The 41,707-nt window shown below is 33.6% G+C and carries 39 protein-coding genes (1 of these 39 running past the window's edge); 28 read left to right on the top strand and 11 right to left on the bottom strand.

Features of this window, described 5'->3' with window-relative positions; all coding sequences use genetic code 11:
- Positions 1 to 324: 324 nt before the first annotated feature.
- Complete coding sequence (gene aac(6') / locus FLA105534_RS17570; protein ID WP_173967397.1) at positions 325 to 762, bottom strand: aminoglycoside 6'-N-acetyltransferase; 438 nt, start codon at positions 760 to 762, stop codon at positions 325 to 327.
- 501 nt (positions 763 to 1,263) lie between these two features.
- Between aac(6') and FLA105534_RS17565 the strand changes: the two genes are divergently transcribed.
- The 18 genes from FLA105534_RS17565 (at position 1,264) to FLA105534_RS17480 (ending at position 15,344) form a co-directional block, all read left to right on the top strand.
- Entirely contained in the window at positions 1,264 to 2,334 is a 1,071-nt protein-coding gene (locus FLA105534_RS17565) for a T9SS type A sorting domain-containing protein (protein ID WP_173967396.1), read from the top strand.
- A gap of 227 nt (positions 2,335 to 2,561) precedes the next feature.
- A complete protein-coding gene (locus tag FLA105534_RS17560) occupies positions 2,562 to 2,951 on the top strand; it encodes a helix-turn-helix transcriptional regulator (protein WP_173967395.1) in 390 nt (129 codons plus the stop codon).
- 71 nt (positions 2,952 to 3,022) lie between these two features.
- A complete protein-coding gene (locus FLA105534_RS17555; RefSeq protein ID WP_173967394.1) occupies positions 3,023 to 3,358 on the top strand; it encodes a hypothetical protein in 336 nt (111 codons plus the stop codon).
- Between the two features lie 40 nt (positions 3,359 to 3,398).
- Entirely contained in the window at positions 3,399 to 3,848 is a 450-nt protein-coding gene (locus tag FLA105534_RS17550) for a hypothetical protein (protein ID WP_173967393.1), read from the top strand.
- A 22-nt stretch (positions 3,849 to 3,870) separates the two neighbouring features.
- Positions 3,871 to 4,347 (top strand): DinB family protein, encoded by a 477-nt coding sequence (locus tag FLA105534_RS17545; RefSeq protein ID WP_173967392.1) that lies wholly within the window; start codon positions 3,871 to 3,873, stop codon positions 4,345 to 4,347.
- Positions 4,348 to 4,393: 46 nt separating this feature from the next.
- Complete coding sequence (locus FLA105534_RS17540; RefSeq protein ID WP_173967391.1) at positions 4,394 to 4,777, top strand: VOC family protein; 384 nt, start codon at positions 4,394 to 4,396, stop codon at positions 4,775 to 4,777.
- Between the two features lie 73 nt (positions 4,778 to 4,850).
- Positions 4,851 to 5,216 (top strand): hypothetical protein, encoded by a 366-nt coding sequence (locus FLA105534_RS17535; protein WP_173967390.1) that lies wholly within the window; start codon positions 4,851 to 4,853, stop codon positions 5,214 to 5,216.
- 237 nt (positions 5,217 to 5,453) lie between these two features.
- A complete protein-coding gene (locus tag FLA105534_RS17530; RefSeq protein WP_173967389.1) occupies positions 5,454 to 6,443 on the top strand; it encodes a T9SS type A sorting domain-containing protein in 990 nt (329 codons plus the stop codon).
- Positions 6,444 to 6,856: 413 nt separating this feature from the next.
- Positions 6,857 to 7,411, top strand: coding sequence for a hypothetical protein (locus FLA105534_RS17525; protein WP_173967388.1), 555 nt, complete (start codon positions 6,857 to 6,859; stop codon positions 7,409 to 7,411).
- A gap of 73 nt (positions 7,412 to 7,484) precedes the next feature.
- Positions 7,485 to 8,675, top strand: a complete 1,191-nt coding sequence (locus tag FLA105534_RS17520) for a hypothetical protein (protein ID WP_173967387.1) — start codon at positions 7,485 to 7,487, stop codon at positions 8,673 to 8,675.
- 27 nt (positions 8,676 to 8,702) lie between these two features.
- The gene (locus FLA105534_RS17515) at positions 8,703 to 9,170 is read left to right on the top strand and encodes a DUF1572 domain-containing protein (protein WP_173967386.1); all 468 of its coding nucleotides are present in this window, start codon (positions 8,703 to 8,705) and stop codon (positions 9,168 to 9,170) included.
- A gap of 107 nt (positions 9,171 to 9,277) precedes the next feature.
- On the top strand, positions 9,278 to 10,465 hold the full coding sequence (locus FLA105534_RS17510; RefSeq protein WP_173967385.1) for a hypothetical protein: 1,188 nt from the start codon (positions 9,278 to 9,280) through the stop codon (positions 10,463 to 10,465).
- A gap of 38 nt (positions 10,466 to 10,503) precedes the next feature.
- Positions 10,504 to 10,902 carry a YybH family protein gene (locus FLA105534_RS17505; protein WP_173967384.1) on the top strand — a complete coding sequence of 133 codons (399 nt, stop codon included), beginning with the start codon at positions 10,504 to 10,506 and terminating at the stop codon, positions 10,900 to 10,902.
- A gap of 183 nt (positions 10,903 to 11,085) precedes the next feature.
- Positions 11,086 to 11,595, top strand: a complete 510-nt coding sequence (locus tag FLA105534_RS17500; RefSeq protein ID WP_246253260.1) for a rhodanese-like domain-containing protein — start codon at positions 11,086 to 11,088, stop codon at positions 11,593 to 11,595.
- Between the two features lie 290 nt (positions 11,596 to 11,885).
- Positions 11,886 to 13,115, top strand: coding sequence for a porin family protein (locus FLA105534_RS17495; protein WP_173967382.1), 1,230 nt, complete (start codon positions 11,886 to 11,888; stop codon positions 13,113 to 13,115).
- Positions 13,116 to 13,312: 197 nt separating this feature from the next.
- Positions 13,313 to 14,185, top strand: a complete 873-nt coding sequence (locus tag FLA105534_RS17490) for an alpha/beta hydrolase (RefSeq protein WP_173967381.1) — start codon at positions 13,313 to 13,315, stop codon at positions 14,183 to 14,185.
- A gap of 44 nt (positions 14,186 to 14,229) precedes the next feature.
- A complete protein-coding gene (locus FLA105534_RS17485; RefSeq protein WP_173967380.1) occupies positions 14,230 to 14,916 on the top strand; it encodes a GNAT family N-acetyltransferase in 687 nt (228 codons plus the stop codon).
- A 59-nt stretch (positions 14,917 to 14,975) separates the two neighbouring features.
- Entirely contained in the window at positions 14,976 to 15,344 is a 369-nt protein-coding gene (locus FLA105534_RS17480; RefSeq protein ID WP_173967379.1) for a nuclear transport factor 2 family protein, read from the top strand.
- A gap of 71 nt (positions 15,345 to 15,415) precedes the next feature.
- Here FLA105534_RS17480 and FLA105534_RS17475 read toward each other — a convergent pair whose 3' ends face one another.
- Entirely contained in the window at positions 15,416 to 16,951 is a 1,536-nt protein-coding gene (locus FLA105534_RS17475; protein ID WP_173967378.1) for a YifB family Mg chelatase-like AAA ATPase, read from the bottom strand.
- Positions 16,952 to 17,247: 296 nt separating this feature from the next.
- Here FLA105534_RS17475 and FLA105534_RS17470 point away from each other — a divergent pair, with 296 nt between their 5' ends.
- From FLA105534_RS17470 to FLA105534_RS17445, 6 genes are all read left to right on the top strand, one after another.
- The gene (locus tag FLA105534_RS17470; protein ID WP_173967377.1) at positions 17,248 to 17,682 is read left to right on the top strand and encodes a GNAT family N-acetyltransferase; all 435 of its coding nucleotides are present in this window, start codon (positions 17,248 to 17,250) and stop codon (positions 17,680 to 17,682) included.
- Between the two features lie 35 nt (positions 17,683 to 17,717).
- Positions 17,718 to 18,791, top strand: a complete 1,074-nt coding sequence (locus FLA105534_RS17465) for an alanine/ornithine racemase family PLP-dependent enzyme (protein ID WP_173967376.1) — start codon at positions 17,718 to 17,720, stop codon at positions 18,789 to 18,791.
- A gap of 209 nt (positions 18,792 to 19,000) precedes the next feature.
- A complete protein-coding gene (locus FLA105534_RS17460; RefSeq protein WP_173967375.1) occupies positions 19,001 to 20,428 on the top strand; it encodes a S41 family peptidase in 1,428 nt (475 codons plus the stop codon).
- A gap of 165 nt (positions 20,429 to 20,593) precedes the next feature.
- Positions 20,594 to 23,590, top strand: coding sequence for an amidohydrolase family protein (locus tag FLA105534_RS17455; protein WP_173967374.1), 2,997 nt, complete (start codon positions 20,594 to 20,596; stop codon positions 23,588 to 23,590).
- Between the two features lie 40 nt (positions 23,591 to 23,630).
- Positions 23,631 to 24,938, top strand: a complete 1,308-nt coding sequence (locus FLA105534_RS17450; protein WP_173967373.1) for an amidohydrolase family protein — start codon at positions 23,631 to 23,633, stop codon at positions 24,936 to 24,938.
- Positions 24,939 to 25,275: 337 nt separating this feature from the next.
- Positions 25,276 to 26,592: an ammonium transporter gene (locus FLA105534_RS17445; RefSeq protein WP_173967372.1), complete on the top strand. Its 1,317-nt coding sequence runs from the start codon at positions 25,276 to 25,278 to the stop codon at positions 26,590 to 26,592.
- Between the two features lie 139 nt (positions 26,593 to 26,731).
- Here FLA105534_RS17445 and FLA105534_RS17440 read toward each other — a convergent pair whose 3' ends face one another.
- The 5 genes from FLA105534_RS17440 to FLA105534_RS17420 all read right to left on the bottom strand — a co-directional run bounded on the left by FLA105534_RS17440 (position 26,732) and on the right by FLA105534_RS17420 (position 33,945).
- Positions 26,732 to 27,754 carry an SBBP repeat-containing protein gene (locus tag FLA105534_RS17440; RefSeq protein WP_173967371.1) on the bottom strand — a complete coding sequence of 341 codons (1,023 nt, stop codon included), beginning with the start codon at positions 27,752 to 27,754 and terminating at the stop codon, positions 26,732 to 26,734.
- Positions 27,755 to 28,023: 269 nt separating this feature from the next.
- Positions 28,024 to 28,767 (bottom strand): acetolactate decarboxylase, encoded by a 744-nt coding sequence (locus FLA105534_RS17435; RefSeq protein ID WP_262888460.1) that lies wholly within the window; start codon positions 28,765 to 28,767, stop codon positions 28,024 to 28,026.
- A gap of 303 nt (positions 28,768 to 29,070) precedes the next feature.
- Positions 29,071 to 31,173 carry a protein-disulfide reductase DsbD family protein gene (locus tag FLA105534_RS17430; protein WP_173967369.1) on the bottom strand — a complete coding sequence of 701 codons (2,103 nt, stop codon included), beginning with the start codon at positions 31,171 to 31,173 and terminating at the stop codon, positions 29,071 to 29,073.
- On the bottom strand, positions 31,173 to 32,483 hold the full coding sequence (gene tilS, locus FLA105534_RS17425; RefSeq protein WP_173967368.1) for a tRNA lysidine(34) synthetase TilS: 1,311 nt from the start codon (positions 32,481 to 32,483) through the stop codon (positions 31,173 to 31,175). The genes FLA105534_RS17430 and tilS overlap by 1 nt, the downstream gene beginning before the upstream one ends.
- A 175-nt stretch (positions 32,484 to 32,658) precedes the next feature.
- The gene (locus tag FLA105534_RS17420) at positions 32,659 to 33,945 is read right to left on the bottom strand and encodes an anthranilate synthase component I family protein (RefSeq protein ID WP_173967367.1); all 1,287 of its coding nucleotides are present in this window, start codon (positions 33,943 to 33,945) and stop codon (positions 32,659 to 32,661) included.
- Positions 33,946 to 34,137: 192 nt separating this feature from the next.
- Between FLA105534_RS17420 and FLA105534_RS17415 the strand changes: the two genes are divergently transcribed.
- The 3 genes from FLA105534_RS17415 to FLA105534_RS17405 all read left to right on the top strand — a co-directional run bounded on the left by FLA105534_RS17415 (position 34,138) and on the right by FLA105534_RS17405 (position 36,922).
- Positions 34,138 to 35,034, top strand: a complete 897-nt coding sequence (locus tag FLA105534_RS17415) for a DUF4349 domain-containing protein (RefSeq protein ID WP_173967366.1) — start codon at positions 34,138 to 34,140, stop codon at positions 35,032 to 35,034.
- Positions 35,035 to 35,244: 210 nt separating this feature from the next.
- Complete coding sequence (locus tag FLA105534_RS17410) at positions 35,245 to 35,619, top strand: DoxX family membrane protein (RefSeq protein WP_173967365.1); 375 nt, start codon at positions 35,245 to 35,247, stop codon at positions 35,617 to 35,619.
- Between the two features lie 649 nt (positions 35,620 to 36,268).
- Positions 36,269 to 36,922, top strand: a complete 654-nt coding sequence (locus FLA105534_RS17405) for a hypothetical protein (protein WP_173967364.1) — start codon at positions 36,269 to 36,271, stop codon at positions 36,920 to 36,922.
- A gap of 52 nt (positions 36,923 to 36,974) precedes the next feature.
- On the opposite strand, the gene lpdA is transcribed toward FLA105534_RS17405, so the two are convergent.
- A complete protein-coding gene (gene lpdA / locus FLA105534_RS17400) occupies positions 36,975 to 38,378 on the bottom strand; it encodes a dihydrolipoyl dehydrogenase (RefSeq protein WP_095383995.1) in 1,404 nt (467 codons plus the stop codon).
- 665 nt (positions 38,379 to 39,043) lie between these two features.
- On the opposite strand from lpdA, the gene FLA105534_RS17395 reads away from it, so the two are divergent.
- Complete coding sequence (locus tag FLA105534_RS17395) at positions 39,044 to 40,066, top strand: SseB family protein (RefSeq protein WP_173967363.1); 1,023 nt, start codon at positions 39,044 to 39,046, stop codon at positions 40,064 to 40,066.
- 737 nt (positions 40,067 to 40,803) lie between these two features.
- Here the strand turns inward: FLA105534_RS17395 and FLA105534_RS17390 are convergent.
- The 3 genes from FLA105534_RS17390 to FLA105534_RS17380 all read right to left on the bottom strand — a co-directional run.
- Complete coding sequence (locus tag FLA105534_RS17390; RefSeq protein WP_173967362.1) at positions 40,804 to 41,094, bottom strand: type II toxin-antitoxin system RelE/ParE family toxin; 291 nt, start codon at positions 41,092 to 41,094, stop codon at positions 40,804 to 40,806.
- Positions 41,084 to 41,329, bottom strand: a complete 246-nt coding sequence (locus tag FLA105534_RS17385) for a hypothetical protein (protein ID WP_173967361.1) — start codon at positions 41,327 to 41,329, stop codon at positions 41,084 to 41,086. Before FLA105534_RS17385 ends, FLA105534_RS17390 begins: the two co-directional genes overlap by 11 nt.
- Before the next feature lie 323 nt (positions 41,330 to 41,652).
- On the bottom strand, positions 41,653 to 41,707 hold the 3' end of the coding sequence (locus FLA105534_RS17380; RefSeq protein ID WP_173967360.1) for an Lrp/AsnC family transcriptional regulator. Its footprint extends 401 nt past the window's final position; only the last 55 of its 456 coding nucleotides appear in the window; the start codon falls outside the window, past its right edge; it ends in the stop codon at positions 41,653 to 41,655.

The following is a 41,707-nucleotide window of genomic DNA, read 5'->3' as shown; positions in this document are numbered from 1 at the left end:
CTATTATAATCATGAAAGACCACATCAGGGAATTGATGGAAAAAAGCCAATTGAAATGATAAATCCGTTACCGAAATAAGTAACTTTTACAATTTCGACAGAGGAGACTCGAGCGATAACGACTGACGAAGTAGATCACTCTAGCTGATCGACAAAGATAGTCGTCACTATAGCACACGGATGACGCGGATTCGCTTTGCGAAAACACGGATTATGACGGATTTTTTTTCTCTCTTTCTTATAAAATCAATCTTGTTATTTTCAAAGACAAACTTTACACAACAAACGCGACAGGTTTTAAAAACCTGTCACGTTTAATTGATCTTATAAATTTTTAATGAAGCACACTATTCGCTCAACTTCGGTAAAACCCGTTTTTTGATGAAAATCAATGCTTGCTGAATTCCCCAAATCAGTGTCGGAAGCGATTTGTTTAAATCCTTTTTGTTTCGCCCATTCTTCGGCTGCTTTTGTTAACTTCCGGGCAATGCCTTGCTTTTGATACGCTGGCTTTACATAAATAGCTTCAATGTAGGCAACGGGTAAGTCTTCTGCACCTTCAACATAGTCATTTCGCGTACTTAAATGTATGAATGCAATGTAGTCTTCCTCATGTCTGACAACATAACAAATTTCATTTTCTAAATCTATAATCGCTTTATAACTTTCGAATTCTTCGTCAAACGAACAGTCGTTCCAAAGCTCTAAAACTAATTCGACAAGTTGTTTTAAATTTTGTGATGAGATTACTTCAATGTTCATTTTAAAATCCCTTCCATATCTTTTGTATTAATGTCATATCTAAAATTTCTCTATTTTTAATTTTACAGTTCAATCAAAATTATAAAAATTTCCCATTAAATATTTAGCTTGAGAGTACTTAACAAATAAATAATTTGCTGAAATAAACTCACGAAACATTCGAGGATTTGCTTAAAAATCAAGTCCCGTTTCTTAATTGAGGCGGGATTTTTTTTTTTTAGATTTTTAGACTTCTTAGATAGCAGACATTTTAGATTTTTCTAAACACTTTGTCAGGCTAAGCCAAGTCGAAGCCCACACAAAATTCATTTATATTACTATTTTTTCCTCCATTAATATTACGGGTGTCTCGTTCGTGAAAACAAGTTTTGTAAATCCACACAAAATAGACTAGCAAGAAAATTGTAATTCAAAAAATAAATCAGAAAAATAGTCCAAATTATTTTAACTATATATACAAAATAATATACTTTTATAAAAAATCAATCAAACATTCTATACATGAAAAAAATTACTTTTTATTTTTTATTAACCTTTTCCTTTTTTGAAATTAATGCACAGGTTAGTGCTTACACATTTTCTCAAAGTGCTAGTGAATACAAAAGTATTACAACAGGAATAACTTTAGGTGTCACTAGAAATGAAGATCAAAAATTTGTAAATCCGGCGAATCTTTCCGGTGGCGCAACAGAAACGGGACCAGGATTCCCAATAGGATTTAATTTTACCTATAATGGAATTGTTTTTGATCGAGTTGGCGTTAGTACTAATGGATGGATTTCTTTAGGACAAAGTTCCTTAACCCCTTCTGTGAGCATGCAGACAACTTCAGCTACCCATTTATACTCAGTTTTATCCTCAACTTATGTTTCAACTCCAGCATATTTAAGAAATAGAATTGCCGGATTTCATGCTGACTTAAGTGGTGTACTTCATCAAACGATTTCTTCTCTCTCTTCAAACTTAAGAATCGCTACAATCGGAACTGCACCTAATCGTTCTTTAGTTGTACAATGGAATAATTATAAATATTATTCACATACTAGCGATTCTAATTTTGATTTTCAAATTATATTAAATGAAACCTCAAATGTAGTTGATATAGTGTATGGTACAATGCGATTTACTTACAGCGGTTCGTCTGCTCAAGTTGGATTAGGCGGTACTGAAAGTAGTGATTTCAACATTAGAAGTACTTTTCTTGTTAACGATTGGAACTACACCGTAGCCGGAAAAGACAATAGTAGTTATTGCTCTACAAACCAACAAGTTAAAAAACCTACAAGTGGAACTAAATTTTCATGGACACCAAATAAAAACTTAAGTACACCTACTTTCGATTTATCAGATTTGAATGTTTATCCAAATCCTGTAAAGAATATTTTAAATTTAAATTATAAAGATAAAATTGATAACGTAAAAATATTTAATCTACTTGGGCAGGAAATAATAAATAAAAATTTAAATTCTAATAGTGACGAAATTGACATGTCACAAATGCTAGCTGGTGTTTATATCGCTAAAATTACAGTTGATGGCGATATAAAAACATTAAAAATTATAAAGGAATAATTTAATTTTATATTCTAAATTTAAAGTCTCTGTTTTCAGAGACTTTTTTTATGCACTAACTCTAAACTAATAATATCAATGATAAAACTTTAGAAAAACAAAATTTAAACATAAGAATATACATACATTTGTTACACGCAAAATCTAAACAAAAATAGTCTTTCAACAAAAAACATGTTTTTTACCAACAGTAATCTTTATAAAAGAATTTTAAATACCTTTGAAATATGAGCACAGCAACCAAACCAAAACACATTGGCAGAAACATCAGCCGAATAAGAGAGCTTAAAGGTATGAAGCAGGAAGCACTGGCGATTGCGATTGGCGTAAGTCAGCAATCTGTTTCTAATTTAGAAGCGAGCGAAACGATTGAAGCCGCAAAACTTGCAGAAATTGCAAAAGTACTTGGCGTTACCGTTGAAGCTATTGAAAATTTTTCGGAAGAGAATGTTATCAATTATTTCAATACTTTTCACGAATCTGTTACTGGTAGCTTTATAACTAATAATTCCTGTAATTTCAATCCTCTTGATAAAGTGGTGGAGCTTTACGAACGTTTGGTTCAGGCTGAAAAAGACAAAAACGAATATTTAGAAAAATTACTAAAAGGAAAATAATTCCTCACAAATATTAATTATACAAAAGCACAAATATCTTTTTATTTTGTGTTTTTTTTATAAACTAACCTATGAAAAAACTAACCATTCTTTTATTTCTGATTTTACTTTCCTTTACAAACAAAGTAAATGCACAAAATGCTCAGACAATTTTTCTAGACAACCTCGAATCATTTGAACGATTAGCAAACAATGAAAATGAATCTATGAGCCTGAACAAAGTTTACGAAGCCCGAAAGTTTCTAATAGACATCACCGGCATTACCTACAAAATGGAAGAGGTATTTGATATGCCTGTATTTCCGCCTGATAAAACTATAAAAAAGTGGAGATCTTGGTTTGAAAAAAATAAAGATCTTTTATATTATGACGAAAAAGAGAAAGAAGTAAAAGTAAGAAAAAAGTAAAAAAACTATTTTCGCTCAACAAACCTAACAGCATAAAACCATGAAAATTACGATTCCCCTGTCGGTATTATTTTTATTACTTACTACTACTTTATTCGGTCAGACAATTGCCGATCTAAAACTAAAACCAAAAGAAATCCCCAAAGGCTACACTTTAAACGATGGAAATATTTGTATTACTCCACAAGCTTGTACTTTTTATAATGATATTGAAACCTACGCCAGCATTGTTGGAACCTTAAAAAGTAAATCGATTCAAAATTTTAAAAGTAAAACGGATCGAGGATCTATAATGTATTTTGAATTTGAACACACTTTTAAGGGCGATCGATTTCTGCAAGGATTACTTTGGGGAAAAGACGGTCAGCCAACTGATGAGCGTCCGGAAGAATATCTTGCGAAAGGAAAATTTCTGATTATCTGGAACTTTCATCCTAACAGTGTCCTCAAAGAAAAATCAGTAACGAAGATCGAGGCGATTTTACAATAAGAAAGAACCAACAAATACAAAAATGAACAGACCAGGAGCCGTTGGAGCATTGCTTGACATTTACGAACAGACAATTTTAGATCTTACCAACGTTATCAAAAGTATTCCGGACGATGCTTTGACCATCATCATAGACGAAACAACAACAGACGAAGATTGTAAATCCATACAAAACATTCTGTCTCACGTAGTAAGTTCCGGTTATAGCTATGCTATCAGTATTCATAACCTTAAAGGGCACAATATGCAACGACCTGGCAAAATTTTTCATGTCACCATTGCCGAATATCTGAAAGATTTAACGAATGTTTTTCTTTTTACTGAAAGTGTTTTCAGAGAAATTAAAGACAATGAATTAGAACAATTTGACGACTCACTAAAAATAAAAACAGGTTGGGGACAATTGTACGACATTGAACAAATTACAGAACATGCCATTGTACATATCCTTCGACACAAGCGACAAATTGAAAAAATAAAATCCAGTCAATTGAACTAGAATTTTCTCTAACTTCGCTTACAATAAAAAATTACCACCCAACAAAATGAAAAATAAATCAAACCCCGTTGTTTATTTTGAAATTCCGGTAGCCAACATCGAAAGAGCCATACATTTTTATTCGGCAGTTTTTAGTTTTGAATTTGAGCGGGAACGTATTCATGATAATGAAATGGCTTTTTTTCCGCTTACCGAAGGTAATAACGGTATTTCGGGAGCTTTGGCACAGGGAGAAATATACAATCCAACCCTAAACGGAACTCTTGTGTATTTTAATACTGAAGATATTGAAGAAACGCTGAATCTGGCTGTAAAAAATGGTGCCGAGATTTTATTTCCCATAACCTCAAACGGCGAATTTGGCTGGGTAGCAGAATTTAAAGACTGTGAGGGAAACAGAATCGCACTTCACATGAGTAAAAAAGGATAATTTAAATGATAACTGGCTAATTTAATTCTTTAAAACTCCTTTTTATTCCCAAAAAACATCAAAAAACATCAAAATGAAAATTCAAACACGAACACTCTTTTATGCAATCCTTTTCTTTTTATATCTTACTTCAACTTCTCTTTTACTGCAGTTGGGTGAGAAATTAGGAACAGATCCCTACATTACTTTGGGTTGTGGCTTTGCGATTCTAAATATCATTTACTCCTTTTTGGGATTAAAATGGAAACCTGTGCTAAATGTAATCTGCTCTATTGTAATTGCAGCATTGTCACTATTCTTAGCTGTTCAGTTTGCCAACTTACATCTGCTTTCCAAATACGATCCTTACTTAGTTAAAACGGCTATATTCACCAATGCTATTTTATCAATCCTCTTTTGGGAAATTGTATATCAGGTGAAAATTAGGAAAACAAATTAAAAACATAAAATTAAATTATCTCTTCTTATCGATAAAAGGCAAAATGATAATCTTAACTATAACTTCAAAAAGATTTTTTGTTAAAAAAACACATTAAACAAGAAATAATCAATAAAAACAGCTTGCTTTTTAAGTATTATTCTTAAAATTTATCATATTTTAGCAACACCAAAAATTCAAAGACAAATAAACCAGAGCCATTATAAAAGAAATGATGGAATTAAAAAAACAGGTAAAATGAAAATAAAAGTTTTAGTTTTATTATTTCTTACGATTGCAAAAGTGAATGCTCAAATAGTTACTGAAGAAATTAATTTTAACAATTTTACTTCTACAACTGATAACGATTTATCAAACAAGTTTGCAAAACCACTTCCAGAGTATGACTATCAACAAAGTAGTGATGGAAGCAATGGCTATTTTCTAACAACCAGTTTAGATGGTGCAGCAACAAGACCTTTAAGATTATGTTCTAAGTTTAAAGGTGTAGACACCGAGACCATGACTCTTTCGATAGACTACAAAACTCAATTTTATCTTACTGCAATAACGGATTATTACAATTCTGTTGGCTTTTTTATAGCAAAAGAGAGCGGAGAAACTGTTTTATCAGCTAAACTTTCAAATTCTGACAATAGATACGGCAAGAACTTAGATATAACTGGATTATCTGACCCAAATCCAACTTACAACCCTTCTTTTACCCAAAGTGATATCGTAAATAATAATTGGTACAGACTAACATTTGAGATAACCAAAATTGGTACAAGTAAGTTTTCCATTACTGCCAAAATATTTGATCTTGGCTTAAATGGGACATCAAACCCTGTTTTGAAAGTGACAAATAAAAAAGAGGGGTATAACTACTACTTCAACTCGAATAACACTATGAACATTCATATTGTAGGTGCTCGTTGGGGAGATGTTAAGTATCTCGATAATTTCAAAATCTCCGGATTTAAAAATGGGAGTAATTGCGAAAAATTATCCAATGAAGATTTTTTAAGCGAAAAGGAGATTATTGCTTATCCAAATCCATTTTACGATCGAATTCTGACCAATAAAGAAGTTACAAAAGTTAATATTTATAATTTAAACGGTCAACTGATTTCATCCTCTTCTAATATAAATAAAGAAATAGCTGTTGAAAAATTAGCAACCGGAACCTATATATTTGAAATATTTTCGAATGATGGAGTTCAAAGAAAAAAATTAGTAAAAAAATAATAGTGATTACACCTATTATTTGTTCTCATTTTTTTTAATCTCTCAAACCATATATTTGTCGATAATACAAGTACATCTATTCCCTTTTGAGTAGCCAATTTATGCTTTAAAACTAGATTTCCAAAAATATGCTTCTTTTATCAAGAAGACTGACTTTAGCCTAATTGAAATTATTCCAATTGGGCTATTACTGTTTTCTGGAGCAATTTTAAAACGAAAATTGTATTCAGAAAACAGTCCTATCTGATTAAATCAGCTAATTCCATATAACATACTATTTCAACCTGTGGGAAACGTATAATATGTATCAGTATTAAATTTCACATTTGAGAATTTCTACAAATTATACTTTTTAAAACTTCTTAAACTCCGTTTCTATATCTTAGCTATTTCAAAAATCACATTTTAAAAATATGAAATTTAATATTTTTCTCCTCTCTGCCTTTATCTTTATCTCTTGCAAAAAAGACCCCAAAACCGAAGTTACAAAAGCGCCAACTGCGGTAAAAGATAATGTTCAAGTGTCTGACGAAAAAGAAAATCGCAACAAATCAGATACGATTGTAATTTCGGCCAAACATAAAACAAACAAAATTACATGTGATTTGGATGGAGACGGAAAAAATGAAACGGTTGAAATTGTAAGAGGCACAAAAAGTGGCAAAAGCGGTTTTCGAATTGTTTTCGGAAATGGAACCCAAACAGATTATTTAGGAATGGGAACCACTGTTCTTAATCAGGGTTTTGATGAAATCGACTGGGCCGGAATATTTGAAAAAGCTCCAAAAGGAGAAATCTACTGGAATAATGTAAATGATGACGGAGAGATTATGGGCGACGAAGAAATAAAAGAAGAAGATAAAATCAAACTCCCAAATGACGGAATCTTTATTCATGCCGAAGAGAGCTGCGGAGGCGGGATTATTTATCTGAAAGACGGAAAATACGAATGGATTCAACAGGAATAGATCGACAATGCTATTTAAAAACAATAACCAATTTTAAATCAAGATCACTATAAACAAAAACCTCCAAATCAAAATGAAGAAAACCCTAATTTTTCTATTATTTCTTTTTACAATGCCCATTATAGCGCAGAAAGTAAAATTTCCTGAGTATCCTATTTACGATGACGTATTAAGACGATTGACTAATGATTATATAATGCTTATTGAAGAACAAACTGAAAGTCTCAAAAACAAAGATAATGTCAACACAATTCTTCAAAATACATTACATTACTATTATAAAAAATTCAACAAGACAAATTCGTCTCATATGAAAATGTATTTTTCTAAAGGAAAAGTTAATAAATATGTAAGTTTCGCCGGCATAACAGAAGATTCTTTATACTCAGCAAAAACATTCATGAATGATACTCTTGTAGGTTCTATAGAATTTGAAAACAATCAGGATTTAGGACATGGTTTTCAACATCAAATTGAAAAAGGCAAGCTTTTAAAAATTATAACCAATTACTCAGAGAAAAATAGAAAAAATAATAATTACACAAAATATAACAATGGCATACAAGTCACAGACTTTGTTTTTCAAGATAATCGACTTCTTAAGATACAAAATCTGGAACAAGCTGCAGGTAAACCACGAGTAAATGTTGACTATTTATATAAAGACAAAAATATACTAGAAATAAAGTATAATAAAGGCATAAATAGCATTGAGATCTATTCTATTCAAAAAATTAATAATGAAGAAAAAAACATTTTTAATTATAGTTATGCTCGGGCAGAAAATCTGCTTGTAGAAAATTTAGATTATAATTTTCTATTAAATTATGTAGAAAAAAATGCCACCGAGAAAAGCACAAAAGAATATGATGCCGAAGGGAATCTTATTTACAGACGAGAGACTGATGATTATATTGAAAGAAAATTTTATAAAAATGATAAAATAGCAACAATTAAAGTCTACAATAAAGATATCCCAAAAAGATCTATTGTCTTTAAATATAATACTCGAAATCAAATTGAGGATGAAGCCGAAATCGATAATAATGGGGTCGCAGATAAAAGAGTACAAAGCACATACAATAATTTTGGTGATCTTATTTCGCAAAAAACTCAAATGTTTACTGATGGCAAACCTTTTCATACATCTATTTACACTTATGAATATAAATACGATAAGTACAACAACTGGATTGAAAGAAAGACATCATTAAATAGAGAGCTGAGCGATTTAAAAATAAGAACTATTGAGTATAATAACTAAAACGATAACATACAAACTACTTTGAATATGAAAAGTACAGCAGAAATTACCAATCGTTTTAGAGAAGTCATTTTAAACGGAACTTGGATTGCCAACACCAATTATAAAGGCCAGCTGCAAAATCTGGATTGGAAAATTGCTGTAACTCCTGTCAAAAACCTTAATACTATCTCACTTTTGGCACAGCATGTTCACTATTATATTAGTGGAATAAATAATGTTTTTAAAGGGGGATCACTGGATATAAAAGACAAATTCAGCTTTGACTTCGCCCCTATTCATTCGCAGGGAGAATGGCAGGCTTTTCTAACTAAATTCTGGAATTCTGCTGAGGAATTTGCCTCTTTTGTAGAAGAAATGCCCAACGAAAAACTGGATCAGGTCTTTGTCGACGAAAAATACGGAACCTACAAAAGAAATATCGAAGCCATGATTGAGCACAGTTACTATCATCTGGGACAAATTGTTTTGATCAAAAAACTGCTAACAGAATAATATTAAACATGGCTTCCTCCCTTATTTACCTGTTGAAATAATTTTAAAAAAGGCATAGTTGTTGAAAGTTAAAAAAGATATATTTACACCTTCAATTAAAAAATATCATGCAAAAAATTACGCTTCTATTTTCAATATTATTTTTAGCACTGTCATCCTGTGGTGTAAAAACTACTCAGTCCATGCTCAGCGATGGAAATTACGATGGAGCTATAGACCGTGCGGTCGAAGCTTTACGAACTAAAAAAGATTCTAAAGGAAAACAAGATTACGTGTATTTGCTGGAAGAGGCTTTCGCAAAAGCCAAAGACAGAGACTTGCGTAATTTGGAGCTAATAATAAAAGAAGCAAATCCGATAAATGCCGAACGCACTTACAATACCTACATGCAGTTGAACAATCGTCAGGAGAAAATTAGACCATTATTGCCTCTGCAACTGTTGAAACAAGGAAGAAGCGCCACATTCCAGTTTGATAACTATACGAATCAGATCATAAGCAGCAAAATTGCATTGTCGAGATATTTGTATGAAAATGCTTCTGCACTTTTGAAATCAAATAACAAACTGGATTTTAGAAAAGCCTACGATGATTTTTTCTATTTGGAAAGTATTAGTCCAAACTACAAAAACACCAAAAAACTGATGGACGATGCACAGTTTAAAGGAACCGATTTTGTAGATGTTTATGCTACAAATGAAACCAATATGGTCATTCCGAAACAGCTTCAGGATGATTTGCTGGATATTAAAACCTACGGACTAAATGATAAATGGACTGTTTATCATAGCCTAAGACAAAAAGGAGTCGTTTACGATTATAGTTTGATTGTAAACTTCGTGCAGATTAATATTTCGCCTGAGCAAATCAAAGAAAAAGAATTCATCAAAGAAAGACAAATCAAAGACGGTGTAAAAACGCTTCTGGACAGCCGAGGAAGACCTGTTAAAGACAGCCTGGGCAAAGAAATAAAAGTAGACAATTACAGAATGCTACGTGCAAATGTATACGAGTTCAGACAATTTAAATCTTGCCAGGTTACGGCAAAAGTCGATTATGTTGATTCAAGAACAAACCAGTTACTTCAGTCCTTTCCTATAAGCAGCGAATTTATTTTTGAGAATATTTACTCTACCTATAAAGGGGACAGAAATGCCTGTGAAGATAGTTACATCAGCTATTTCAACAAACGCGTGGTCCCATTCCCAAACAACGAACAAATGGTGTTTGATACAGGAGAAGATCTAAAAGCCAGATTGAAAGATATTATCGTTAGAAATAAATTCAGAAGATAAATTGGTAACAGTCAGAAATAAAGCTAAGTAAAAAAACAATGATAGAAAAATTCGATCGAACCACTCCTGAAGGCGCCGTAAAGTATTTTCGCAGCTGTATTTTGAATGGAGATCTACATGGAGCTTTAAGTTGCTTTGATAAAGAAGCTGTATATATTGACAGAGACGGATCTGAAATTAAAGGTTTAGAAAATATCGAAAAAGCCATGCTACACCTCTGCAACTGGAAACCTGAAATAAAAGGTAGCAAACACAAAGCAACAATTGTGGGCGATCAGGCAGTTTGGATTGATAAATGGTCGATGAAAGCCAAAACACCCGATGGAGATCCTATTGAAATGAGCGGTGCAACAAGTTGTTTGATGCAACGCAACGACAACGGAATTTGGTTATGGCTGGTCGACAATCCTTTTGCAGCAGAAATTCTTGAAATCTGATTTTTCCATTATTTAGGATGTGACACCCAAAAAATTGTCGATATAATATTGTTCGCCGCTAATAGTACTTTTACTAAACTATAAATTTGATATCAAATGAAAAAAGTAACAATTCTATTTTTAGTATCATTTTGTTTCACAGGCTGTGTTACTCAATCGCAGACAACCAAAACTTCTACCGTTATGACAAAGCAGCAATCTTATCCAAAAGCATTAGTTGATTACGACGATTTTAAAAATCTTGTTACCGAAGTCGAAAAGGCAAGAGCAAATCATTTGGTGAGTCTTGACCTTTTTCTTAAAATGAGTCAGGAAGACAATACCATTATTCTGGACACGCGTTCTGACTTTCGTTATAACCGAAAACATTTAAAAGGGGCTATTCACCTTGATTTTACCGACTTTACACAAGAAAATCTTCATCAATTAATTCCTGATCCTAACACCCGAATATTGATTTACTGCAACAACAATTTTAATGGTGACCCAATAGATTTTGCTTCAAAAATGGCTATTCCTAAAAGTGCCCCTGAGTCTCAGATTTTAGGCAATAGAAAACCTGTCATGTTAGCGCTGAACATTCCTACACATATTAACCTTTATGGCTACGGCTATAAAAACATCTACGAACTTGACGAATTGGTTCATGTAAACGACACTCGAATAAAATTTGAAGGAACCGAAGTAAAGTAACAGTTCTACTTCATACTCAAGCTCTTTTTTGAGACCATTAACTTTACCCTAAAAATTCCGCTTCACTTATCTTAACGCACAGATCCACAATCTGAAAGCAATCCTTATGCTATTTTTCAGCATCAATTAAGGAGCTTACGGTTTCACGTACTATAATGCCATTTTAATGCCTTATATTTAGCGTCAAAAAAAAATATCAAAACATTTTTTATCAAAATTTATTTAATAAATTCCTAATTATCATTAAAAAATAACTCTATTAAAATCAATTATACAACAACCAAACTTTAATGAAAAAACAAATCTTATTTCTTGTAACAGCCTTTATGGCAGCCCTAAACAGCTATTCTCAAGTCGCTTTTGAAAACGGTTACTTCATCAATGAGAACAATCAAAAGATAAATTGCTTAATTGAAAATCTGGATTGGAAAAACGCCCCAAACAGTTTCAGATACCAACTCCCTGAAAACAAAGACATTCTTACGGCAGACCTTAAAGCTGTAAAAGAATTTACAATCATAGGACAAAGCAAATACATCAAAACTTTAGTCAAAATAGACCGTTCTTCAAAACAAATTGAAAATATGAGTACGGATAAAGACCCCCTTTTTAAAGAACAAACTTTATTCTTAAAAGTTCTAATTGAAGGAAAGGCCTCTCTTTACTTGTATAGAGATGAGTCTTCAACATATTTCTTTTATAAGAAAGATGATTCGCAAATAAAACAGTTGATATTCAAAAATTACTTGGTTAACTCAAATTCATTTATTGCTAAAAATAATTACTTCAGAGAGCAGCTTTTTATTGACCTAAAATGCGATAACATACTTCAAAAAGAATACGAAAATCTGGGTTACACTCACAATCAACTCTTGAAGTTTTTCATTAAATACAACAAATGTAGCGATACTCATTTTGTCGAATTTGAAACAAAAGAAAAAAAGGATTTGTTCAATCTAACCGTCAGACCACGATTAAACAGCAGTTCTCTATCCATAAATAACCCGGCTGTCGATTATTATGATTTTAAATTTGATTCTAAAACAAATCTGAGTGTGGGTATCGAAGCAGAGTTTATTTTACCCTTTAATAGAAATAAATGGGCAATAATTGGAGAACCAACTTATCAATACTATAGTGGTGAAAAATCTAAACAAACCTCAAATTTGGTAGGTGGTGAAGTAAACGTAAAAGTCGATTACAGTTCAATTGAACTTCCAATAGGAATTAGGCATTACTTTTTTCTTAAAAATGATTTTAAAATTTTTGCGAATGCATCATTTGTATTCGATTTTGCTTTAAATTCAAAAATAGAATTCACCAGAAAAGACGGATCGAAAATTAGCACTTTGGATATTAAATCCGGTAACGGCGTCGTATTAGGAGTTGGGGGGAAACTTCTTGACAAGTACAGTGTAGAATTTAGATACCAGATCGGCAGATCTATTCTAAATGAATATCTTTCATGGAATTCTTCATTTACAACTGCTTCAGTGATAGTAGGATATTCCTTTTTCTAAAGCATTTTAATAAAATTAAACGCTTAATAAATCCCTTTCGTTGTTTGATGAAAGGGATTTAATTTATAGTTGCTTTTTAAGAATATTTTCCTCCCCTATTACGATTTTAGAATGCCATAAATTTGTATTTTCGTTCGATATAACTTTCCTTTATCACTCAATAACATTTGATCCCATTGCCACTAAATACTACAATAATGAACAAATTTTTTATCCTTGCCCTTTTATTCCTTTCTACAACTTGTATCTTTTGCCAAACCAATAAAACAAAACCAACAGAAACCGGAAAACCATTTGTATTAGGTGTTATCGATGAGATTCAATCGAAGGAATTAGGAGAAAAAAGAATCCTGAATATCTATCTTCCGGACGGTTACAAAGCTGAAGATGCGACAAAATATCCGGTGATTTATTTATTAGACGGGTCAGCTGATGAAGATTTTATTCATATCGCCGGCCTGGTACAGTTTAATAGTTTTGAATGGATCAATCAGGTTCCCAAATCAATTGTTGTGGGAATTGCGACTGTCGACAGAAGAAGAGACTTTACATTCCCGACAACTATCGAAAAAGATCAAAAAAGGTTTTCAACTTCAGGTCATTCTGATAAATTCATTGCTTTTATCGAAAAAGAATTACAGCCATTCATCGAAAAAAAATACAAGACCAATGCTTCTAAAACCCTTATGGGACAATCATTGGGAGGATTAATAGGAACTGAAATTCTACTAACAAAACCGACACTTTTTAATAAATATGTTATTGTAAGTCCAAGTATTTGGTGGAATAATGGTTCCATACTAAATCTCGATAGCGCCATTTTTCAGGAAAATTTCAGTCCGCAGACAGATATTTATATTGCGGTCGGAAAAGAAGGACTTACACCAACTGAAATTCCAAGAGTAATGGAAGTAGATGCCAATTTACTGGCTGAGAAAATTAAAGCTTCAAAAAGCAAAAACATAAAAGTCTATTTTGACTATCTACCACAGGAAAATCATGCTACTATTTTGCATCCGGCAGCTTCTAATTCGTTTCGTTTTTTCTATCCTATAAAAGAGAAAGAATAAAAACCAAATATAGCACGACCCAAAAAAATATTTTTTTTAAACTAATGGAAAATAAAGACCCAAATAAATTAGACAATCCGGTTTGGTATTCCTTATCCGAAAGTCATTCCGCATTTGCCCTTGATTATGATGGTACTAAATTTTACGATCCGGAGTATTGTCCGTTTGGAGGTTTTGTAAATCCTGAAAGCACTTTAAAAGCCGGAAAACAATATGCTGCTTTAACGGATTCTTTTTTTATAGTAGGTGAAAAACCTGAAATCCCAGATTCTTTAGAAATAACTAAAGAACTGGTTTGTCTGCAAATGGTTGTTCACGACAAAATGCAACTTACAGGCGATACTAAAATCGCCAAACTTACCGAAAATCATAATGCCGAATTACTACACTTGGTTAATTTAGTTCAGCCGGGATATTTTAAAACCAAAACTCCTTTATTAGGCAATTATTACGGAATTTTTAAGGGAAACCAATTGATCGCAGTCACAGGTGAACGCATGAAAATGAATGATTTTACAGAAGTCAGTGCCATTATCACACATCCCGATCACACAGGGAAAGGTTACGCTAAACAATTGATTACGCATGTTGTAAATCGAATTTTAGACGAAAACAAAATTCCTTTTTTACATGTTGTCGAAAGTAATATTGGCGCTATTGGCTTATATGAAAAACTAGGTTTTATGACAAGAAGAAAAATCAGCTTTTGGAATGTTTCCAAAAAACAGTAATTTTATATTGCTCTAAATACTAGTCTAAAAATCGTTTTTAACATCATAATCCTTAAGATATGACACCAAATAAACAAACTGTAACCGAATATATGGACGCTTTTAGAGTAAGTGACCACAAACGTATTTTAGATTGTCTTACTGATGATGTCATTTGGGAAATGCCCGGAATTTATCAGCATGTTGGTAAAGAGGCTTTTGATAAAGAAATTGAAAACGACAATTTTACAGGCAGTCCCACCATTCAAATTACAAAACTGATTGAAGAAAATGATATCGTTATTGCCGAAGGTGCCGTTCAGGGAAACATGAAAAACGGCAATAAACTGGATGCCGTTTTCTGTGATGTTTTTGAGATGGAAAAAGGGAAAATACGAAAACTTACTTCGTACCTTATGTCAAAAAATACAAGTTTAAAATTTGAATAAGTTAAACTGTAAAATTCAGAAATAGTTCCTCTTATTATTCCCTTCTTTTTGAGCATTTCCAATCTAAAATTCTATCCCAGCCAGCCATCACGATCCAAACTTCGGTACTGAATCGCTTCGGCAATATGCTGTGATATTACATGAGGTGCCACCTCTAAATCGGCTATAGTTCGGGCCACTTTCAAAATTCTATCGTAAGCCCGGGCAGACAGATTCAATCGTTCCATAGCCGTTTTAAGCAACTCTTTTGACTGATCATCGAGAGCACAAAACTCCCGAATGAGTTTACTGCTCATTTGCGCATTGTAATGCACATTTTCCATCGTTTCAAAACGTTTGGTTTGAATTTCTCGTGCGGCAGTGACCCGTTTACGGATCTCAACACTACTCTCGGCTTTTCGATCATCGGCCAGTTTTTCAAAAGGAACGGGGGTGACTTCAATATGAATATCAATTCTATCCAGTAATGGCCCTGATATCTTACTCAAATAACGGTGCATCTCATGTGGTGAAGAAGTATTAGGCATAGTGGGATCGTTAAAAAAACCACTTGGACTCGGATTCATACTCGCCACAAGCATAAACGAAGAAGGATAAGTTACCGTAAATTTAGCACGTGAAATCGTAACTTCCCGATCTTCAAGCGGCTGACGCATTACTTCCAAAACGTCGCGCTTAAACTCCGGTAATTCATCTAAAAATAAAACGCCATTATGAGCCATCGAAATTTCTCCGGGTTGCGGATAACTTCCTCCTCCAACAAGGGCAACATTCGAAATAGTGTGGTGCGGGCTTCGAAAAGGCCTTTGATTCATTAACCCTACTTCTTTTAACTTTCCTGCAACACTGTGAATTTTTGTTGTTTCGAGAGCTTCACGTAAAGTCATAGGAGGCAAAATACTGGGTACTCTCTTCGCCAGCATGGTTTTTCCGGCTCCAGGCGGACCAATTAAAATAATATTGTGACCACCGGCCGCAGCAATCTCCATACAACGTTTTATACTTTCCTGCCCACGAACATCCGAAAAATCAAATTCAGGAAAATCCAGAGTTTTATAAAATTCGGTACGAGTATCAATAATAGTAGGTTCAAGCGTTCCTCTTCCGTTAAAAAAATCGATAACATCTTGAAGTTTTTCAACACCGTAAACCTCCAGTCCTGTAACTATAGCAGCTTCTTTCACATTTTGAATGGGTAGAAAAAAACCTTTATACCCTTCTTCTTTTGCTTTTATTGCGATAGGCAATGCTCCCCGAATGGGTTGTAAACTTCCATCTAAAGAAAGTTCTCCCATAATAATGTATCTTTCAATCTCAGGCGCTTTTAGCTGATCTGAAGCCACCAAAATTCCCATTGCCAAAGTCAAATCGTAAGCAGAACCTTCTTTTCGCAGGTCGGCGGGAGCCATATTAATTGTTATTTTTTTACCCGGAAAATTCAATCCATTGTTCTTAAGCGCAGCGGCAATTCGATAACTGCTTTCCTTTATCGCATTATCTGGCAACCCAACTAAGTGATAACCAATCCCTTTATCCATATGTACCTCTACTGTAATTGTAGTTGCTTCTACTCCAAAAACGGCACTTCCATAAACTTTTACTAGCATAATTCCTATTCATTAAATGTTTCTAAATCTAATGAAAAACTTTCATATTTAATAGTTAAAATAGTACAAAATATTATTTTAATAATTTAGAAGTATCGTTTTTAAAAACTCCGAAAAAACAAAAAGGCTTCATCCGGTTAGAAGTAAACCAGTATTTATGCTTACCTTGCGAAAATATCATCGCATATCGGTCGATAATTTCGATTTCTAATTCACGGAATCTTACTGCAATTGATTTTGCATCTGTACAAGGGCTGAAAATTCACTATCAGCATAAATAATCTAAAATTTTAACAATGGAATTTAAAGTAATTAATTCGGTTTCCGGACACGACGACACCTGCACACCAACAATAATTGCCCATTTTTTACATACTCATTTAGAGCAATATGGAGACAAAATAGAAGATATTCTCAAAGCCATCGCCTACGTAATGAATCCGGACAAAGGAGGAAATATTATAATTGGTTTAGACAATGAAAAAATTATTGGCGCCGTGGTTTTAAACAATACCGGAATGAAAGATTATATCCCTGAAAACATATTGGTTTACATCGCCGTGGATCACTCTGAAAGAGGAAAAGGATACGGAAAAAAAATAATGGAAAAAGCAATTTCTATTGCAGAAGGAAACATTGCGCTTCATGTTGAGCCAGACAATCCGGCCAAAGCACTGTATGAAAAACTGGGATTTACAAACAAATATCTTGAAATGCGTCTAATCAAATAAACGCAAAATAATTAATTCAACAAAAACAAAGCCTAATGGCATTCCTAAAATTATATCGAAAGAAACTAAAAGAAAACTACGATTTCCTAAACTCAATTTTTGAATCAAAAAATATTCAATGGGGAGTTGTGTCCAAGCTTTTATGCGGAAACAAATTGTACCTGAAAGAAATTATTTCATTAGGAGTTAAACAAATACACGATTCGCGGGTCAGTAATTTAAAAAAAATAAAGGCACTTGACCCCACGATCCAGACGGTGTATATAAAACCGCCAGCAAAAAGAAGCATTCCAAATATTGTAAAGTACGCCGATGTAAGTTGTAATACCGAGATTTACACAATAAAGATGCTTTCTGAAGAAGCGAAAAAACAAAACACGATCCATAAAATCATCATTATGATTGAAATGGGAGATCTTAGAGAAGGTGTCATGGGCGAAGATCTTATCGAATTTTATGGTACAATTTTAAGTTTACCTAACATAGAAATTCTTGGAATTGGCACAAACTTAAATTGTCTTAGCGGAGTCATGCCTACTCAGGACAAACTCATACAATTAAGTTTGTACAAACAGCTAATTGAAGCCAAATTTAATATTGCCATTCCATGGGTCTCTGGCGGCACCTCTGTTGCCATTCCGCTGCTGCTTAAAAATGCCCGCCCAATGGAGGTTAATCATTTTAGAATTGGCGAGGCTCTCTTTTTTGGAAAAGATCTGTTTACCGGAGAAACAATAAAGGACATGCATAGTGATGTCTTTAAATTATTTGCTGAGATTATTGAAATAACGGAGAAACCAGACATTCCGACAGGTGAACTAGGCGAAAATGTAGCCGGTAATACTTTCTCCATGCAAGAAACCGAAGATTTAGGCGGAACCTCGTTAAGAGCTATTCTAGATATTGGATTACTGGATATGCAACCACAGTATCTGGAAGCAGTAGACAAAGAAATTACGATTGTAGATGCCAGTTCGGATATGTTAGTAATTGACATTTCGAGTTCAACACAAAAATATAAAGTCGGGGACTTGGTTTCATTCCATATCCAATATATGGGAGCTTTGTATTTGTTGAGTTCTAATTATATCGAAAAGAATATCGAATAAATAAGGATCACTTTGGTCTTTTAATTCCCGGCAATATAATTCAGGAAGTTAGATCTCTCTTCTAAATCATAATTTATATTATAGAAAACCCAATAAAACTAGACTTTATACTGAGTATTTACTTAAAAACACTTACTGCTAAAATATTTTTATCACAATTTATCATAAAACTCTAAATTAGCGTTATTATATAAAAATCCAAAAGCAACATGAAGTATCTCTTTAAACCTTTTCAATACAAGATTTTTATTTTTAGCAACAAACTATTTCTTTTTCTAATTCTGTCTTGCCTTATTGTATCAAGTGTAAATGGTCAGCAAAAGAAAATAAGCGAGAAATTTAAAAAAGAAACTATTTTAAAAATAGATTCGCTTATACAAAAAGAATACATCTTTCCTGAAAAGGCAAAACTGATGGGAGATCACTTAAAAAAGGCATATAAAGAGAATAAATTCAAAAAATATGATTTACTGGACTCTTTTGCTGTTGCCTTAACAAAAGAAATTCGGTTTATCAACAATGACAAGCATCTTAGAATTAAACCCAAATTTATTCCTGAAAAAGACAAAGCAAATTCGACTAAAGATTCGTACGAAGTTTATCTACATAATTTAACCGACAATCGAAAATTAGCCAATGGTTTTAAAGAAGTTAAGATAATTGACGGCAATATTGGATATCTTAAATTTAACTATTTCATAGAAGAGACCGAACAAACCATAGACTCTTATATGGAATTATTATCTAAAACAGACGCCATAGTTGTCGATTTAAGAACCAACGGAGGTGGAAGTCCAAAGACTGTTCAGTACTTGTGCAGTTATTTCTTTAAACAACCATTATTATTAAACACCTTATATTTTAGAAAAGGCAACTTTACTGAAGAATTTAAGGTTATAGAAGTGAGTGGTAAAAAAAGAACCGACGTTCCATTATTTATTATCACAGGTGCCAGAACTTTTTCGGGAGCAGAAGAATTCAGTTACAATATGCAAACTCAAAAAAGAGCAACCTTAGTTGGTGAAGTAACTGGTGGCGGTGCCAATCCAGGTGACATTCTTGAAGTGAACAGCCTCTTAGAAATATTTATTCCAACCGGAACAGCGATAAATCCAATCACCAAAACAAATTGGGAAGGAATTGGAGTAATCCCGGAATATAAAACAACTAAGGATTCTGCATACAACAAAACAATAGAATTAGCAGCAAAAGCCGCCGAAGGCTATCGAAACAAAATTTCAGCTGAATCAAAAAAATTGTACACGGAACTGCAATCTGTTATCGATCAGCAAACGAAACCTCTTAACGAAGCTGATTCGGCTAACATCGATCAACAAATCCTGGCGGTTGTCAAAAAACTTACCGAATCTGATTTATTTTCAGAAGATGACATTGCAACGCTATCGTATGATTACACTAAGACAAAACCTTTTATTACAGAATCCATTTTAAAAAGCAACACCGAATTACACCCAAAATCTCCGATAGCATTTTTAAAATATGGTGATCTTCTGGAACAAAACGGAAAAAAAGATCAAGCAATAGCAGTCTTAAAAAAAGCAGTAGAAATTGCAACAGAAATCAAAGCCCCTTATCTGGAAGGCTTAAAAAGCCGTTATGAGAAGATTTTAAAATAAAGAGCAGCACTAAAATAGCACTCAAAAACAATACAAAACATCAAAAGCAGGAAAATTACTAAATCGTTTTTGGAACTTAACGTGGTATATAAAAAATTAATTTTAATTAAAACTTGCTTAAATATTAATATTTCCTATTTTTAATGAAAATTTTATTAATTATCCATGAAAAGAAAACTACTACTACTGTTTTTGAGTGTTTTTTTAACAAAAACGTACGCTCAAGATTACTTTCCTGTAAATGAAAGTGTCCACAACAAGAACAACAATTACACTGTTTTTACCAATGCCACGATTTATGTGACTCCAACACAAAAAATCGAAAAAGGAACTTTACTAATTCAAGATGGAAAAGTGGTTGCTGTTGGAAACAACATCACCATTCCTAAAAATAGCATTGCGATTGATCTTGCAGGAAAAACAATTTATCCTTCGTTTATTGATATCTACACCAGTTTTGGGGTTGAAAAACCTAAAAGCCCTGCTGGACGCGGACGTGATCGCAGCCCTTTATACGATACAAAAAAAGTAGGATACTACTGGAACGAAAGCATTCTCCCTGAAGTAAATACTTATGAGACTTTTAAATACGATCAGCCTAAAGCTGAAGAATTACTAAAAGCAGGTTTTGGAGTAGTTGGAACACATATTGCCGACGGAGTTGCTCAGGGAACCGGAATTCTGGTAGCACTGAACAATACCGAAAATAGCAAACAAATTATTGCTAATAAGGTGACCAACCATTTTGCCTTTACAAGAAGCGCCTTAACCAATCAGGCTTATCCAAGTTCTTTGATGGGTATGACAGCCTTATTACGTCAGATGTATCTGGACTTAGACTGGTACAAAAAAGGAAATTCAGAAACTAAAGATTTATCATTGGAAGCATTAGCAGACAATGAAAAACTGGTTCAGATTTTTGCTACAGAAGACAAACTAAACAGCTTAAGAGCAGCCAAAATTGCTAAAGAATTTGGGCTGAACTATGTGCTGAAAGGCAGTGGTAATGAGTTTGAAAGAATTGAAGAAATAAAAGCTACTAATGCAAAATATATCATTCCAATCAGCTTCCCTGAAGCGTATGATGTTTCTAACCCATATTTGTCCAATCAAATCGAATTGGCTGACATGCGTTTCTGGAATCAGGCACCTACAAACCTAAAAGTGCTTTCGGACAACGGAGTTGTTTTTGCTTTAACCACAGACAAATTAAAAAAGACCGAAGACTTTAAAACTAATTTATTAAAAGCTATTAAATATGGTTTTGATAAAACAAAAGCTTTAGAAGCGCTAACCACAGTTCCTGCTGCTATACTAGGGAAAAGCAATGAAGTAGGAAGTTTAAAAACAGGTGCTTTTGCTAATTTCATCATTACTTCAGGTGAAATCTTTGACGAAAAAACCGTTTTATATGAAAACTGGGTACAGGGAACCAAATATGTCGTTAATGATGTTAACGCAAAAGATATTCGCGGTAACTACGACTTAACTGTTGGAAAAGATACCTATAAATGGAAAATTGAAGGAACAGTTGATGCTCCAAAATCTGAAATTACAACTGCAGATACCAAAAAAATAAGCAGCACTTTTGCCGTTTCTAAAAACTGGATCACCCTTTTAATTAAACCTGCAGATTCAATCAAATCTAACTTTACACGTTTAACCGGATTAATCGAAAAACCTGAAAACTTATCCGGAAAAGCAGTTTTAGCGAATGGTACTGAATTGTTTTGGACTGCTACAAAAACAAGCCCGTTTGTAGTAGTTAAAGATTCTACTAAAGTTGAAAAACTAAATCCGATTATCCCGACAACTTACCCAAATATTGCTTTTGGTGACTCAAAAAAATTAACTGCTCAAACTTTATTATTCAAAAATGCTACAGTTTGGACAAACGAAAAAGAAGGTATCCTAACAGAAACTGACGTTTTAATTAAAAACGGAAAAATTGCTGCTGTAGGTAAAAACCTTTCAGATGCTTCAGCTACAGTTATTGATGCAAAAGGAAAACACATCACCAGTGGAATTATCGACGAACATTCACACATCGCGATTTCAAAAGGTGTAAACGAAATGGGGCATAACTCTACTGCCGAAGTTACCATTCAGGATGTTGTAAACTCTGAAGACATTAATATCTACAGAGACTTAGCCGGAGGTGTAACCATTTCACAATTATTACACGGATCTGCAAACCCAATCGGTGGGCGTTCTGCAATTGTAAAATGGAAATGGGGATCTTCTCCAGACGAAATGTTATACAAAAACCAACCAAAGTTTATCAAATTTGCTTTAGGAGAAAATGTAAAACAAGCCAATTGGGGAATTGATAACCCTACTCGTTTCCCACAAACCAGAATGGGAGTTGAACAGGTTTTTACAGACTATTTTCAACGTGCAAAAGAATACGATGAAAGCTGGAAAAAATTCAACGCCGGTTCTAAAAAAGGAAAAGCACCAAGAGTTGATCTAGAAATGCAAACGATAGCTGAGATCCTTAACAAGGAACGTTTTATTACTTGCCACTCTTATGTAGAATCTGAGATCTTAATGTTGATGAATGTTACAGAGAAATTCAATTTCAAAGTAAACACTTTTACGCACATCCTTGAAGGTTACAAAGTTGCTGATAAAATGAAACAACACGGTGTTGGTGCTTCTACATTCTCTGACTGGTGGGCTTATAAATTTGAAGTAAACGATGCAATTCCGTTCAACGGACCAATTATGCACAATGAAGGATTGGTTGTTGCTTACAATTCAGATGATGCCGAAATGTCAAGAAGATTGAATCAGGAAGCTGCGAAAGCAGTGAAATACGGAAACATTTCTGAAGAAGAAGCCTGGAAATTTGTAACACTCAACCCAGCTAAATTACTACATATCGACGATAAAGTAGGAAGCGTAAAAGTTGGTAAAGATGCAGATGTTGTATTGTGGAGCGAAAACCCACTGTCTATCTATGCTAAAGTCGAAAAAACAATGATTGAGGGTGTAGTATATTTTGATATTGAAAAGGATGCCGAAAAACAATTGGCTATTTCAAAAGAAAGAAGTTTACTTATTGGACAAATGTTGCAGGAAAAAAACAAAGGTATGAGCACGCAACAGCCAACCAAAAAAGAGAAGAAAGAATATCACTGTGATACTTTAGAACAATAATAACGGCTTTATAAAATTCATAAAGATAAAAACAGATAACATGATCAATAAAAACATATATATCACTTTGCTGGCCTTTTGCGCCTCATTACAAATAAAAGCGCAGCAAATACCGGCACCCCAACAAACCAAATCGGTTTTGATATTAAATGCCACTGCCCATTTAGGTAATGGTAGTGTGATTCAAAATAGTGCCGTTGGATTTAAAGACGGAAAAATAACCCTGGTGGCCGATGCAACAACCGTAAGACTTGCCGCCGATGCATACGACACCACTATTGACGCCAGCGGAAAACACATTTACCCGGGATTTATAGTTGCTAATACAACATTAGGTTTGGTAGAAATTGACGCTGTAAAATCATCAGACGATCAGGAAGAAATTGGAACTTTTAATCCAAATGTAAGAAGTATCATTGCTTACAACTCTGAATCAAAAGTAGTAGAAACTGTTCGTCCAAACGGTATTCTAATCGCTCAGATAACACCTCGTGGAGGCCGAATTTCAGGAACATCTTCCGTTGTACAGTTAGATGCCTGGAGCTGGAAAGATGCTATTATAAAAGAGAATGACGGAATTCATCTTGACTTTCCTTCTAATTTTAGAAGATCAGGATCATGGTTTGAGCCTGGGATTATTGAAGCCAACAAAGATTATCCAAAACAGGTTGAAGAAATTGCTGCTTTTTGGGGCAATGCAAAAGCTTACAATCAGGCTGCTTCAAAAGAGAGAAACATCATTTTTGAAGCTACAAAAGGGCTTTTTGACGGAACTCAGACGCTTTACGTACACGCAGATGAAGAAAAACAAATCGTTGATGCAATTCAGTTAGCAGTTAACAATCAGATCAGGAAAATAGTTATCGTAGGTGGATTTGAAGCTTATAAAGCAGCCGATGTATTGCAAAAATACAATGTTGGTGTATTCTTAAGACGCGTTCACGACATGCCTTCTAGTGATGACGAAGACGTAAATCTTCCTTACAAAATGGCAAAAATACTTACCGATAAAGGTATTGTCGTAGGACTTGAAAACAGTGGTGATCACGAACGTATGAGTGTACGTAACCTGCCATTCTTAGCAGGAACTTGTGCTGCATTTGGTTTAGATAAAGAAAAAGCATTACAACTTATCACTTCAAATACTGCCAAGTTATTAGGTATTGATGACACTTGTGGTACATTGGAAACTGGTAAAGATGCAACTTTATTTATCTCTGAAGGTGATGCACTGGATATGAGAACCAATAAATTAACAACTGCCTTCATTCAGGGAAGAAAAATTAATTTAGAAACTTTCCAGACGAAGCTGAATGATAAATTCAAAGCAAAATTCAATCAGAAATAAGCAATAGTTTTTTAAAACAAAAGGCATCATTTGAAAATTCATCTGATGCCTTTTTTATTTATAATTCAAAACGTTTCAATGAATTACCATTTTTTTTAGATCAAAACATTCTTAAAACAGGAATTCTGCCCTTCTTTCTCCTCTCCACAGCCAGCCAAATATCTCACAATTGAAATTCCGCATTACCAAATTGTAAATTTTTGATTATTTTATACAGATACACATAAAATACATAGGTATAATTTTAAAAATTAATAAAAATAAAGCACTTGACCCTATTTTTTACAGGGGTCTTGATTGATTTTATATTTTTATAAAAAATTTAAAACTAAAAACTATGCGAAAAATTATTTTAAGTGTGATTCTTATCACGATTTTGGTACTAACCTTTTTGTCTAACTTCATCCTAACCGACAACCCAATTCCGGTAGAAACTGTAAAGTTTGATACAGGAGATACAGCCTGGATGATCGTAGCAACTGCTTTTGTTTTGCTTATGACACCGGGATTAGGGTTTTTCTACGGAGGAATGGTAGGTAAGAAAAACGTTATTAGTACTATGCTGCAAAGTTTTATGGCAATGGTAATTGTTACTATATTATGGGTTATTGTGGCTTTCGGATTAGCATTTGGACCTACCATTGGCGGAATCATTGGTGATCCAACTTCAAATCTATTCTTTCAGGGTGTAGGTACTTCCACTGCCTGGAGCCTTGCACCAACAATACCGTTTATGTTATTCGCATTATTTCAGGCAAAATTCGCCATTATTACACCTGCATTAATTACTGGTGCATTTGCAGAACGCGTACGTTTTTGGGCGTATTTATTATTCATGGTTTTATTCATTATCTTCATATACTCTCCTCTAGCACATATGACTTGGCATCCTGACGGAGTATTCTTTAAAATGGGAGTATTAGACTTCGCCGGAGGAACTGTAGTTCACATGAGCGCCGGATGGGCTGCCTTGGCTGGAGCCATATTCTTAGGAAAAAGAAAACTTCAAAAAGTAAATCCTGCCAGAATTACTTATGTTTTATTAGGAACAGGCTTACTATGGTTTGGGTGGTTTGGTTTCAATGCAGGTTCTGCATTAGGAGCTAACGGACTTGCTGTTCAAGCCTTGGGAACGACAACGGTAGCTGCCGCAGCTGCTGCCATGGCATGGGTTTTCCTTGATAAAATTCTAGGACACAAATTATCCGCTCTTGGTGCCTGTATTGGTGCAGTTGTTGGTTTGGTTGCCATTACCCCTGCCGCAGGTTTCGTAAGCATCTCTCACGCTATTTTCATCGGAGCATTCTCTGCTATAGTAAGTAACCTTGTAGTAAGTAAATTCCCTAAAGGAAAAATCGATGATGCTTTAGACGTTTTCGCCTGTCATGGTGTTGGCGGTATGGTCGGAATGCTGTTAACAGGTGTTTTCGCTTCTAAAGCAATCAACCCGGCCGTTGGAGACAATCAGGGTCTGATTTTTGGAACACCAACATTATTCATCAATCAACTAACAGCTTTAGTAATCGTTTCTATCTTTGCTTTTGTAGGTTCTTATATTTTATTCTTTGTCGTAAACAAAATTACCCCACTGAGAGTTACCGAAGAAAAAGAAGAATTAGGATTAGATATTTCTCAACACGGGGAATTTCTATAAATCATAATTACCCCATTTTATTTAATAAAAAGGCTGTCTGGAAAAAATTTCCGACAGCTTTTTTACACTTATATCGCTAGAATATAATCTTTACAATAGTTATTATTTGAATATCATATCACTCCTGATTTTATAGCTCTTAAAATTTAAGTCCTTTAATCTGATATTCTGTTTGTGTTTTATCCCCGCCTAATAGTTTTCCGAGATAAGACTGAAGCACATAAACAACCCCATTATCCGCAGCGTAAGCAGTCGTTGGAAACTCTTTTTTACCAAGAACAACTTCTTTTATCTTTGAAGCTGAAGTCCAGTCGCTTTTACCCGAAAGTAAATATGCCTTTCCTTCTCCAAGACCGTTTTCTATTACCGTTAAATTATCACCACTCCATTCTAAGCCGTCGGGTGCTTTAAAAACATTCTCTAAACCTGCTATCTCTGAAACACTTTGATCAGACAGTTTAATTTTAAAAAGCTTACCTGCACTACTCTGTGCTACAATCAAATATCCATTTTTATAAACTATTCCATTAAGCCCAAATGAGCCTGCCGGAGCCGCAAAACTGTTATTATTAACGAAAATTGCCACATTGTAATTTTTATCTATTTTGTAAATAACAGGTGAAAAGGAATCTGTAACATACACATTACCATTTTCATCTATTGTGATATCATTAGGGAATACACCTCCTGCAAGAACGAGTGGTTTAAGGTCTACACCTTTTATTAGTGTTCCTGCTTTAGCATTGTAAAACCCTACATACGCTTTCTGTCCTGCTGTACTACCATTAGCACCGCTTTTTTCCGAGGCTCCGGCATCACCGCTGGCGACTATGATTCGATCATTAGTTTCATCAGTATACACTCCTAATGCTGCAATCAGATTATCATCCGTTATAAATGGCGCAAACGTTTTGCCATCAGGACTTAAGGAATAAACCACTCCTTTATTAAAAGAACTGATTATAAAACGGTTGTTTTTCTTATCAAAATCAATACCTTCAGGATAAAATGCCTGTGAGGTAAAAGAATAATTCTCAAGCAATGCTGCAGGCAAAACATCTACTTTTTGTTTTTTAGAATTATCATCAGTACATGCTAAAAGAGTTAATGATAATCCCGCTAGCAATACAGAGTTTTTCGAAATTTGTTTTTTTCTTCTCATAAGTTTTTTGTTTAAAAATTAAGTTAATTATTATTGATACAACAGGTTAAGTATTAACGTTCCCACCACTATCCGCCTGCAAAAAAAACACTTCAAATTTCCAAACAAATAGATATTTAGAAAAGCATTCTAATATTGGAGTTCATTGAATATTAAACAATTATTTGGCTAAAAAAAAGACATAGTTTGTCCATTACAACCTTGTAAAAGGGCTACAAGATTATAAGCCAACTTTATATTCAACCTGAAAGAGTTTTTCGTGATTTAAATTAGTATTGTGATTTGGATTCCGACGACTTCCATTTGCGCTGATAACCTAAGTTACTGCTGTTAGGTAGCACTATTTCGCATGCCTTTTTCTCATCCAGCTCTATACTGATCTTTACACTTGAAAAATTGCCATCTAACAAATGACTGCCGTTTTTTTTATCATCTGAAAAAAAATGGAAATGAAACGGTGATAGACCAGTTCCTCCCAAATAAGGTGGACTATAAAAACCGATAATCGTTCCTTTAATATTATGCTTTTTATAAATAGGTCTTTCTTTCATTAAGACAGCAATATCCGCAGGATTTTGGCAGAGCACTTTTTCCACGCCTCCCAAAGTTAAATCATAAAAAGAAGCTTTAATTTTAATAGCATAAAATCGATTAGAAGATGGTAAAAACTGTAAAATACTGAATTGAAGATTATTTACTGCTTTCTCCCCCTCTACTTCAATAGTTTTACCCTTTCTAAAGAAGGCAGAAGAACAGAAAGGTATCCGTCTATCTGATGACGCTTCGGGAACAATTCCATCTGCAGCAACTCTATATACCTTCCCGTCTAAGAGGATAAGTTCTCCGTCCAGATCGTTAAAAGTACCAAGACCAAAATTTTCATTTTCTTTTAATCTTTTTATCGTAAAATCACCCTTATAAACACTATTTCTCATAGCGTCCATTGTCGAATAATGAAAAACTTTATCTTGAAAATGCTTGCTTGGCCTGAAATGAAAAACAGTGCCAAAAATGCCGTGATTAATAATTGTTTATCCATAAAAAATCCATTTAATTATTCAACAAAATTAAACCGTTTTACAAATAATAATTGGTACAATTTTTCTTTTTTTATGTATTTATTTACTAAATAAATATTATAAGAAAGTTTTTACTTATATAATATTTATTTAAGAATATATCTTCTCTTATTTTTTGTAATCGAAACCTCCTAATGCAAAATAAAAAAAAGCTGCCTGAAAATTTTCAGACAGCTTTTTACTCGAATTAATTCCTTTGTAAAATAGAGTATTTAGAAGTTTAAATCCATAAAACCATTATTTAAAATTCGAAATTCCTTCTTTCAGCCATTGCAGGTATTCTTCGGCACTTACATAACTGATCGTCGGTTTTGAACTGTTTAAATTCTTCCCTTCCAAATCTGTTATAACGTATAATGGCTGTGTATTGGTTTTATATTTCGAGATCATAAAGTCGGTCCATTTATCGCCAACGGTTTCGATTTTATCTCCTTTTGCTGTAACATACTGTTCTTCTTTTGGCAAATCACGTTTATCATCAACATAAAGAGAAATCAAGACTACATCATTTTTCAAGATTGGCAAAATCATTGGTTCCGACCATACATTGTTTTCCATTTTTCTGCAATTTACACAAGCATAACCTGTAAAATCCAGCATAATAGATTTGTTAATTGATTTTGCATAAGCTAAACCATCTTCATAATCATGAAAAACCATGATACCGTGAGGTCCTAGCTCCGCTCCTTCTGGCATCCCTGCAGCAGACACTGTACTACTGGCATCCGAATTTGAAGATCCTCCTACCCCAAACGGACTTTCACTATACTGTGGAGGTGGTGGAAATGCACTAATTAATTTTAAAGGCGCACCCCAAAGTCCCGGAATTAAATACACAGTAAATACCAATGTAAGCAATCCTAAATACAATCTTCCAACTGAAATATGATTTAACGGACTATCGTGAGGCAATGTAATCTTACCGAATAAATAAAACGTCAGAGCAGCAAAAATTGCGATCCAGATTGCGATGAAAACTTCTCTTTCCAAAAAGTGCAACTGAAGAACCAAATCAGCATTTGATAAAAATTTAAAGGCCAATGCTAATTCTAAGAACCCTAGAACTACTTTAACAGTGTTCAGCCATCCACCCGATTTCGGTAATGAATTTAACCAGCCAGGGAACATCGCAAACAACATAAATGGCAATGCCAATGCTAATGAAAAACCTAACATTCCAACAATTGGAGCAATTCCGCCGTTCGAAGCAGCTTCTACCAATAAGGTTCCAACAATAGGTCCTGTACATGAAAACGACACAATAGCCAAAGCCAAAGCCATAAACAATATACCAATTAGTCCACCTCTGTCTGCCTGCTGATCTGCTTTATTTGCCCATGAATTAGGCAACATAATTTCGAAAGCTCCCAAAAATGACGTAGCAAAAATGATCAAGATCACAAAGAAAATCAAGTTAAACCAAACGTCTGTAGATAGCGCATTCAATGCATCTGCACCAAAAATCTTGGTAACAATCAGACCTAATATTACATAAATAGCGATAATAGAAAAACCATAGATAATTGCATTTCTTATTCCTTTTGCTCTGCTTTTACTTTGTTTGGTAAAGAAACTTACCGTCATTGGAATCATCGGAAAAACGCAAGGAGTTAGCAAAGCAGCAAATCCTGAGATAAATGCGATAAAAAAGATAGACCATAAACTTCTGGATGTTGCAGGTTTCTGTACATTATCTACAACTTCAGCTGTTGCGTTATCAATTTTCTTCAGTTCTAGTTTTTCCGAAACAGTTGCTTTGCTTACTGTATCAACTGCTATCCCGGCAACTTTTGTTTCGTCTAATTTAGATTCAGATACCGCCGCAACAGCATCCATTTTAAAATTTGATGGAATCGCAATAGAAAACTTTTTACTTGAATTGATACAAACTTCTTTACAAACCTGAAAGTCAAAATCAACATCAACCGTTTTTAGATTTGGATTGATAATGGTGATTTCCTGTTCGATATGCGCTTTGCCTTCAAAGAAAGTTTCATTTACCCCAAAGACATCATTAAACGCAGTTTTGGTTTTTCCTTCTTTGGCTTTTCCTACCAAATTATAATTCCCTTTTTGATTTTTAAAAGTAATCTCCAAAGCAAGCGGTCCGCCTTCCGGCGTAAATTGCGAATACATGTGCCAGTCTTTTTCAATCGTTCCGTCAAAAATCAAAACGGCATTATTTCCGGCTCTCTTTTCAATTTTAGAAGTCCATTTTACAGGTTCCAGAATTTGAGCATTCCCTTTTGCAAATGCAAAAATAAGAAACAGTAAAAATACAATGGATTTATTCCAGACACTTTTCGACATCGTCGTTTGATGGTATTGATTAAGGTTCATTATAATAATTCTATTTTAATTATTTTGTTTGTTGTATTCTCAATTTTAAAACGTTCATCTTGTCTGATTCCTATCACCCATACAATTTGATTATCTGAGCATAAAATCCAAATCTTTTCCTTTTCAATCAGCGACAATTTTTCATCTTTAAAAAGTTTGCTTACTTTTTTAGATTTTCCCTTCATTCCAAAAGGATGAAAAACATCCCCCTCCTCCCATTTACGTAAAATCAGCGGAAATCGGATTTTTTCAGCGTCCACAAATATAGCTTTATTTGAATCTATTGTAATGTCGCCTACCTGACAAAGCCTCAATTTTAAGGGAAAATTAACGTCTTGCTCTCCTTCATTAATTTCAAACACTTCCTGCTCCGATAATTCAGAAATTGGACTTAAAATCAAAGTATCCCTGTTTTTTAACAATCGAAAATCAGCCGAAAACACCTGTTTACCAGATTGTCCGTCTACCAAATCATAAACATCATTCCAGGCCAAAAAGCCAAATTCATTCAACCATTGGTACAGATACGATTTATAATTGGGAAGCTTTTTGAGCTGATTTAAATCAAAATGAATATCATCCCCCGCTTCTTCCGCTACTTGTTGATAAATCATGATCGAAGCATCCTCAACCATTTCCTGCGATTCCCGCAGATAAGATTGTGTTTTCTGAAAAGCATTTAAAAAGTTCGGATTGATCTCTTTCAGTATTGGAACAAGATCATGACGAATTTTATTACGAAGGTATTTATTTGACGCATTACTGCTGTCTTCCCGCCATTGAATATTATTTTGCTTGGCATATTCTAAAATTTCTTCTCTGGAAAAAGGCAAAAGCGGACGAATAATTTTATCATTCTCTTCCGGAATCCCTATTAATCCATCCAATCCCGTCCCACGGGTTAGATTGATAATGAAAGTTTCAAGATTATCATCGGCATGGTGCGCGGTAAGAATATAATCGAAATTTTTGGTTTCTAAAAGTTCGTAAAACCAACTGTAACGCAATTCACGAGCCGCAACCTGAGTAGATAGTTTGTAATCTTTGGCAAAAGCTTCGGTATCAAATTGAGTACTGAAAATCGAAATAGCATTCTGATCACAGTACTTTTGAATAAAATCCTGATCACCAAAACTTTCCAATCCACGAAGTTGAAAATTACAATGCAAAACGGCAATCTTAATGGGTAATTGCTGAAACAAATGCAACAAAACCATACTGTCTAAACCTCCGCTTACCGCCAGAAACAGCCTTTTATCATCCAAAAATGGAAATCTTGCAGCGAGATGATTTTGAAATTTTGAAAGCATTTATAAATGTAAAAATTTAATTCTAATTATGGAGAAAGATTCTTTTATGTTTTAAAACTGTACGAATTTACATTATATTGTTTATTTAAAAACAAAATTGTACGAATTTTATTCTTTTTTAACTTTTATAGTGAATTCCCTGCTCCTCCAATCCCCTGCTTGTCACTACCTATTTCTAACGTAAGACTTCATGCATCGCTTTGGCTTTTAAAAGACACTCTTCATACTCCTTTTCAGGTATGGATTGAGATGTAATAGCACTTCCAACCGAAAATGAAACATATTTATTCTCCTGATTGTACAGAATACTTCTTATTACGACATTAAAATCAAAATCGCCTTCGGGTGTAAAATAACCAACGGCACCGCTATACAAACCTCGTTTGGTTTCTTCCACGTTCTCGATAATCTTCATAACCGAAATTTTTGGAGCTCCCGTCATACTTCCCATCGGAAAAGTAGTTCTTAAAACATCAATTGGAACGTATTGCGGATCCAGTTTTGAAGTGATAGTAGAAATCATTTGATGTACCTGTAAAAACGAATAAATTTTACAAAGCTCTACTACTTCAACAGAACCTTTCTGCGCAGTATGCGACAAATCATTTCGCACCAAATCAGTAATCATGATGTTTTCAGCACGTTCTTTTGAATCTGATGCTAAAAATTGTTTTGACTTTTCATCTTCGACCGGATCCGAAGATCGTTTTGAGGTTCCTTTTATCGGTTGGGAAATTAAAGTGTCTCCCACTTTTTTCAGATAGCGTTCCGGAGAAGCTGAAAGCAAATATTGTTTGTGATTTTTAAAGAAAACCGAAAACGGAGCTTTTGATATTGCACTTAACTTCTGAAACTTTTCCAGCGGGTTAATTTCAGCATTCTCAGCATAAAACTCCATACAAAAATTAGCCTCATACATATCTCCGATATGGATATGTTCCAGCATTTTTGCAACTTTTTCAATGTACGCTTCTTTTAAAATACGTTGTTTGACTTCAATTCCGCTTAAAGTTTCGAAGCTGTCAAATGTGCTTTGAACAATTTCTTCAAAATCATCATTAAGCTCATCATCGCAAAGCAGCAAGTATTGTATTTCAAGCTGATTTCCTCTTACTATAAATATTTTTTTAGGCTGGAAGAAAAACAAATCAGGAAAATCCAAACCATCAAAATTAGAGGATGTCAATTTTTCAACATCATTCTTTAAATCATAAGAAAGATATCCAAAAAGCCAGTCTTTAGTGGTTTGCTGGTATTGTTTTAAATCTTCAAAGGCATTATGAAAATCTGTTTTTAAAGAGGTAAAAGCATCTACCGCCAATACAAAATCAAAACTGGAATATTCCTGCGGATAAGAATTACTATCCAAAAAAACAACCTCTCGAAATTGTTGTGACCAGCTTAAAAGCTGCTGTTTAAAATGCTCTGGATCTGAAATATTTTTATATGTGGTAACTCTCAAAAATAGGTAATTTTTAGGCCTCAAAATTACAACAAAAAAAATCCTTCAATAAAATAATACACAAAAAATATTGGCACACTTTTTAGTATATCGAATTAACAAGAATACCCAAACCTTTTCGTGCCTATTCATTCAAAAAATACATCTTAAAAAAAACTCACAATTATTTATGAATCAAATTCTAAAACTTTTATGAAAACAGTTGCAAACCTTGGATTAACTTCCTTAGTGATTATCACTTTATTTTTTTCCTGTAAAAAAGCCGACCCTGCTGCATTCGAAGATAACACAGCACATCAAACTACCGCAGATAGCACTGCAATCTCTTCGTCGGCAGCTGTGGAGAAAAAAAACAGCACACAAAAATTCATTCGGACTGCCGATATTAAATTTAAGGTTAAAAATGTCGTCAAATCTACCTATGCCATTGAAAACGCAACACAAAAATTCGGAGGATTTGTAATCTACACTAATTTGCAAAGCAACATTCACGATCAGATTAAAACTAAAATTAGTCAGGACAGTACACTCGAAACAACCAAATACACAGTCGAGAACAACATTACGATTCGCGTACCCAATAGACAGCTCGATACCGTTATTAAAACCATAGCCCGACAAATTGATTTTCTTGATTTCAGAGTTATTAAAGCCGATGATGTTTCTTTAAAATTATTAGCCAATCAGCTTTCACAAAAAAGAAGTGCGGTTACAGAGAAGAGGGTCGAAAAAGCAATTGATTCCAAAGGCAAAAAAATCAATGACGTTATGGAAGCCGAAAATGCACTGGCAAACCAAAAAGAAGAAAAAGACAATCGTACCGTTGAAAACTTATCCCTGCAGGACCAAATTAATTTCAGCACCATTACTTTGCAGCTATATCAAAACGAAACGGTAAGACAGGAAATAATGGCAAGCGAAAAAAGCAGTAATGCTTACAAACCAAATTTAGGCATTCAAATTATTGATTCCCTTAAAAACGGCTGGTATATTCTAGAAACAATCTTCATCTTTATCATTAATTTATGGCCTTTTATTCTGATTGGTTTTGGTGGATTTTTCCTTTACAAAAGATACATTAAGAGATAAGAAAAGTGTTAATAAAACAACAATTTCATAAGAAAAAATTCGTTATATTTGATATAGCATTCTATTTTTCCCAAAATAGAACGATAAAGACTGTAAAACTCTCCATTTAAAAACTTTAAAATTGTTTTTTTAATTCATTAGAGAGTTCAGATTGTAACGTTTTCCAAAAATAAATTATACTTTTTTAACCCATTAAAAATCTTAAGTATTATGAAAATTGCTACCATTATTGTCCGTGTTTTAATTGGTCTTTTATTACTATTCGCCTCTCTTAGTTTTTTCTTTAAACTGGCTCCGGAACCGGAAACTACCGGTGATTTCAAAGCTTTTAATATGGGACTTGTTGCCTCAACTTATTTATTGCCTTTAGCAAAATCAATCGAGCTTCTTTGCGGAATTGCTTTTGTAACGGGGCGTTACGTAACATTGGCCAATATACTGATCCTACCAATTACGGTAAACATTTTGTTCATTAATTATTTTCTGGCTCCTCAAGGCTTGCCGCTTGCAGTATTGCTATTCCTTGCCAATTTATTTTTAATCTACAGATATTGGGATAATTACAAAAGTGTTTTCACCAAATAATTTATTTTCACCACACCTAAAAATAAACCCGACAAGCAATGACCTGTCGGGTTCGTTATTTTAAAAGTATCCACACATTGTTTACTAAACTACAACCAATACACCTTGTAATGTCGAATCAATTGCAATTCTATTTTAACTGAAATAAAAAGGACCAAAAAATGGAACCTTAAGCATACCAACATTGTCCTTTTTGACAAACCTGGCTTTTCCCGATGCTTTCCTCCCACTTGTCTTTTGTGACATTATAGCCCCTGTTATTAACCTTCTATCTATCATTAGCATTTAAAGAATACCTGGTAGTTACGTTGTTTAAAATCCCTATTACATTTATAATCTAATCCAACAATTTCAGACTATTTTACTAAATATTTAGGTTTGATCAAAATTAGTATTTTTGACTTTTTTTTGAGCTTCAGAAATAAAGTATGTCCGTAATTCCTCACTCTGTATAAAAACGAAACTACACACCTGTTTTTCAAATCATTAATCATTTCATCTCACTAAACACAACGATAGAATTCTACCTCTAATTTACAAAATTTTTCCTGAACTTTTTCTTTTTTGGATGCAAATGTTAAAAGAATAAAACTCAATTCTATAAATACTTTTACTAAACAATTATATTTGATTAAAATTTGTCTTTTAAATGAAAAAAAACTTACTGTTCATTTTATTACTCTGTATTAATTTTTCGAGATCACAATCTATAAAATCTGTAGATTCTCTAACCACTGAAATCTGTAAATCATTAGTTCAAAACAAAGTGCTGGACAACGAAATCAGAATTAATACAATCAATAACGCCCACATAGCTCCATATCTGGCAAAATTTGAAGACAGTATCGCACAAAGAAGAGCATTTGAACAGTTGTTCTACAGATTACATAAAAACTGTAACGAATTTGTGGCACTTTTTCCAAATGAATCTGAAAAAAGTAGCTGGTCGATGCAGAATGAGAAGCCTCTTGATGAAATATCCAAAGAAGAGTGTAATCGTTTTGATGAATCTTCAAAATATTATTATTTGGAACATGGAGGTGCGAAAGTAGAGGTAACTTTAATCGATAATCTATGGATAGAAAAATTTGCAGATAATACGTTTTCAAAATTGCATTACAGAAAAAAAGGAAATTGCGGATTTGAACTGGAATTTATTGAAAGTAACAATCTGGCACGAAAAAATTTAAGCATCAAAGGCGACAAATATTTGTACCATTTATACAAAGAAGAGAATGGAACTTACGGTATGTATTTAAAGAATAAAGAAACCTATTATACTTTTACTGTAATTAAGCAATAAAAAAACCATCAGAAGTTTCTGATGGTTTTTAAAATATAATTTCACTTAGTTATTATACGTGTAACGCTCTGTTGTCTGTAGCTGCCAAAGCCGCTTCTTTTACTGCTTCAGCAAAAGTTGGGTGTGCGTGACTCATTCTTGAGATATCTTCAGCAGAAGCTTTAAATTCCATTGCAGTAACTGCCTCAGCAATTAAATCTGCAGTACGAGCTCCAATCATGTGAACACCTAAAACCTCATCAGTCTTAGCATCAGCAATAATTTTTACAAAACCGTCAAGATCTCCACTCGCTCTTGCACGTCCTAACGCTTTGAAAGGGAAGCTTCCTACTTTATATTCTGTTCCCGAAGCTTTTACCTGCTCTTCAGTTTGTCCTACAGCAGCAACTTCCGGCCAGGTGTATACAACACCAGGAATTAAGTTATAATCGATATGTGGTTTTTGACCCGCTAAAATTTCAGCAACCATAGTTCCTTCTTCTTCAGCTTTGTGTGCCAACATTGCTCCACGAACAACGTCACCAATAGCGTAGATGTTTGGAACATTAGTTTGTAAATGATCGTTTACTTCTACCTGTCCTCTGTCAGAGATTTTAACTCCTGCTTTGTCAGCGTTCAATCCGTCTGTATACGGACGACGACCTACAGAAACTAATGAATAATCTCCTTCTAAAGTAATCGTTTCTCCTTTTGCATTCTCAGCCTGAACAACAACAGCGTCACCATTTCTTTCTACTGATTTTACTTTGTGAGAAACGTAAAATTTCATTCCTTGTTTTTTCAATACTTTAGTCAATTCTTTAGACAAAGCACTATCCATTCCAGGAATGATTCTGTCCATGAATTCAACTACAGAAACCTGAGCTCCTAAACGAAGATAAACCTGTCCAAGCTCGATTCCGATTACTCCACCACCAATAATTACAAGGTGTTTTGGAACTTCTTTTAAAGCCAAAGCCTCAGTAGAAGTGATGATTCTTTCTTTATCAATTTTAATAAAAGGCAAAGAAGATGGTTTTGATCCTGTAGCGATTACAGTATATTTAGCTTCAATAGTTTCAGAAGTTCCGTCAGCTTTAGCTACAGCAATGTGTGTTGCATCTACGAAAGAACCTAAACCATTAAAAACAGTAATTTTATTTTTATCCATTAAGTAGTTGATTCCACCTACGGTTTGATCTACAACGGCTTGTTTGCGCGCGATCATTTTCTCTAAATTGATTTTTACATCTCCAGAAACCTCGATTCCGTGATCTGCAAAATGTGCAATTTCTGCATAATGATGAGAAGACGATAATAATGCTTTTGAAGGAATACAACCTACGTTAAGGCAAGTTCCGCCCAAAGAGTTATACTTTTCTACAATTGCAGTTTTAAAACCTAATTGTGCGCAACGAATTGCTGATACATATCCGCCAGGACCTGAACCTATAATGACTACGTCAAATGAACTCATAGTTTGTCTATTTTATTTTTAGCGATACAAAATTAAGGAATAAAGTTTTGTTTAAAGTTTAAATCTCAATGTTTTTTGTGTGAAATTTTACTTAATGTTTTGCTTAAGATTTGACTGTCGGGTGCGCAAAGATTTGACAAGTTTAGTTTGATTTTTTTTGCTCGCAAAGGCGCTAAAGCGCAAAGTTTTTTTAGTAATGAAAGCTGATTTTGAAAATCACGCAAATTCTCTCGAAGTTTTTTGTCTCTCGCAGATTTTGCAGATCAAGCGTATTTTTTTATCTCGCGAATACGCAAAGTTTTTTTAGTAATGAAAGCTGATTTTGAAAATCACGCAAATTCTCTCGAAGTTTTTTTGTCTCTCGCAGATTTTGCAGATAATGTGAATTCTTCTAATTCTTATAAAATCGCGAAAATGTAAAGACTCAACTTTGAATTGCCTTCAGTTTTAACTGGAGACATTGATAGGGCAACAAAAACAAGGTATTAGCCAAATAATACATTTTGGCTAAAGCCCCTTTTCTATATAATCTTAAACCTCCATCTGAAGCTGGAGGCAATTCACGATACATTAAAAAAAAATAGCCACTTCTTTTCACATGAAAGAAAAATAATTAAATTGGCGAGGCTTTAGAAACAATTCTAAGAATACACAAAAGATAAGTAATGGGATTATTTGACATATTTAAAAAAAAGAAAACGGAATCGACGTTTCCAGAGAATGAACTAGAAAAATGTTTAATGCAAGCAACATCAAGTTTTTCTGCACAAAAGGTATTTTATCAAAAAATGTTATGGAGTCAATTGTTTATATTGACAAACGAAAATTCGATTTCAGAAATTGGAGATCAAACTACAGAAAATGATACAACTGTTCAGTGTGTTACTTTTGAAAACGGTCAAATTCCAATCTTTACATCAGTAAACAGAATATTTGACAAAGGCATAATAAAAAAAATGATTCCACATCTCAGTTTAAAAGGACAAGATTTGTTTAAAACCTTAAATGGGGCAACATTTATACTAAATCCTTACTCAGATTTTACAAAAGAATTAATTCCAGAAGAAATTGAAAATCTTTTAAATGGCACAATCTATAATAAAATTGACGAGCAGGAAGTTGAGTATAAAAAAAATCAACAATTCAATCAAATCTTTGAGCAAGCTGGAAAAAAACAAGAAGGACTGATTGTTTTAGACGGATATAGAAAAAAAGAATTGAAGGAAACCGAAAAGTTAAAGCTTGAAGAGTCTATAAAAGACTTCAAAAAATGCCTTGAGATAGCTCCAGAGCATTGGCAAAGTATGGTATTAATCTCAAAAGCGTTTCAAAGACTGGAAAGACACGAAGAAGCTCTTGAACAATTGGAATTAGCTTTTAAACTTGAATTAGAAAACCATATAATCCCTATGGAAGCATCGCTGGAAGCTATGCATTTGAAAGACATCGAGAAAGCAATATTTTATTCTGAAGAATCTCTAAAAAGAAAACCCAATGATTTTACACTATTGGGTAATCACGCAATGACCTTACTTGTTACTAAAAGAGACCAAGAAGCAAAAGAAACAATTGATTTAGCAATTAAATTACAGCCAAATGATTCTATAAATAAAAATATTGAATCTATTATAAGAGACGTTATAGCTAAAAAACGGGAACGACCGACTTTTGAAGATGCTGTTAGATAAAACTGCCAAATAATCAAAACATTTCTAAAAACATAGCTACATGACTTTGGACTGAAGATTTGCTTGTATAAAAGCTTAGTATAATTTTTATTTTTTTTGCAACTCTGCACTTTTGCGAGACTAAAAAAACAACAGCTTAAATCTTAGTATACTTAAAAAAAAATCAGAAACTTAATAACTTTTAGATCCTTAGCGAAGTATTTTTGTCTCTCGTAGATTTTGCAGATAACGCAGATTTTTTTGCTCGCGAAGACGCGAAGGCGCAAAGTTTTTTGGCCACTAATTATACAAAGTCTCTCGAAGTATTTTTGTCTCTCGCAAATTTTGCAGATCACGCGGATTTTTTTAGCTCGCGAAGACGCGAAGACGCAAAGTTTTTTTAGTAATGAAAGCTGATTTTGAAAATCACGCAAAGTCTCTCGAAGTATTTTTGTCTCTCGGAGATTTTGCAGATAACGTGGATTTTTTTAATTCTTATAAAATCGCGAAAATATAAAGATTCAACTTTGAATTGCCTCCAGTTTTAACTGGAGATATTGATAGGAGAACAAAAAGAAGGCTTTAGCCAAATAATACATTTTGGCTAAAGCCCTTTTCTATATAATCTTAATCCTCCAGCTGAAGCTGGAGGCAATTCAAAAAAGAAATTAGAATCTTAGATATTCATCAAGTTTTAGACGCACTGCTGTACATTTCTACAGAAAACCTTTGTCCCTTTGAATCTTTAAACCTCTTTTTTAAGGTTTTCTTTGGGGATTTCTTGATGTATGAAAAACAGAATAGATGATTACTTCATTTCCAATAATTTCATAAATAATTACAAATGGAAATTTTACCAAAGTTAATTCACGATAACCAGGTTCTTTTTTTATTTGAAATAATTCTGGATGTGTTTTTAAAACCTGCAGAGATGTTTTTAAGTAAGATAGAAATTGCTTTCCTAAACCTTTACTCCTACTTTCATAAAATTCAATAGTTTTATCAATTTCATTTTCAGCAAAGCGTAAAATTTTAATTTTAAAAACCATATTTAGCATTCAAACGTTGTTCTACTTCTTCCCATGAACTCGCTTCATTCTCCTGTGAAAGATACTTTTCTCTTTCTTCAGCAACAAGATCATAATGAGAATCAGGAACAATTGATTTCTTTTCATCATAATTTAGGGCATCAAAAACGCTTTCTAAAATTTCTAATTTAGAATCATCTTCAATAAATTTTCCAAAATCTTTTATAAGCTTAAGCCTTAATTCTTTTGTCTCCATTCTAAAATGTATTTGATTCAAATTTAAGCTATTTTAGTTTTGAAATGTGTTAATGTTATGGTTTATACATACAGCCCGAAAAGTTTCTGATTTATTATTTCTAATTTTGAAGATGCCAAAGTAAACGTTCTATCGGATTTTGCAAATAACGCGGATTTTTTGCTCGCGAAGGCGCAAAGTTTTTTTGAATAATTAATATTAGAAACTTCCTGCTGAAAATGAGAGAATTCAATAAAAAGCTCTGTGTCTCTTAATCTGTCCTTGACTAAAAAAATCAGGACCTTAGCAACTCAGAACCTTAGCAACTTAGCCCCTTAGAACCTTTAAAAAATCACCGTTGAATTCTTGACCTCGCTAATCATGAACATACTTTGGGTA

Origin of the sequence: Flavobacterium collinsii (assembly GCF_902804485.1) — a bacterium.
GTDB lineage: Bacteria > Bacteroidota > Bacteroidia > Flavobacteriales > Flavobacteriaceae > Flavobacterium > Flavobacterium collinsii.
The sequence above is the reverse complement of the archived record's forward strand: the minus strand, read 5'-3'. Positions and strand labels throughout refer to the sequence as shown.

Excerpts from the sequence above, each read along its gene's own strand:
- FLA105534_RS17565 (WP_173967396.1), top strand. The coding sequence starts at position 1,264 with ATGAAAAAAATTACTTTTTATTTTTTATTAACCTTTTCCTTTTTTGAA.
- FLA105534_RS17560 (WP_173967395.1), top strand. The coding sequence starts at position 2,562 with ATGAGCACAGCAACCAAACCAAAACACATTGGCAGAAACATCAGCCGA.
- FLA105534_RS17555 (WP_173967394.1), top strand. The coding sequence starts at position 3,023 with ATGAAAAAACTAACCATTCTTTTATTTCTGATTTTACTTTCCTTTACA.
- FLA105534_RS17550 (WP_173967393.1), top strand. The coding sequence starts at position 3,399 with ATGAAAATTACGATTCCCCTGTCGGTATTATTTTTATTACTTACTACT.
- FLA105534_RS17545 (WP_173967392.1), top strand. The coding sequence starts at position 3,871 with ATGAACAGACCAGGAGCCGTTGGAGCATTGCTTGACATTTACGAACAG.
- FLA105534_RS17540 (WP_173967391.1), top strand. The coding sequence starts at position 4,394 with ATGAAAAATAAATCAAACCCCGTTGTTTATTTTGAAATTCCGGTAGCC.
- FLA105534_RS17535 (WP_173967390.1), top strand. The coding sequence starts at position 4,851 with ATGAAAATTCAAACACGAACACTCTTTTATGCAATCCTTTTCTTTTTA.
- FLA105534_RS17530 (WP_173967389.1), top strand. The coding sequence starts at position 5,454 with ATGAAAATAAAAGTTTTAGTTTTATTATTTCTTACGATTGCAAAAGTG.
- FLA105534_RS17525 (WP_173967388.1), top strand. The coding sequence starts at position 6,857 with ATGAAATTTAATATTTTTCTCCTCTCTGCCTTTATCTTTATCTCTTGC.
- FLA105534_RS17520 (WP_173967387.1), top strand. The coding sequence starts at position 7,485 with ATGAAGAAAACCCTAATTTTTCTATTATTTCTTTTTACAATGCCCATT.
- FLA105534_RS17515 (WP_173967386.1), top strand. The coding sequence starts at position 8,703 with ATGAAAAGTACAGCAGAAATTACCAATCGTTTTAGAGAAGTCATTTTA.
- FLA105534_RS17510 (WP_173967385.1), top strand. The coding sequence starts at position 9,278 with ATGCAAAAAATTACGCTTCTATTTTCAATATTATTTTTAGCACTGTCA.
- FLA105534_RS17505 (WP_173967384.1), top strand. The coding sequence starts at position 10,504 with ATGATAGAAAAATTCGATCGAACCACTCCTGAAGGCGCCGTAAAGTAT.
- FLA105534_RS17500 (WP_246253260.1), top strand. The coding sequence starts at position 11,086 with ATGACAAAGCAGCAATCTTATCCAAAAGCATTAGTTGATTACGACGAT.
- FLA105534_RS17495 (WP_173967382.1), top strand. The coding sequence starts at position 11,886 with ATGAAAAAACAAATCTTATTTCTTGTAACAGCCTTTATGGCAGCCCTA.
- FLA105534_RS17490 (WP_173967381.1), top strand. The coding sequence starts at position 13,313 with ATGAACAAATTTTTTATCCTTGCCCTTTTATTCCTTTCTACAACTTGT.
- FLA105534_RS17485 (WP_173967380.1), top strand. The coding sequence starts at position 14,230 with ATGGAAAATAAAGACCCAAATAAATTAGACAATCCGGTTTGGTATTCC.
- FLA105534_RS17480 (WP_173967379.1), top strand. The coding sequence starts at position 14,976 with ATGACACCAAATAAACAAACTGTAACCGAATATATGGACGCTTTTAGA.
- FLA105534_RS17475 (WP_173967378.1), bottom strand. The coding sequence starts at position 16,951 with ATGCTAGTAAAAGTTTATGGAAGTGCCGTTTTTGGAGTAGAAGCAACT.
- FLA105534_RS17470 (WP_173967377.1), top strand. The coding sequence starts at position 17,248 with ATGGAATTTAAAGTAATTAATTCGGTTTCCGGACACGACGACACCTGC.
- FLA105534_RS17465 (WP_173967376.1), top strand. The coding sequence starts at position 17,718 with ATGGCATTCCTAAAATTATATCGAAAGAAACTAAAAGAAAACTACGAT.
- FLA105534_RS17460 (WP_173967375.1), top strand. The coding sequence starts at position 19,001 with ATGAAGTATCTCTTTAAACCTTTTCAATACAAGATTTTTATTTTTAGC.
- FLA105534_RS17455 (WP_173967374.1), top strand. The coding sequence starts at position 20,594 with ATGAAAAGAAAACTACTACTACTGTTTTTGAGTGTTTTTTTAACAAAA.
- FLA105534_RS17450 (WP_173967373.1), top strand. The coding sequence starts at position 23,631 with ATGATCAATAAAAACATATATATCACTTTGCTGGCCTTTTGCGCCTCA.
- FLA105534_RS17445 (WP_173967372.1), top strand. The coding sequence starts at position 25,276 with ATGCGAAAAATTATTTTAAGTGTGATTCTTATCACGATTTTGGTACTA.
- FLA105534_RS17440 (WP_173967371.1), bottom strand. The coding sequence starts at position 27,754 with ATGAGAAGAAAAAAACAAATTTCGAAAAACTCTGTATTGCTAGCGGGA.
- FLA105534_RS17430 (WP_173967369.1), bottom strand. The coding sequence starts at position 31,173 with ATGAACCTTAATCAATACCATCAAACGACGATGTCGAAAAGTGTCTGG.
- tilS (WP_173967368.1), bottom strand. The coding sequence starts at position 32,483 with ATGCTTTCAAAATTTCAAAATCATCTCGCTGCAAGATTTCCATTTTTG.
- FLA105534_RS17415 (WP_173967366.1), top strand. The coding sequence starts at position 34,138 with ATGAAAACAGTTGCAAACCTTGGATTAACTTCCTTAGTGATTATCACT.
- FLA105534_RS17410 (WP_173967365.1), top strand. The coding sequence starts at position 35,245 with ATGAAAATTGCTACCATTATTGTCCGTGTTTTAATTGGTCTTTTATTA.
- FLA105534_RS17405 (WP_173967364.1), top strand. The coding sequence starts at position 36,269 with ATGAAAAAAAACTTACTGTTCATTTTATTACTCTGTATTAATTTTTCG.
- lpdA (WP_095383995.1), bottom strand. The coding sequence starts at position 38,378 with ATGAGTTCATTTGACGTAGTCATTATAGGTTCAGGTCCTGGCGGATAT.
- FLA105534_RS17395 (WP_173967363.1), top strand. The coding sequence starts at position 39,044 with ATGGGATTATTTGACATATTTAAAAAAAAGAAAACGGAATCGACGTTT.
- FLA105534_RS17390 (WP_173967362.1), bottom strand. The coding sequence starts at position 41,094 with ATGGTTTTTAAAATTAAAATTTTACGCTTTGCTGAAAATGAAATTGAT.
- FLA105534_RS17385 (WP_173967361.1), bottom strand. The coding sequence starts at position 41,329 with ATGGAGACAAAAGAATTAAGGCTTAAGCTTATAAAAGATTTTGGAAAA.